Here is a 54,569-nt window from a genome sequence, read left to right as displayed (position 1 = left end):
CGGTCTTCACCGATGCCTGGCAGGTGATCTGCCTGCACCATGCCGGCGTCCCCGATCGCAGGATGGTCCAGGGGCAGGAACATTGGGTGCTTGCGGATGGCACGACCGCGCCCGCCGCGCTGGCCCGGCGCTTGCCGGCTGATAAAGTGCATTGGCTGGCCAATGAAGGCGTCCGGATCTCGAAACTGATCGCCGATCTGGAGCGGCAGTCGAAACTGGACGGCTTTGTTCGCTCGCCGTTGATCGCCGACCTGATCGCCGATGCCACCGGCGTGGCGGCCTTCGCCGGGACCGTGCCGGCGCAGAGCATCATAGGGCCGCCGCTGATCGCTGCGCCGGCCATCGCGACGATCGCCGCGGTCGCCGCCGAAGCCGCGGTGCTCGAGGCGGCGCGTCGGCCGACCCGGCGCAGCCACCCAGCTGCCTTCTTTGACGGGCGGCGTGGCTACGAAGCGGATTTTCTGCCGACGCCAATTCCCTTGCCGATCCTCGGCGCGGCCGCGCTACGCCATGGCGCGCCGGCCAAGGTCACGGGCGCGGCGGACGATGTGCTGCGCTATATGCATTTCTCCGTAGTCCTGAACGGTGCCCAGGACCGCAAGCTCGCGTTCTATACGGCGGTCAACATCGACGGAACGCGCTGGACCAATCTCGATCGTGGCGACGATGCCTGGTTCTATGACGGGCGTATCCCGGAGGAGCTGCAGAACGGCGACGAACTCTATGGCAATGAGCCCGTTCGGCGAAAAAACTATTTCGACCGTGGCCATCTGGTGCGTCGGCTCGATCCGGTCTGGGGCGGCATCCGCGAGGCCAAGCTCGCCAATGACGACACCTTCCACTGGACCAACTGCTCCCCGCAGTACTGGGGCTTCAATCAGGGTGCCGATTTGTGGCAGGGCCTGGAGAACTTCCTGCTCTACAATACCGACGAGGAGGATGTCCGGGCCTCCATCTTCTCCGGTCCGATGTTCCGCTCGGATGACGAGCTCCATCGTGGCATCCGTATTCCGCAGTTCTACTGGAAGGTGATCGCCGTCGCCGACAAGGCCGGCAAGCTTTTTACAAGCGGATACATCGTCAGCCAGCAGGACTATGCGCTCGACATCCCGTTCGAGCAGTTGCCCGTCGGTCCCAACAGCACCAAGCCTGGCCAGAACTTCCAGGTGCCGGTGACCAAGATCGAAGCTGACACCGGCGTCGTCTTCCCTGACGTCGTCCGTCAGGCTGATGTCTATACCGGCCCGACAGTCGGCCGCCGGCTCCGCACTGTCGCCGACGTCCAGCATCCGCGGCGGTAGCATGGACAGGAAACGGCTGAGCGTTCAGGTCTGCACCTTGTCCACCGCCTTCGGCGTCCAGCTCTCGCCGGCGCCCTCTACGATGCGCCGATAGGCCTCTTCCGGGCTGTCGGCATAGCAGAACAGCTTCAGATCCTCCGGCCGGATGAAGCCGGCTTCGCGCATCCGCTCGAGATTGATCAGCCCCTGCCAGTAGACGCTGTCATAGAGTACGATCGGCACCGGCGGCATCTTGCCGGTTTGCACCAGCGTCATGATCTCGAACAATTCGTCGAGCGTGCCGAAGCCGCCGGGGAAGACCACCAGCGCCGCCGCCCGCATCGCAAGGTGCATCTTGCGCATCGCGAAATAGTGGAAGCGGAAGGTCAGGTCGGGCGTCGACCAGGCGTTCGGCTCCTGCTCGTGCGGCAGGGTGATGTTGAAGCCTATGGAGACCGCGCCGGCTTCGGTCGCCCCGCGATTGGCCGCCTCCATGATGCCGGGCCCGCCACCGGTCGCGATGACATGGTGCCGGCCGCTCTGCTTGCCGTCGAGCGCGCCGCCGCGTTCCGAGGCGATCCGGCCGAACGCACGCGCCGCCTCGTACCAGGGATCGCCCTCGCGCACCCGCGCCGAGCCGAAGACGACGATGGTCGAAACGATGCCGCGGGCGCGCAGGGCGTCCTCGGCCTTCTGGTATTCGAGCATGAAGCGCGCCCCGCGCGTCGAATCGCCGAGGATGAAATCCTGGTCGAGCGCGGCGATCCGGTAGGAGGGCGAATTCTTCTGGGCGGTATTGTCGGGCATGGTGGCCTCCCGGCTGGCGCGTCGTCGGCTGGACCGGCTCTGGTCGAACGGATCGGGCTCGCGCCGACTCAATCGGCTCTATCTGGCCCAACTCGGCGCGATCACGACAGATATTTGCGCAGCACGGCCGCCATGCGCTCGGGCGACGTCTTGTGCGGCAGCAGGGTCAGGAAGCGGCCGTCGGGACCCATCAGATAGGTCAGGGAGCCATGGTCGATCGTGTATTCGCCGTGACCGTGATGGGCCTGCGTCAGCTTGCGACGGTGGACCTTGTAAGCTTTTGCCGTGGCTGCGATCTCGGCCTCGCTGCCGGACAGCCCGATCAGGCGCGGATGGACGTTCGCGACATAGGTCGCCATCACGGCCGGCGTGTCGTTCGCCGGGTCGACGCTGATGAACAGCGGCGCGATCCTGTCTGCGGCCGGCCCGAGCGCGTCGAGCGCTTGCGCGATCACCGGCAGATCGACCGGGCAGGTGTCGGCGCAGCGGCTGAACCCGAAATAGACCAGCATGAAGCGGCCGCGGAAATCGACGTCGGTCACGCGCTTGCCGGTGTGGTCGAGCAGCGAGAACGCGCCGCCGAACTGCGTCGCCAGCGGGTCGCGCGCAGGAGGGGCGGCCGGGGCCGCCTTGTGGTCATGGCCGCGAGCCGGCACGGCCAGCGTGATGGCGATGCCGGCGAGCAGGTCTCGGCGGGCGAGCTGGCGGTTCACGGCTTCGGTTTCGGCTGGAGACCCTTGATGCCGAACGGACCGTCCTCGGCGATGATCCTGTTGGCGTCGGGATCGGCCCGCCACCACTCTTCGGCCTTGCCGTTCTTCGCCTCCCACCCGGCCTTGAAGCGTTCGGCCGCGATCCAGTCCTGGCCGCGATTCTCGCGAATGCGCTGCACGAAGAACAGGGTCACTGCCGGATTCTCGATCAGCAGTCCGTCTGCCTCGACCTCGCGACCGCAATAGGGCGAAAGATCCGCGGTCGCCCCGGCAAAATCGATGTTCGATTTCGCCACGAGGCGGAACGTGCCATCGGCGAGCACGAGCCCGAGTTGCCGTCTGCCGCTGCCGCAATCGGGCGCGCAGCGGCCCTTGAGGTGACAGAGCGCATCGACGACGCGGCCCTTCAGCACCGCCTGCTTCTCGTGCGGGATGTTCCAGGGCTCGGCGGAGATGGCAGGTCCCGCCGCCAGGGCGGCCGCGACGATCAGTGCGTTGACGCTGCCTCGCATGGCTTCAGTTCCCAAACGGCTGGATGCCGTGTTCCTCATGCGTCATCGTGATGACGCCCTTGTCGTCGGCGATGCGGTCGACCAGCAGGTACTTCACACCATCGCGTTCCAGCAATTCGCCGTCGACCGTGACCTCGTGCGTCGCCAGTTTCGCCACGCGCGGATTGCCGGCGCTGTCCTCGTCGTCGCCGATCTTCAGGATCAGATAGAGATTGCCGCCGGCGTCGCGAATGGCGACCGGGATACCGCCGAGCGCGCACCAGACCGCGCATTGATGATGGGCCGTGCCCTTGGCGAACATCAGTCCGCTGATCGTGCACCAGCTGTCGCTGATCTCGCCGGTGACGGTGACACGCTGGCCGCTTTGCTGGGCGGATGCCGGTGCTAACGCAGCAAAAAACACCGCGATAGTCGTGGATGCGAGCATCTGGCGCAGAATTTGAGACAAGATTGTCATCTTCGCACGCGATCCCGCAATTCGGGTGGCATTTCCGTGCCGGCGAGATTCTTTGCCAGCACGATTGCCCCTAGCCTCTCCGCCGCCGACACCATAGAAGATGCCTCGCAAACGGACCAGAGCAGGCATGAACGACATCGACACCCTTCGCGATTCACTTGTCGGTGAGATCGAGGCGGCGAGCGACGAGGCGACGCTCGAGCAATTGCGTATTGCGGCGCTCGGCAAGTCCGGCTCGGTCTCGGGCCTGCTGAAGACGCTCGGCACGATGACGCCGGAGGAGCGCAAGGAGCAGGGCCCGCGCATCAACGGCCTGCGCGATGTCGTCCAACAGGCGATCACCGCCCGCAAGGACGCGCTCGGCGAGGCGGCGCTGGAAGCTAGGCTCGCCAGCGAGCGGCTCGACATCTCGCTGCCGGTGCGCGAGGGACCGGAGGCGCGCGGGCGCATCCACCCGATCAGCCAGGTCATCGACGAGATCACCGCCATTTTCGGCGATATGGGCTTTGCCGTCGCCGAAGGCCCGGATGTCGAGACCGACGACCTCAACTTCACCAAGCTCAACTTCCCGGTCGGCCATCCCGCCCGCGAGATGCACGACACCTTCTTCTTCGCGCCCGATGCCAATGGCGAGCGCAAGCTGCTGCGCACGCATACCTCCCCGGTCCAGGTGCGCACGATGATGTCGCAGGAACCGCCGATCCGCGTGATCTGCCCGGGCCGGACCTACCGCATGGATTCCGACCAGACCCACACGCCGATGTTCCATCAGGTCGAGGGCCTCGTCATCGACAAGAAGACCCATTTCGGCCACATGAAATGGGTGCTGGAGGAGTTCTGCAAGGCGTTCTTCGAGGTCGAGGGCGTCAAGATGCGCTTCCGGCCATCCTTCTTCCCGTTCACCGAGCCCTCGGCCGAAGTCGACATCCAGTGCTCGCGCAAGGATGGCGAGATCCGCTTCGGCGAGGGCGAGGATTGGCTCGAGATCCTCGGCTGCGGCATGGTCCATCCGAACGTTCTGAGGAATTGCGGGCTCGACCCGGACGTCTATCAGGGCTTCGCCTGGGGCATGGGCATCGATCGCATCGCCATGCTGAAATACGGCATGCCGGACCTGCGGCCCTTCTTCGAGGCGGATGTCCGCTGGCTGTCGCATTATGGCTTCCGTCCGCTCGACCTGCCGACGCTGACCGGCGGTCTGACCTCTTAACCTGCAAGGCTGTCCGAAAGGGAAGACGCATGAGCGCGGCGCAATGGGCCGGACTGATCGCGGCGCTGATGGTCGCCGTCAATATGGTCTGCCTTGGCATTGCTTTCGTGCGCCTGCGCCGCAGGCAGGTACCCTCTCACCTGCAGAAGCTGGCGCCGCCGGTGACGATCGTGCGCCCGGTGCGCGGCATCGAGACCTTCAGCAGGGAGACGCTGACCTCCGGCCTTGAACTCGACTATCCCCACTACGAGACCATCTTCTGCGTCGCCGACGGCCATGATCCGATCGTGCCGCTGATCGAGGAGCTGATCGGGAGCTATGGGGCCGATCGCGTCCGCCTGATCGTCGGTGACGTCGCGGTCAGCGCCAATCCCAAGCTCAACAACTGCGTCAAGGGCTGGGAGGCGGCGCGTCATGACTGGGTGATCCTCGCCGATTCCAACGTGCTGATGCCGAAGGACTATGTCCAGCGGCTGATGGCCTCCTGGCGCGAGGATACCGGGCTGGTCTGCTCGACGCCGGCCGGCTCGCGGCCGGCCTGCTTCGGCGCCGAAGTCGAGTGCGCCTTCCTCAATACCTTCCAGGCGCGCTGGCAATATGCCGGCGAGGCGCTCGGTTTCGGCTTCGCCCAGGGCAAGTCGATGCTCTGGAACAAGCCCTTTCTCGACGCCAATGGCGGCATCGCCGCGCTCGCCGCAGAGATCGCCGAGGATGCGGCGGCGACCAAGCTGGTGCGCAAGGCCGGCAAGCATGTCCATCTCGTCGGCCAGCCCTTCGAGCAACCGCTCGGACCGCGCAATCTGCGCGATGTCGTCCAGCGCCAGTTCCGCTGGGCGCGCCTGCGCCGCGTCACCTTCCTGCCCTTCTTCGCGCCGGAGATCCTGGTCGGGCCGTTGGTGCCGGCTGTTCTCGCAGCCTTTGGCGCGCCGGGCTTCGGCTTGCCCGCCTGGCTGGGTGTGCTCGCCGTGCTCGTGCTCTGGTATTCTGGCGAGATCGTGCTCGCCAGGAGCGTCGGCTGGTTCCTGAACTGGCGGACGCCGCTCGCCTACCTGGCGCGCGATCTCGCTTTCCCCGGCATCTGGGCCTATGCCTTCGTCGCGCGCGAAGTCAGCTGGCGTGGCAATTCCATGAAGATCAAGGCCGATGGCGAGGACGAGCTGAACGCAGCCGTCCCGGCGCTGTCGACCGCGAACATGCGTAGCGACGGACAATCATGAAGTTCACCCTTTCCTGGCTCAAAGAGCATCTCGACACCACTGATACGCTCGACACCATCACTGAGACGCTGACCCGCATCGGTCTCGAGGTCGAGGGCGTCGAGGACCAGGCGAGGGCGCTCAGTGCCTTCACCATCGCCTATGTCATCGAGGCGAAACAGCACCCGAACGCTGATCGCCTGCGCGTCTGCATGGTCGACACCGGCTCGGGCGAGCCGGTCCAGGTCGTCTGCGGCGCGCCCAATGCCCGCACCGGCATGAAGAGCGTGTTCTCGCCCCCCGGCACTTATATCCCGGGCAAGGACATCACGCTCGGCAAGGGCGTCATCCGCGGCGTCGAGTCGAACGGCATGCTCTGCTCGGCCGCCGAGCTGCAGATCTCCGAGGATCATGACGGCATCATCGACCTGCCGGAGGATGCGCCGGTCGGCCAGCCCTACGCGATCTATGCCGGACTCGACGACGCGGTGATCGAGATCGCGGTGACGCCGAATCGCGCCGATGCGCTCGGCGTTTCCGGCATCGCCCGCGATCTCGCCGCAGCAGGCCTCGGCACGATCAAGACGCAGCCGGTCCCACCGGTGCGCGGCGCCTTTCCATGCCCGGTCGACCTCAAGCTCGAATTCGCCGAGCAAGATCGCAATCTCTGCCAGGCCTTCGCGCTGCGGCTGGTGCGCGGCGTCAAGAACGGTCCGTCGCCGGAATGGCTCCAGGCACGTCTGCGCGCCATCGGCCTCAGGCCCATCAATGCGCTGGTCGACATCACCAATTTCATGACTTTCGATCGCAACCGGCCGCTGCACGTCTTCGACGCCGCCAAGGTCAAGGGTGACCTCGTCGTTCGCCGCGCCCGGGATGGCGAGGAGGTGCTGGCGCTCGACGGCCGGACCTATGGGTTGACCTCCGACATGGTCGTGATCGCCGACGACAACGGCGTCGAATCGATCGCCGGCGTGATGGGCGGCGAGCATTCCGGCTGCGACGAGAGCACCACCGACGTATTGATCGAGAGCGCGGTCTGGAACACGCTCAACATCGCCCGCACCGGCCGTGCGCTGGGCATCAATTCCGATGCGCGCTACCGCAACGAGCGCGGCATCGATCCGGATTTCACTCGGCCCGGCCTCGACATGGCGACGCAGATGGTCATGACGCTCTGCGGCGGCGAGCCCTCGCAGGTCGTCTTCGCCGGCGAGCTGCCCGACAGCCCCGGCGCCATCGACTTCCCCTGGTCCGAGGTCAAGCGCCTGACCGGGCTCGACCTGCCGCAGGTCGAGATGAAGCTGGCGCTGACCTCGCTCGGCTTCGACGTCGCGGGCACCGGTGACCGCGTCGAGGTTGCGCCGCCGTCCTGGCGCGCCGATGTCGAGGGCAAGGCCGATCTGGTCGAGGAGATCCTGCGCATCGCCGGCATTGACCGCGTCGCGCCGGCGCCGTTGCCGCGCATCAAGGGCGAGGTGATCAAGCCGGTGCTGACCGTGCTGCAGAAGCGCACGCGCGCCGCCAAGCGCCTGCTTGCCAGCCGCGGGCTCGTCGAGGCGGTGACCTGGTCGTTCATCTCGCACAGCGCTGCGAAGCTCTTCGGTGGCGGCTCGCACAAGCTCGTCCTCGCCAACCCGATCGCGGCCGATCTCTCCGACATGCGGCCGTCCTTGCTGCCGGGGCTGATCCGTTCCGCGCAGGCCAATGCCGATCGCGGCTTCGGCGATGTCGCTTTGTTCGAGGTCGGCCAGGTCTTCCAGAGCGACGAGCCGGAAGGCCAGCTCATCGCCGCCGCCGGCCTGCGCCGCGGCACGGCCAAGCTGGAAGGCGCCGGCCGTCACTGGGACGGCGCCGCCAAGAGCGTCGACGCCTTCGACGCCAAGGCTGATGTGCTCGGCCTGCTCTCTGGCCTCGGCGTGCCCGTGGGCGGCCTGCAGATCGTTGCCGGCGGCCCGGCCTGGGCCCATCCCGGCCGGTCGGCCACGCTGCAGTTCGGCCCCAAGGGCGTGATCGGCGCCTTCGGCGAAGTGCATCCGCGCGTGCTGAAAGCGCTCGACGTCAAGGGCCCGCTGGTCGCTTTCGAGATCCATCTCGATGCGCTGCCGCTGCCCAAGTACAAGCCGACCAAGGTCAAGCCGAAGCTGGTGCTCTCCGACTTCCAGCCGGTGACGCGCGACTTCGCCTTCATCGTCGACAAGGCGGTGCCGGCCGGCGAGATGGCCAGGAGCGCCCAGAACGCCGACCGGGCGCTGGTCGCCGAGACGAGCGTCTTCGACATCTACGAGGGCACGGGCGTCGAGCCGGGCAAGAAGTCGGTGGCGCTGGCTGTGACCTTGCAGCCGACGCAGAAGACGCTGACCGATGCCGAGATCGAAGCCGTCGCGGCCAAGATCGTCTCCGAGATGAACAAGCGCTACGGCGCAGTGCTGCGGGGGTAAAAATTTGCGTCATGGTCGGCCTTGAGCCGACCATCTCTGCCCGAAAAGGCGCCTTCCAGCGCTCTTCCGCCATGAGATTCTCGGGTCTGCGCTTCGCTTCGCCCGAGAATGACGGTTGAGGGCCATCTGCGGCGCTCCGCGTTATTGACCAGGATTATGAAATAATCGGCGCAAGAAATCGTTTTAAAATCCGGGTATCGGCTCTGATTGTTGCAATCTGAGAGGCCTGATGTCGCTGACCGAGCTCCCTGTCGCGGACGATCTGTTTCCCGGCTTTCGGTTGCTTGACGTTGCGACGACGGGGGCGCGCCTTCGCGTTCGCACGGGCGGGGAGGGGCCGCCGCTCCTCCTGCTCCACGGCTATCCCCAGACCCACATCATGTGGCGGCGCATCGCTCCGCAACTGGCACAGCGTTTCACTCTGATCTGCCCTGACCTGCGCGGCTATGGCGATTCCGAAAAGCCGCCGAGCGCGGCCGATCACGCACCCTATTCGAAGCGCGCCATGGCGCAGGACATGGCCGAGGTCATGAGCGCGCTCGGCCATGAGCGCTTCTTCGTCGGCTCGCATGATCGCGGTGCCCGTGTCGGGCACCGGCTAGCGCTCGACCACGCCGACCGGGTGCTGAAGCTGGCGACCCTCGACATCGCGCCGACGCGCGAGATGTACCGCGACACGACCGACGCTTTCGCCCGCGCCTATTGGCACTGGTTCTTTCTGATCCAGCCGGCGCCGATGCCGGAGCGGATGATCGAGGCCGATCCGGAGTTCTATTGGACCAGCCGGCGCGCCTCCGACATGAAGCTGTTCGAGCCGGCGGCGCTCGCCGAATATCTGCGCTGCTTCCGTGATCCGGCGATGATCCATGCCAGTTGCGAGGATTATCGTGCCGCGGCGACGATCGACATCGCCCATGACGATGCCGATGGCGGCCGGAAGGTCGCGTGTCCGCTGCTGGCGCTGTGGGGCGATCGCGGCGCCGTCGGAAAATGCTTCGATGTGCTGGCCCTCTGGCGCGAGCGCGCGGAAAACGTCCAAGGCCGGGCCCTGCCGGGCGGGCATTATCTGGCGGAGGAGATCCCCGATCTCGTCGTCGCCGAATTCTCGGCCTTCTTCGGAGAGAACACATGAGCCGCACCAATCGCGTCTACCGCATCGCCGCCATCGCCGGTGACGGCATCGGCAAGGAGGTCATGCCCGAGGGGCTGCGCGTGCTCGAGGCGGCCGCGAAGAAGTACGGTTTCGAACTCCAGCTTGACGAGTTCGATTTCTCCTCCTGCGATTACTACGCCAAGCACGGCAAGATGCTGCCGGATGACTGGAAGGAGACAATCGGCGGCCACGACGCGATCTTTTTCGGCGCCGTCGGCATGCCTGCCCAGGTGCCGGATCATATCTCGCTCTGGGGCTCGCTGCTGCTGTTCCGGCGCGAGTTCGACCAGTACGTCAACCTGCGTCCTGTCCGGCTGATGCCGGGCGTGCCCGGTCCGCTCGTCGGCCGCAAGCCTGGCGATATCGACTTCTTCGTCGTGCGCGAGAACACCGAGGGCGAGTACTCCTCGGTTGGCGGACGCATGTACGCCGGCACCGAGCGCGAGATCGTCATTCAGGAGACGGTGATGAGCCGGGTCGGCGTCGACCGCGTGCTCAAATACGCCTTCGAGCTCGCCCAGCGCCGGCCGCGCAAGAAGCTGACCTCGGCGACCAAGTCGAACGGCATCTCGATCACCATGCCGTATTGGGACGAGCGGGTGAAGGAGATGGCGAAGAACTATCCCGATGTCGCGGTCGACCAGTACCATATCGACATCCTGACCGCGCATTTCGTGCTCAATCCCGACCGCTTCGACGTGGTCGTCGCCTCGAACCTGTTCGGCGACATCCTTTCCGATCTCGGCCCGGCCTGCACCGGCACGATCGGCATCGCACCGTCCGGCAACATCAATCCGACCGGCGAGTTCCCGTCATTGTTCGAGCCGGTGCACGGTTCGGCGCCGGATATCTTCGGCCAGGGTATCGCCAATCCGGTCGGCCAGATCTGGTCGGGCGCGATGATGCTCGACCATCTCGGCGAGCATGAAGCGGCCAAGGGCATCGAGGCGGCGATCGAGCGCGCGCTCGGCGATGCCCGCACCCGCACGCGCGATCTCGGTGGCACGCTCGGCACCGAAGCCGCCGGCAAGGCGGTGGAACAGGCGCTGGGTTGAAACTCCGCAGGATTCTTCGTGCGGCCGACGCATTCTCCGTGCCGGCTGCTTGCTTAAACCGCCCGATCGGGCCAAACCGGGCTATCGGCCCGGGCTATTGAGGGGATGACCAAGGTATGGATTTCTCATCGTCCGTCTTCTGGACGTCGCTGCTCCAGATCATCTGGATCGACCTCCTGCTTTCCGGCGACAACGCGGTCGTCATCGCGCTGGCTGTGCGCTCTCTGCCTGAGAAGCAGCGCAAGGTCGGCATCCTGCTCGGCGCCGGCGCTGCCGTCGGCCTGCGCATCCTCTTCGCGGTGGTCGTGACCTATCTGCTCGCCGTGCCCTTCCTGAAGGTCGTCGGCGCGCTGCTGCTGTTCTGGATCGCGATCAAGCTCGCCAAGGGCGAGGAGGAGGCGCATGGCGACATCGAGGCCAGCGACAATCTCTGGAAGGCGGTCCGCACTATCGCCATCGCCGATGCGGTGATGAGCCTCGACAACGTCCTGGCCATCGCAGCCGCGGCCCGTGGCCATTTCGAGCTCTTCATCTTCGGCCTGCTGCTGACCATCCCGCTGATCGTCTACGGCGCCCGTCTGCTCTCCACGGTTCTCGAGCGCTTCCCGATCCTGATCTGGCTCGGCGCTGCGCTGCTCGGCTGGATCGCCGGCGAGATGCTGCTTGGTGACCTGGCGGTGCTGCAGTGGCTGCAGGCGAACATGCCGAACTGGGTCGTCAGCGTGCCGGTATCCGACACCAACCCGATCGGCCTCCTGCCCGCCAAGGTGCCGTTCTACACGGCGGCGACGCTCGGCGCGCTGGTCGTCGTCGTCGCCGGCTATCTCCTGAAGAAGAAGCCGGTCGATCAGCCGGGCTGAACAATCAGGCTCAATCGAGAGTGATGAACGCGGCGGCCATGGTTTCATGGCCGCCGTTTTTCGTGAGCCGGAGGACGCCGCCGGCGTCGCGGCCGTCCTGCTCGTCGCTGACGGTGAAGCGCTCGGCGCCGTCGAGCTGCACCGAAAAGCTCTCCGGCGCGTGGGTGAAACCGGTGCCGAGCGCCTTCACATAGGCTTCCTTGGCGCTCCAGAGCTGGGCGAAGGCCAGCGGTCTGGCGCTGGCCGGCAAGCCTTCCAGCCAGCGCTGCTCGTCCGGATGCAGAACGGCAGGAGGCGGCTCGCTCGCGAGCGCGACCCGCTCAACATCGATGCCGACCGGCCGGTGCGCCAAAGCGATCGCGACGAGGCCGGCCCGGGTCGCCAGCGAAAGGTGCAGCCCGGAGCCACGCGGGCGAAGGATCAGCGGGCGTCCCGCCGGCTCATGCCCGATCTCGACAGCATCCTCCTTTAGCCCGAACTGGCGCGCCAGCACCTTGCGGGCGAGCGAACGCCGCAGCTCCGAGCGCTCCGGCAGGTTCGCCGGCTGCGCCTGCGTTGCGATCAGCCATGCTGCGGGCAAGGCGGGGGCGGTCTCATCGATTGAGGAAAGCCAGAGCATGCCGCGGTTCTAGTGCAGCGCGCGCCGGTGCGGAAGGAGACGACCAGGCCCGCCCTGCGCCACGCTCATGCGGGCCTGGAGCTTGCAAGGCGTTGACGCAACATCGGGAAACCGGTTCGAGGACTTATGGCTCACGAAGCGAAATCCGAACCGCCGGCCGCGGCCCAGCTCACCCTTGCCGGCATGCGGCTCGGCCTGCGCCGCGTCTCCGTGCTGATGCCCGGCGTGGTCGTCTTCGCCGTCGCCTTCGGCGCTGCCGCTTCGGCGAAGGGCCTCAGCCTGTTCGAGGCGGTGCTGATGAGCGCGCTGGTCTATGCCGGCGTCTCCCAACTCGTCGCCATGGAGCTCTGGCGGCCGGAATGGACCTGGGGCGCGATCGTCGCGCTCGCCTTCGTGACGGCGACGGTCAATGCCCGCACCATCCTGCAGGCCGCGTCGCTGCAGCCCTGGTTCAAGCACTATCCCTGGTTCGTGACCGCCTTCCAGCTCTCCTTCTTCACCGACGCCAACTGGCTGGTCGGCACGCGCTATCACGGCGAGGGCGGGCGGGATGTCGGCGTCGTGCTCGGCGCTGGCCTGGCGCTCTGGGTCGTGTGGGTCGTCATGACCATCCCCGGCTTCCTGCTCGGGGCGCTGGTCGCCGACCCGCGCAAATATGGCATCGACCTGGTCATGCCGATCTTCTTCGCGGCGATGATCGTACCGCTCTGGCGCGGCAAGCGGGCGGCGCTGCCCTGGATCGTCGCCGGCATCGTCGCGCTCGTCACTACCCGCCTCGTCGACGGCTATGCCTTCATCATCGTCGGCGCGCTCTCCGGCGCCGTGGCGGGAGCCCTGCTCGATGACCCTGCCTGAACCGGGAAGCTGGGGGCCCTATCTCGCCATCCTGGGCATGGCGCTGGCGACCTATCTCTGCCGCATCTCCGGGGTGGTGCTGATGAGCTTCATCCCGCTGACGCCGCGGGTACGGCGCGGGCTCGCCGCCCTGCCGGGCTCGATCGTGGTCGCGACCGTGCTGCCGCTGATCGAGCGGCTCGGCCTCGCCGCCGGGCTCGCTTTGCTGGCGGCGATCGCCAGCATGGTGATCCGGCGCAGCGAGTTGCTGGCCCTGCTCGTCGGCATGGTGGTGGTCGCTCTGATGCGGGCCGCCGGCTTCTGACGGCGGGGCGCGATCGCGCAGCTCGCGCCGCGCATTTCAGGCATGCCGCCGTGATCCATCACCGCCTACGATCGCACCCATCACAGCAATCGTTCGCCGGCATGCGGCCGGCCTGTTGACGCCGCCTTGCCTGCGGCAGACGGTGCCGGCCAGCAACTCTCACCGATCGGAGCGCATGATGGCCTGGTATTCGCAGACGTGGACGTGGTTCGACGGTGAGTGGCGCGAGGGCAATCCCGGCATCATGGGTCCGCGCACCCATGCCGCCTGGCAGGCCTCCCAGGTCTTCGACGGTGCCCGCCATTTCGACGGCGTCTCGCCCGATCTCGACCGGCATGCCGCGCGCGTGAACCGTTCCGCCCTGGCGCTCGGCCTGAAGCCGACCGTCTCGGCCGAGGAGATCGTCGCCAGGACCGCCGAAGGCGTGAAGAAATTCGCGGGCGGCACTGCTCTCTACATCAAGCCGATGTACTGGGCCGAGGCCGACGGCCCCTCGACCATCATCGGCGACCCCGAGTCGACCCAGTTCGCGCTATGCCTGTTCGAGGCGCCGATGGGCGATCCCGGCAAGGGCTTCTCGGTGACCAAGGGCGCCTATCGCCGTCCGACCCTGGAGAACGCGCCGACCGACGCCAAGGCCGGTTGCCTCTATCCCAACAATGCCCGCGTGCTGCGCGAGGCCAAGGCCCGCGGCTTCGACAATGCGCTGGTGCTCGACATGCTCGGCAATGTCGCCGAGACCGGCACCTCCAACATCTTCCTCTCCAAGGACGGCGTGGTGAAGACGCCGGCTCCGAACGGCACTTTCCTGAACGGCATCACCCGCCAGCGCACGATTGGCTTGCTCCGGCAGGCCGGCGTCACCGTCGAGGAGACGACGCTGCGCTATGAGGATTTCGAGCAGGCCGACGAGATCTTCTCCTCCGGCAACTATTCGAAGGTGATGCCGATCTACAAGATCGACGATCGCGAGCTGCAGCCCGGTCCGATGTTCCGCAAGGCACGGGAACTCTACATGGAGTTCGCCCACAGCAAGGGCGCCTGAGGCCGCTGCCCCAGCGAAGGCAGACGCAGAGTCGGCTGCCTGCCGAACCACGCCGTCTTTCCGGGGCGGGCCGAAGGCCTGAGCCCGGAACCCATGAACACCGCCCTGCCGTCATTGCGAGGAGCGCGAGCGACGAAAGCAATCCAGGGGGGAGTAAAGCGCTGCCGCTTCTGGATTGCTTCGCTACGCTCGTAATGACGGAGAAAGCTTCTGAGGCGCGATCGTCAGGGGTTCCGGGCCTTTCGCTGAGCGAAATCCCGGAATGACGGCGGCTGCTATCGCAGAAGCCGCCAGAGCCCGGCCGACCTCAATCCCGCAAGCGCCACCACGCCATAGATCCCTGCCGCGACGAGGCTGAGGATGGCGAGAGCGATCAAGCGCGGCTCGTAGGGGAAGCTGATCAGCAGCCCGTAGAGCGGCTCGGCCAGCAGGCGGGCGACCAGTGCGGCGAGGCCGGCGGCGACGCCGACGATCACGATCAGCAGCGGCAGGCCGCGATCCGGGTTCGTCCAGCCACGCTTCAGCGCGAGGACATAGAGCGCGCCGAGATTGATCCAGGCGCCGCAGGCGGTGGCGAAGGCGAGGCCAGGCGCGCCATGGCTGCGCCAGAGCAGCAGCTTCAGCCCGACATTGGCGGCGATGGCGGCGAGCGAGATCAGCATCGGCGTCGTCGTGTCGCCGCGTGCCTGGAAGCTCGAGACCTGGGCCCGGATCAACACGATCGCCGGCAGGCCGATCGCATAGGCGAAAAGTACCGCGCCGGCGGCCTGCGTCGCCGCATCGTCGAAGCGGCCGCGCTCGAACAGCGCCGAAACGATCAATTCGGGAATGGCGAGGAAGGCGGCGGCGAAGGGAGCGGTGGCGACCAGCGTCAGCGCGATCGCGCGGTTCTGCGCCGCTTCCGCTTTGGCTTCGTTGCCGGCGGCGATCGACCGGCTCATCGTCGGCAGCAGCACGGTGCCGACACCAATCGCGATCACGCCGAGCGGCAGCTGGTACAGGCGCTCGGCATAATACAGCGCCGAATAGGCGCCGGCCGGCAAAAGCGAAGCGATGATCGTGTCGGCGAAGAGGGCGATCTGTACGCCGGCTGAGCCGATCACCGCCGGGCCGAAGGCCTTGAAGAAGCTCTTGACCTCGCCGTCGAGGCGCGGCCGCGTAATCGCAGCCGAGACGCCGACGCGACGCGCCGAGATCCAGAGGAGCAGCCATTCGAGCACGCCGGCGACGGCGACGCCCCAGGCGGCGGCATGGGCGGCGCTCGGGAACAGGAAGGCGACGAAGAGCGCGCCGATCAGGCAGATGTTCAAAAGGATCGGCGCCGCCGCCGCCGCCGCGAACCGGTCGACCGCGTTGAGATTGGCCGAGAGCAGCGTCACCAGCGTGATGAAGAGGAGGTAGGGGAAGGTGATCCGTGTCAGCGTCACCGCGAGGTCGAAGCGGACGGGATCATTGACGAAGCCGGGTGCCAGCAGCCGTACCAGCTCCGGCATGAAGGGGATGGCGAGCCCAAGCAGCACGAGCTGGACGGCGAGATTGAGCGAGAAGACGCGGTTCGAGAACTGCGCCGCAGCGGCCTCGCCCGACTGCTCGCGAATGCGGCTATAGGCCGGGATATAGGCCTGGTTGAAGGCACCTTCGCCGAAGATGGCGCGGAAATGATTGGGCAGCCGCAGCGCCACCGAGAAGGCGTCCATCAGCCCGCTCACGCCGAGCGTCGCCGCCAGCACGATGTCGCGGAGGAAGCCGGACAATCGCGAGAGCAGCGTGAAACCGCTGACGGAAAGGATCTTTCTCAGCATCGCGCCACTCTGGTCCGCCACGATCGGCAGGCCGCTTGCACTTAGCCGCATAGCCGCGTCGCGGAAGATGGTCCAGCGCGGGGCCCGCGCAGTCCCCGAATTACCCGATCAGTGAGGCAGCACGTCGCTACGTGGCGAGGCGCTGTCCTGCCTGTCGAAGCCGACCCGCTCGCCGACCAGATAGAGCGGGCGGCGCTTCACCTCGGCGAAGATGCGCCCGACATATTCGCCGATCATCCCGAGCGAGATCAGCTGGATGCCGGAGAAGAACATGATCGAGACGATCAGCGAGGGAAAGCCGGGCAGGTCGGTGCCGAACAGCAGCGTCCGGACCATGAAGTACAGGCCGGTCAGGGTTGCGACGATCGCGATCGCGACGCCGAGCCAGGTCGCGATCTTGAGCGGCACGGTCGAGAACGAGGAGATTCCATCGAAGGCGAAGCTGAACAGCTTGCTGAAGCGGAACTTGCTCTCGCCATGGGCGCGGTCGGCGACCGCGAAGGGCACGCCCGTCGCCCTAAAGCCGACCCAGGCATAGAGGCCCTTCGAGAAGCGCGCCCGCTCGGGCAGGGCCCGCAGCGCCTCGACCACCCGCCGGTCGAGCAGGCGGAAATCGCCGGCGCCTTCGGGCAGCTCGGTCTCGCCGAAGCTGGCGAAGAGCTTGTAGAACGCCTTGGCGAAGTTGCGCTTCAGCCGGCTCTCGCCTTCGCGGTCGGTGCGCTGGCCGTAGACATTGAGGAAACCCTCGCGCCATTTCGCCAGGAAGGCGGGGATCACCTCCGGCGGATGCTGCAAGTCGGCATCCATGATCACCACGGCGTCGCCATTGGCATGGTCGAGTCCGGCGGCGATTGCGACCTCCTTGCCGAAATTGCGGCTGAAGGAGATGGCATTGATCCGGCTGTCCTGCGCGTTGAGGGCCCGTAGCGCCGCCAGCGTGCCGTCGCGGCTGCCGTCGTCGACGCAGACGATCTCCCAGGAGGCGGCATTGGCGTCGAGTATCGGCTCGAGCCGGGCGATCAGAGGCGCAAGATTGTCGGCCTCGTTATAGACCGGCACCACGATCGAGAGCTGCGGCCGTGGAGCGGCCGCCGGCGGCATGGCGGGGGCGGAACTGGGCGCGATCGCGGACAAGGCTTTCAGGACCTTCATTGCTCGGTTAGGGCTGAACGCATCGAACAAGCCGCAGGCTGCATACATCAGCGCTGATGAATAGGGGGTAACGGCTGTAATGACCCGCAGTTTCGTGCTTTGCGCCGATGATTTTGCCATGACCGAGGGGGTCAGCCGTTCGATCCTGGAGCTGCTCGCCGCCGGCAGGCTCTCGGCGACAGGGGCTATGACCAATCGGCCGCACTGGCCGCGTCTGGCCGGCGAGCTCGCGGCCTTCTTGGGCCGCGCCGATCTCGGTCTCCATCTCAATCTCACCTGCGGCGCACCGCTGTCGGCCATGCCGACCGTCGCACCGTTCGGCACATTGCCGAAGCTCGGCAAGCTCGCGCTGCTGGCGCTGCGTTCGGGCGCCGCGCGCGCCGAGATCGCTGGCGAGATCAGCCGCCAGCTGGACGCGTTCGAGCAGCATTTCGGCCGGGCGCCCGATTTCGTCGACGGCCACCAGCACGCCCATGTCCTGCCCGGTATCCGCCGGGCGCTGCTCGATGCGCTGACGGTCCGTTACCCGGCTGGCTCGGTCTATCTGCGCGATCCCTCCGATTCCGTCGCGGCGATCCGGGCGCGCGGCATCGCCATCGGCAAGGCGCTGACCGTGGCTGGGCTTGCGACCGGCTTGCACCGCGCCGCCGCCCGGCGCGGCATCCCGACCAATCGCGGCTTCTCCGGTTTCTCGCCTTTCGATCCGCAACGCGATTTCGCCGCTGATCTCGAGGCATTCCTTATCCAGCCGGGCCCCTCGCACCTGGTGATGTGCCATCCCGGCCATGTCGATGACGAACTCGTCGCGCTCGATCCGGTGGTCGCGACGCGTCCGCTCGAGCATGCGGCGTTGATGGCCCTCGCGCCGCCCGGGCTGCGGATCGGCCGGTTTTCCAGCTCCGGCCAGCCCTGACCTGTCGCTTTGCGTGCAGGATCGCGCGGAAGCAATCGAAAATTTACTCCGTCCGTTCACCCTGCGGTGTGGCAGTCCCGACAGCTTGGGATGTCGGTGTCTGGAGTCGGCGGAAGATGAGCGTGATGGCCTGGTTTCAGTCGCGGACGCAGCGAGGGCAGGTGGCTGTGCCGCATACTGGGCCGGTCGAGCAGGTGACGCACTCGCTCAGCAGCCGGATCGCCGGAGCTGCAGTCGCCATCGTCGCCATCGCGATTGCTTTCGTCGTCATTGCCGCCTCCCGCTACAACGAGACCAAGACGCGCGGCGATCTCGAGCAGAAGATGGCGGCGCTGACAGCGATGATCGCCCATGCCGCGCCGCCGATGATCCTGGCGCGCGACACCGTCACCCTGACCTACATCCTGGAATCGCTGAAGCGCGATCCAGATTTCGATGCGGGTTTCGTCGCTGACGATTTGGTCGCGCTCGCTTCGGCCGGCCGCAATGACGAAGCACGGTTGTCGTTCACTCCGAACAAGCTCGCCCGCCTGCTCGGGCGGGAGGCCTGGGACCTGCTCGGCGAGCAGGACACGCTGCGGCTCGAAGACAAGACCTATGTGACGCAGCTGCTCTCGGTGAAGGTTGGCGGTTTCAAGAAGCAGATCGGCTATGTCGCCTTGCGCTTCGACAAGACCCGGCTCGTCGCCCGCGCGGCCTGGGAGCAGTTCCTGACGATCGGGATCGGCATCGCCCTGCTCGTCGTGCTCGGGCCGCTGCTCTGGATCTCGCTGTCGCGGACGATGCGGCCGCTGAAGAGCATGACCCGCGCGATCGTCGGCATCTCCGACGGCAAGCTCGACACGCCGATCGACGCGGTCGGCCGGCAGGACGAGATCGGCGCCATCGCCAGGGCGCTCGGCGTGCTGAAGCTGCGCCTTGCCGAGCGGGCAAGCCTGCAGCAGCAGCAACTGACGACCGAGGCGGACCGTCATCGCCACCAGAAGCATGTCGAGGAGGCCATCGCGCTGTTCCGCGGCGAGGTCGGCGTCGCGCTCGAGGCCTTCAAGAGCAATGCCGATCGCATGGGCGAGGCCTCCGACGGTCTGGCGCGTGTCGCGGCCGAATCGTCGGAACGGGCCGCCCGCGCTGCCGAGAATTCACAAGGCGCCTCGGTGAATGTCGAGAACGCCGCCCAGGCGGCGGAGGAGATGGGGGCGGCGATCCGCGAGGTCGAGTTCCAGGTGCGCCGCGTCCGCACCGAGATCGTCGAAGCCGCCTCCGCCTCGCGCCATACTGCTGGATCGGTCCAGGCGCTGGACGAGACCGCCCGCGCGATCGGCGAGGTGGTGAATCTCATTCGTGACATCGCGGCGCAGACCAATCTGCTCGCGCTAAACGCCACAATCGAGGCGGCGCGCGCCGGCGAGGCAGGGCGAGGCTTTGCCGTCGTTGCGGCCGAGGTGAAGAGCCTGGCTTCGCAGACTGCCGACGCCACCGATCGGATCGTCAGCCAGGTCGGCGCCATCCAGGGCGCGACGAGCGAGGTCGTCGGCGCCATCCAGAACATCGCCACGCGCATGGGGGCGATCGAGAGCTTCGCCAATTCGGTCGCGACCTCGATCGAGCAGCAGGCGATCGCCACCGGCGAGATCGCCAGCGGCGTCGCCATGGCGAGCACCTCGGCGCTCTCGGTTTCCAGCGATCTCAGCGTGCTCGCCGACAGCGTCGAGGAGACCGGCCGTTCGGCCGAGCAGGTCCGCCATGCCGCCGGCGAGGTTTCGGCCCAGGCGATGCGGCTCGACTCGACGGTGGATCAGTTCCTCAAGCGCGTCGCGGCTTGAGCCCTGATCAAACAATGAAACGGGGCCCCGCAGGGCCCCGTTCGTATTTATCGATCGAAGGCGGGATCAGGCCTTGGCGCCGTCATAGAGCTCGGCGACGTACTCCCAGTTGACCATGCTCTCCAGGAAGGCCTTGAGATAGTCCGGGCGGCGATTGCGGTAGTCGATGTAGTAGGAGTGCTCCCAGACATCGACGCCGAGGATCGGCGTGCCGCCATGGACGAGCGGGCTCTCGCCGTTCGGGGTCTTGCTGACGGCGAGCTTGCCGCCCTTGACCTCGAGCCAGGCCCAGCCCGAGCCAAACTGGCCGACGCCGGCGGCGACGAAGTCTTCCTTGAACTTGTCGACCGAGCCGAAGGATTCGGTGATCGCCTTCTCCAGCGCGCCCGGCAGCTTGCCGCCGCCATTCGGCTTCATCCACTTCCAGAAATGGAGGTGGTTGTAGTGCTGGCCGGCATTGTTGAACACGGCGGGGTTCTTGCCGTAGGAGCCCTTGACGATCTCCTCGAGCGACTTGCCCTCGAATTCCGTGCCCTTGATCGCGTTGTTGCCGTTGTTGACGTAGGCGAGATGGTGCTTGTCGTGGTGGTACTCCAGCGTCTCCTTCGACATGTAGGGCTGGAGGGCGTCATGCGCATAGGGAAGATCGGGCAGGGTAAAGGACATGGGGCCTCTCCTTGGGCTGTCGAAATCGCGACGTGAGAATGGCTGCAACGACGCAACGCTTGGGCAATGATTGCCCGGCGGAACACCCCGCCATTCGCCTGTTAGTTAAGCCCCCCGGCCGGCAGCGGCAACCGCCGAAGCCCGAGAAATCCGGCACGCTCGCTCCATGTTTCCAGCGGGAGAGGGTTGGCGGGCCGTTTGGTTGGCAATACCGGACGGTATCGATAGGTTAACCGCCGAGGCGGCAAGCTGTCGCAGCTCGTCCCGCCCCAAAGGAGCAAGCGTTGGTCAGGCTTTTCGTGGTTCTCGGGTTCGCCCTGCTGGCGGGCGGCGCCTATGCCATCGTCGATGGCTGGCCATATCGTGTCCTAGAAAGTGGCTTCACTGAAGTCATCCTGGGAGGACTGTCGCTCGCCGCCGGCTTGATCCTGCTCGCGCTCGCGGCGGTGCTTGCCGAACTCCGCCGGCTCAAGGGGCTCGTCAGCGGCGCCATGGCGGCGGTCGCCTTGTCCGAACCGCGCTCCGGCGAGCGCCAAATGCCGAGCGAGGCGCCGGCGCGCCCTGAGCCCGCGTTCGACAAGGCGCCGGAGCCTACGGCAGGGCATGTCGGCATGGCGACCACGCTGGCCGCCGGTGCAGGCGCTGCCGTGGTGGCCGGGGCACTCGCTGGCCTGGCGAAGAGCGAGGACGCTCCGGACGCAAAGGCGACCGACAGGGCGAACGAAACTGGTAAGGCGGAGGAGGGCGACGATACTCGCTCCGACCGTGTCGAGACCGTCGCCGCAGAGCCGTCACAGGCACCGCCGGCTGCGACAGGCGACATCGATGACTGGCTGCTGCCTCCGGTTTCGCCCGTGCTCGACGTCGCCCCCGCGGATGTGCGCTCGGATGAGCCGGACGGTGAGGGCGAGGTTGCCATGGAGTCCGAGGACACCCGGGAAATACCCGAAGGCCCGGCGTCGGTGGACGCCGACGAGCCTGCAGATCCTGAAATCCCGGAAATCGCCAAGCCCGCTGCCATCGTTGCGGATGAGCCCGAGGCGAAACAGGCGCAGGAGGAGCGCGACGAGGCCGTAAAGCCGCACGTTGCGCCGGCGACGAGCGCCGAGGATCGGCTATGGTGGCCGCGCATCGAGCGCCCGACCCGGGAGGAGCCAGCCTCCATCGACGATGAGTTCAACGCGCTGCGCGACCAGCTCAGCGGTGTCGTCAACGCGCCGGAAGTCGAGCCGCCGCGGCGCGATCACGATGTCCTCGGTTCAGCGGAGAGCTGGATCGCGGCTCGGCCCTGGCCGCCGGTGACGCAGCCGCGCGATCCCGGCGCTCTGAGTGAGGTCGAGGCCGACGCCGCCGATAAGGCGCGGCCGGAGGAGGCTAAGGCCGAGCCCGCTCCTCTGGCGGACGAGCCTTCGCCGTCTGAGCCGGCCGCCGAGCCTGCTCTCGCAGCGGAAGACGCGTGGCCTGCCGAGAAGGCCGAGCCGTCAGCGGCCGAGGCCAAGTCGAACGAGGCGAAGTCGAACGAAGCCAAGTCGAACGACGCTGAGCCGGCCGAGGCCAAGCCGGACGACGAGCCCGCAGCCTCCGAAGAAGGCGTGATCGGCGCCTATCAGGTCGGCGAGACCCAGTTCACCATGTTCGCCGACGGCTCGATCCATGCCCGCACGCCGGACGGCGATTATGTCTTCGCCTCGATGGACGAGCTGAAGGCCTATCTCGCCAGTGAGAAGGACAAGCTCGAGACTAGCTCGAGCTGACCGGCTCACCCTCCGTATTCCAGCCTCCGCCTGCCGCCGTGATGGCGAAGGCGTAGGCGAGGGCGGTTTCCTTCAGTGAATCGAAACGCCCAGCGGCGCCGGCATGGCCGGCGTCCATATTGGTGTGCAGCATGATCGGGCCGCCGCCGGTCATGGTCGCGCGCAGGCGCGCCACCCATTTCGCCGGCTCCCAATAAGTCACGCGCGGATCGGCCAAGCCGCCCGTCGCCAGGATCGGCGGATAGGCCTGCGCCTTGACGTTGTCATAGGGCGAATAGCTCAGGATCGTCCGGAAAGCCGCCTCATCGCGGATCGGGTCGCCCCATTCCGGCCATTCCATCGGCGTCAGCGGCAGGCTTTCGTCGAGGATGGTGTTGAGCACGTCGACAAACGGCACCTCGGCGATGATCCCGGCGAACAGCTCCGGCGCCAGGTTGGCGACCGCGCCCATCAGCATGCCGCCGGCGCTGCCGCCCTCCGCGACGATGCGGCCGCGGCTGGTGAAGCCCTCGGCTGCGAGCATCTCGCCGGCGGCGATGAAGTCGGTGAAGCTGTTGGGCTTGTTCTGTCGCTTGCCGTCGAGATACCAGCCCCAGCCCTTGTCGGTGCCGCCGCGGATATGGGCGATGGCGTAGACGAAACCGCGGTCGACCAGGCTGAGGGGCCGCGTCCGGAACGAGGCCGACATCGCCGCGCCATAGGAGCCGTAGCCGTAGAGCAGGCAGGGCGCCGAACCGTCGAGCTTGAGATCGCGCCGGTGCAGCAGCGAGACCGGTATTCTGGCGCCATCCTTGGCCGTTGCGAAGATGCGGCGCACGACATAGGCCTCCGGGTCATGGCCGGAGGGCACCTCCTGACGCTTCACCAAGGTGCGTTTGCCGCTGGCGAGGTCGTAATCATAGGTTTCGGCCGGCCGGGCCATCGAGGCGTAGATGAAGCGCAAGGTGTCGGTGTCGAATTCGTAGCCGGCATCGACGCCGAGCCCATAGGCCTCCTCGTCGAAGGCAATGTTGCTCTCCGTTCCGCTCTCGATATCGCGGACGACGATACGCGGCAGACCCTCCTCGCGCTCCAGGCGGATCAGCCGGCCGGCGAGGCAGATATGGCTGAGGATCAGCCGGCCGCGCTTGTGCGGCACGAGATCGATCCAATTCGAGGGCGAAGGATCGCTGAGCGGGGCGCGCACGACCTTGAAGTCTTCGGCTCCGTCAGCATTGGTCAGGATCAACAATTCGTCGCCGTGATGCTCGACGCTATACTGGCGCCCGGCGAGCCGGGGCGCGATCAGCTTGGGCTTGCCGGCCTGGTCGGAAAGGTCGACCAGGCTCACCTCCGAGGTCTCGTGATCGCTGCTCGAGATCAGCAGGAAGCGGCGCGACTGGGTCTGGTCGATATCGGCGAACAGCCCGGGATCGGTCTCTTCATAGAGCAGTTCGTCCTCGCTCTGTGGCGTGCCGAGGCGGTGGCGCAGCACGCGCGTCGGGCGATGGTCGTCGTCGAGCGCGACATAGACGAAGGCGCTGGAATCGGCGGCCCAGATCATCTCGCCGGAGGTGTCGGCGATCGCGTCCGGCAGGTCCTTGCCGGTGGCGAGGTCGCGGATTCGGATCAGGAACAGCTCCGAGCCGGCCTCGTCGGCACTCCAGGCGAGCAGGCGATGGTCGGGGCTGTGCTCGGCATCGCCGAGATCGAAAAACTCCTTGCCCTCGGCGAGTGCGTCGCAGTCGAGCATGACCTGCTCGCGGCCGGCCTTGTCGCCTCGATCCGGCCGCGGCTTGCGGCAGATCAGCGGGTGCTCGCCGCCGCGCCGATAACGGCTGTAATAGAGGAACGGCCCGTCCGGCTGCGGCGGCTCGCTGTCATCCTCCTTGATCCGCCCGCGCATCTCCTCGATCAGGTCGCGCTGCAGCGCCTTCGTCGGCGCCATCAGCGTGTCGCACCAGGCATTTTCGGCTTCGATATGCGCTTTGATCTCGGTCGGCAGGAGATCCGGATCGCGCAGGACTTCGCGCCAGTTCTCGGCGCGAAGCCAAGCGTAATCATCGGTCAACTCGACGCCGTGGACAATACGGCTTTGCCGGCGGACAGCCGGAACCGGCGGCGAGGCGGCGCTGCGCGGGTTAGTCATGCTTGCTCTCCAGGCTGGGTTTGACCGCTTTCAACCATGCGATCGATATTAGGAGCGTTTCATCTTTGCCGATGAGACAGGTAGAGCCCGTCGTTGACACTGACAAGGACAACCTGTTGGCGCAAATGCTGCAGCGCAAAGCGCTCAGGTTACGATCTGCGCCCATAAAACCAGCAATAATATGTCTCGATGAATGTATTCGAATCCTTGCCAAGCCACTTGCGATATTGAAGCGCATGGCTTAGACGAGTGCCGACTGGTCCGTTTTGCATGATTCTATTCCGGTGGAAATTCGACCGTCCGCCGGCTGAGGTCTGGGAGGGCGCTCGCGCCTGGAAACAGAGCTGGGCGCAGTCAATGCTACGACCGGTCAAGATAACAATGGAGCAACGCCATCATGGCTGACCAAGACGGTTCCGATTTCATCGAGCTCACGGCAGATATCGTTTCCGCCTACGTGTCGAACAATTCTGTTCCGGCTTCCGACCTGCCCGCGCTGATCAGCGATGTTCACGCCGCTCTCAATCGCGTCGTCGGTGGTGTTGCGCCGGTTGTTCCGGTCGAAGCGCCCAAGCCTGCCGTCGCGGTGAAGAAGTCGATTACGGCCGATTATCTGATCTGCCTGGAGGACGGAAAGAAGTTCAAGTCGCTGAAGCGTCATCTGCGCACGCAGTACAACATGTCGCCTGAGCAGTACCGCGAGAAGTGGGGCCTGCCGCCCGACTATCCGATGGTCGCGCCGAACTATGCCGAGGCGCGCTCCCAGCTCGCCAAGAAGATGGGTCTCGGCCAGCAGCGCCGCAAGCGGCGTTGATCCGATCCTCGGCCCGACTGGATCATTGCTCATGAAGTAAAGCCGCCGGTTCGTCCGGCGGCTTTTTCTTTGAGCTTCTCATGCTCGTGAGGGCTGTCGAATGAGGAAGGTCGACGAGAGTCCGGAGGACGGCTCCGCCTGGAGCGTCTTCGCACGAATTGAATGCCGGTTTGCGTGAAGAAGGCTTGCTAAGGCAGAGGCTTAGAGCGCCTCCGCGACGGAGAGGCGCAAAGAGTGCTCCAGGATCGCCAATCCGGACCTTGATGGCCCTCTAGCCCAAAACTGTCAGGAGCCTGTCGGGATGGCCATCCGCGTGCTTGCCGTCGGATGATATAGGAATATATACCTTTATCTCGTTGCGATTGAAGTCGGGGAGGCGGTGCCCGTAATGGAACATATCAAGAACAAATTGATTGCCAAGCGGCTGGAAACCGTTCGCTGGGCAGCTCCGGCACGGCTGGTCGAGGTCGCCGTCTGCGGCGCGATGCGCCTGCCGGCGGGGGCGCTGCGCGCCGGGCGCGGGCCGCGCAGGGTCGCCTTCGCGCGGCAGCTTGCGATGTATCTGACCCATGTCGTTTTCGGGTTGACGCTGACCGAGGTCGGCGCCTGCTTCGAGCGCGACCGGACGACCGTGCGGCACGCCTGCGCCCTGGTCGAGGACCGGCGTGATCAACAGGCGTTCGATCTGTCCATCTCGGCGCTGGAGGCCGGCCTCGCGCATCTCGCTCTCGGTTTGCAACTCGGCTCCTATGCGGAGGTCGTACGATGAGCGCCCGCGACGATCTCTCCCTTTCGCCGTCTCGCCTGCTGCGACACCTGAGCGAGGCCGGTGCCTATGCCGTCGACTCGCCGCTGGGTTGCGGGCGGATCGCGCTCTATCGCCGCGGCGCCGGCGGAGCCACGCTTGGAGCCGGCTATGTCGCGGCCGCCGAGGCCGAAGCGCTCGTCGCGGCCGGTTTTGCCGCCTGGTCCGCGCATGGCGGGAAGAAGCGCCGCCTGCGTCTCGTCGATGCGCAGGCGGAAAGGTCGCGCGCGACGACGACGGTCATGGTCGCTGGCGAGGCGCAGCAGGTCGTGCTGGACGAGCGCGAGAGCCCGTTGCTCTGGCTTCATCGCCGCCCCGGCAAGGACGGGCAGCCGCAGATTTCTGCTGTCGAGTTCGCGGCCGGCGAGCGCTTCCGCGCTGATCTGACACTGGCGCAGATGTTGCCGCGCACGACGGTCAACTGGGATGCGGGCCTGGCTGCCGGCACCCATGCGCCGGCACACGGGCCGGCCGAAGCCTCCGATTCCAGCCTGGCGGCACGCCAGCGGATACGCCTTGCCTGCAAGCGCCTCGGCCCCGAATTATCAGGCTTGGCGATCGACGTCTGCGGCTTTCTCAAGGGCCTCGACCAGGTCGAACGCGAGCGCAAATGGCCGGCGCGTTCGGCCAAAGTCGTGCTCCGGCTGGCGTTGTCGGCGCTGGTCGAGCATTACGGCCTGAGTGGCAAGCCGGGGCGTTCGGGCAACCATGCCTGGCGTGCGCCCGATGCGCGCCCGTCGATGCCGGTTCCGCCGATCGGCAGGACCTAGAGCATTTTCGAACGAAGTGAACACCGGTTCGCGTGAAGAAAATGCGATAAAACAAGGAACTAGACCTTTTCCGCGATCCGAAGATTGCGGAATTGCTCTAGACCAGCGCTGCCCGGGCGTCGTTTTTGATCCGCTCCATCATCGCGCGCACGCCATTCGAGCGCTGCGGCGTCAGATGGGCGGCCAGACCGAGGCGCTCATAGATCGCAAAGGCGTCGGTCGCCAGGATCTCCTGTGCCGTGCGGCCGGAATGGATGGCGATGGCGAGCGCGACCAGCCCGCGCACGATGTGCGCGTCGCTGTCGCCGCGGAACGTAAGGCGCGTGGTTTCGCCGGGCCCGCCCTCGCTTTGGGTCTCGAGCCAGACCTGGCTGGCGCAGCCGCGCACCTTGTTGGCGTCGCTATGGGCCTCCTCGGGCAGGGGCGCGAGCGTGCGCCCGAGCTCGATCAGGTAGCGATAGCGATCGTCCCACTCGTCGAGCAGCTCGAAATTGGCGACGATCTCGTCGAGGCTCTCGCTCATGGACTCCGCAACCGGCCTCCGGCTCATTCGCCGTCAACGGAAGGCGGCGATGGCCAGCGTCTTCGGCCTCTCCTGCCGAGACGTCAAGCCTCAGCGCTGTCGCGGCTGTGCCTCGCTGCCGCGGGTCGCGGCGCTCGCCGCCAAGGCGAGGACCCGGGCGCGGGTCTCGGGCTCCAGCCCGGCCAGGACCTCCGCCGCCTCGCGCACGCTCGCCGCGCCCTGCAACGCTGCCTTCGGATCGATCTTGGCGAGGATCGCGATCGCCGCCTTGGCATCGACCAGTAGCGTATCGGGTTCGCTCTTCGTGCCGTGCACGGGCGAGTTCAGCGCGATCACGCCGACGATCGCCAGGCTGCGCAGAAGATAGGCCATCTGTCGTCCCCGTCCGGTTTCAGGCTCCCCAGCCCGCGGATGGGTGAACCTTAGCAAGCGGGTCGAAAGATCAGGTGTCGCCGACAGCATCGATTTGAATCAAAGACAGCACGTCGTCTTCAGCTTCCGTTCACCTTGCCGCCAACAACCGCTTGGTCTGGCGCAGCCTGCGGCGACATGCGCAATTTGTTGAAAAACAAGAGCTATTTCGACCGGTATGGAATTGCGTCCTGGTTTTGGCCACGGCCGCTTTAAGCCCCGCTTAAACGGCGGCCGCGAGGATCGCAGCAACAAGGCGAGGCGAAAGCGCCGAGGCCGGCAGAGGTGCGCGTTTGCGGTTTTCCAGTTTGATGACGGCGGTGAGGGCGCAGGTCGCGGCGATGGTCCATCCATCGGCGCTGGCCGATTCGCTCGAGCGCATGCGTCATGAGCGCTTCATGCTGAGCAGGCTCGTCGCGTCGATCGCGGCGCTCAGCCTGATGCCAGCCTACATCGCCTGGCGCGGCCGTATCGGCGCCCTTGAAATGGTCGTGCTGGTCGCGCTGGCGCTGCCGCTCGTGGCGGTTTTCCTGCTCTCGCGGACGGGGCGGCTCGACCTGGCGCATTTCTTGTCCGGCGCAGCTCTGACCTTGTTGATCACCACGCTCGCCTGCCTGACCGGTGGGGCGGCTTCGCCGCTGCTGCTCTGGCTCGCCGCGGTTCCGGCCGAAGCGATGTTCTTCGGCTCCCGACCCTATGTGGCACGCGCCAGTGCGCTTGCCGTGATTGGTCTCGGAACCGTCGTCGCTTTGCAGGGCGCGGGTGCGATCGCGGAGCCGGCGTCCTGGACTTGGCAGGCAATGCCCGTCTTCGCCGCCGTCGCGATCCTGCACGCAGCGCTGATCACGATCGGCTTCCTCTATCGTCGCGACGACGAGCTGCGCGAGCATCGCGCCTCCGATGCGCGGGCACAGCTGATGCTCGAACATGTCGGCGATCTCGTCACCTGGCACGACGCGGCCGGCTCCGTCGTCTTCGCCAACGAGGCTGCACGTGGACTGACCGGGGCGGAGCCGGCGCAGCTTTTCGGGCGTGGCCTCTTCGAGCGCGTTCACATCGCCGACAGGCCGCTCTTCCTCAAGGCTTTGAGCGATGCCGCGCATGGCAGTGGCCGGGCCGGCGCCTGTTTTCGTGTTCTCTTCGTCCCTGCCTGCGCCGATGGACAGGCCGCGGCGAGCCCGGTCGTGCGCTGGCTTGATCTCAGCGCCCGGCGCATCGAGCAATCCGGCGCGCCTGGTGGCGCGGCCGTGGTCTGCGTCAGCCGCGACGTTACCGACCGGCACGCCATCGACGAGAAGCGCGAGCGTGATCGCGCCGAGGCGCTCAAGGCCAGCGATGTCAAGGACCGGTTCCTGGCGACGGTCAGCCATGAGCTGCGCACGCCGCTCAACGCGATCATCGGCTTCTCGGAGATGCTGAGCGGCGAGCTCGGCGCCTCCTTCAGCGCGGCGCAGCGCGAGGAATATGCTCGGATCATCCACGATTCCGGACAGCATCTGCTCGACGTAGTCAACACGCTGCTCAACGTTTCCAAGATCGAGAGCGGCGCGATGACGATCGAGCAGGACGCGCTCGACATCGCGGAGGTCGCCGAGGACTGCTGCAACGTCGTCGCGCTCAAGGCCGGCAGCGGCAGCGTCGCGCTCGAACGCGTCGTCGGCCCGGACCTGCCGCAACTGCTCGGCGACCGGCGCGCCCTGAAGCAGGTCATGCTCAACCTGCTCTCGAATGCGATCAAGTTCACGCCGCCGGGCGGCCGCGTCACGCTGGCTCTGGTGCGCGATGGCGGCATGATCGACCTCTCGGTCTCCGATACCGGCATCGGCATTGCCGCCGCCGACCTGCCGCGGCTGGGCGACCCGTTCTTCCAGGCCAAGTCCTCATATGAGCGCGCCCATGACGGGACCGGGCTCGGCCTCTCGGTGGTGCGCGGCCTGGTCGGCCTGCATGGCGGCACGCTCACCATCGAGAGCGCGCCGGGCGTCGGCACCCGCGTCGGCGTCCGTTTGCCGATCGGCGGCGTCGTCGCAGCGAGCGAGCCGGCCCGTATCGCGACCTTTGCCCGCGCACCCCGCCGCGGCCTCGAAACCAAGCAACCCGTCCGCCTGACCGCCTGACCCCGAGAGTTCGAGACCCATGTCAGCCACGCTCGCCGCCCGTGCCCGTTCCGATGCGACGCTGTCGATGCCCGTCCGCCGCCCAGCCGGCCGACGCGCGGCGCCGTCCATGTCGGGGCGGCTGCTACGCTGGTTCGGCCGCCGGCCGGGCCGTGGCCTTCTCGTGCTCCTCTTCGCGGCGGTGTCGGTGTTGATCGTCCTGAACGCGGTGCTGTTCCAGAAAGGGCGCCACCCCGCCCCGATGCTGTCGCCACCGCAATCGGCGGCCCGGCCGGCCGAGCAGCGCCGGGTCGAAGCTCCGGCCGTTGCCGAGCCGGCCAGCCCGGCAGCGGCCCCGCAGGCGGTAATGCCGCCGGCACGCCCGGGCACCCTGGCGCCGGCCGCTCGTGACGCTGCGCCGCGCCCGCCGGCCCCCGTCGCGCCCGCGCCGCAGCGGCAGGCTCAGGCGGCGCCAGCCCCCGTGCGGCCCGCTCCGGCCGCCCCGCCGGCGGCGCGTGATCCGATCGCGGATCTGATCAACGGCGCCGACATCCGCCCGCCGGCGGATATCCGGGGACAACGGCGCTGACGGCCGTGTCGCGCAGGCCGCAGGAGCGCTGGCCTTGCCGCGCCTGACCAGCGATCTCTGGGTTTCGGCCTATTTGCGCCAGGCAGCCCATGATGGGCTCGTCGCGGTGCTGCGTCGGCGCGGCGCGCGCGAAGCCGGCGCGATCTTCGTCAAGCTCGACCGGCTCGACGGCACGGCCGCGCTCTATGGGCCGGCGCCGCAGACTCTCGCGGACGAGGCCGGCGAACGGCACTTTCAGCTGCTGCTCGACGCCGATCCGCTTGGCGTCGAGGACAGGGTCGAACGCGAACTCCGCTTCGATAGTGATCTCTGGCTGGTCGAGATCGAGAACCGCGCCGGCGATGCGCGCCTCGACATCGTCGAGAGCTAAATCTTACTCGCCACCGCCGAGTCGGCGCCGGACCTCCTGAACGATGCTGCGAGACGGCGTCCGCTCGGCGCCGGCGCGCGCAGGTGTTCCGCTCGGATCCATCGCCGGCTGCAGCGCTCCGGGCCTCGTGCTGCGTGGGGCGATCCCGCCGATCTGCTGAGCCAGCCGCCGCGCCACCGCCGGCTGCAGCGACCGCATCAGCTCGACCAGCGCGAAGATGCGCTCGACCGAGCGAGCCGCGTCGTCGCCGAGCCCGATCAGGAAGCGCGTGGCATCCTCCGGGCTCGCTCCGCAGCCGATCAGCGCCAACGCTGCGAGCTGGCGCGATGGATCGTTGGCCAGCATCGTCACGAAGCGCGCATCGCCACCAAAGGCCTCCGCGAGCACCGTGAAGGCGCGGCGCCTGTCAGAGAGCGCCGTCGCGATCAGGCCGGAGATCTGCTCGGCGGTGAGCGTCGCCATACGTGGCGAAGGCGCCAGCGCTTCACGCGCCGTCGCGGCATCGATCATGGCGAGGCGTTTTTCCAGGCTCGCCTGCAGGAAGAGCGGCGTCAGGTCGGATATCGGCAGATCGCCCCGTGCCAGCAGGCTCGCACCGAGAGCTGGCGTCGCGACCGCGCGCGGGAGCAGCAGATCGAGGGCCGCATGCGGCAGGTTCGCTGCGCCGTTCGCCACCAGCGCCGCATCGATCTCGGCGCTGTTCCAGCCGGCGAGCGCGATGCTGGCGTTGCCGGTGAGGTCGGGCCGGGCCGCCAGAGCGAGCCGTGCCTCGCCGTCTCCATCAGCCGCGATCTCCTCGATCTCGCTCGTGGTCAGTGGCATGCCGTGGCTGATCAATGCGGCCAGAACCTCGCCGCCGCGAGCGCGAAGGCTGGCGAGCACCTCGCGCGGCGCATACGGCCAGCTCGCGATCTTGCGGGCGATGATCGTTGCCGTCGGCTCGTCGATGACCGGGACCAAAGCCTCGGCCATGGCCCGGAAAGCCTCCATCTCCTCGGCCGACGGGCTGGGGGTCGCCAGCATGAGGTCGGTCTTCACCCGCAGGGCGACCTGGCGCAGGTCGAGCCCGCCATCGCTGGCCAGCCTGGCGAGCTCGGCGAGGTCTGTAGCGGTGCGGGACGGCATGGGCGATTCTCGTCGGGCGAATTTCACTTTCGCGAAACTTATCCGCGATGCGTTAGCACGGCGTTAACCATGATGGGCCTTGATGATCTTGAGGATGGCTGGCGCGACCTGAGCAAGCTGCCGTCCGGGCTTCCGTGTTGTTGCGAATTGGGCGCAGGCGCCAGCAAGGGAGGCGCATCATGGCAGACGTCATTCCTTTCGCGCCGCGCAGGCGCTTCGCCAGCCAGGCTCCTCTGGGCGAGGGGCCGTTCGGCCAAATCCTGTTCTTCACCGGCGTGCGCTACGAGCGCCAGCACGAGCCGGCCGCGAGCAAGCCACCGCGCCGGCCGCGCCCCGCTGGTCGCGGCGAGCGCGAGACACGGCGCAGGCGTCCAGGGTGAGAGCTGCCAGATCGCGATGATCCGGACCCGTCCAGAAACATCACGATCCGTTCTTTCAGAGTTCGAGTGGGATTCATGCGAAAAACCGGTTCCCACTGTTTCGCATCCCACTCGGTCGCGATCGCGGCGCTGTCCTGCCTTCTCCTCGCCGGCTGCTCGACCACCGGCGATCTCGGCCGGCCCCGTCCCAACATCTTCGCCGACCAGATCGCACCGATGATCGGCGAGTGGAGCGCCCGCTTTCGCGGCGAGGCCTCGTCCTGGTTCCATCTGACCGACGACGAGGAACGCCTGCGCGACCGCGCCTGGCGGCTCGTCCTGCCCGCGCATGAGCGCAGCGATTTCGACCGCGAGGTCTCCAAGCTCGCCCATGCCCGCATCCTGCCGGTCGAAGCCCAGTCGAACGATGTCTCCGCCTATCACCGCGCCCTGACCTCGGGGGCCTTTGCCTCTCAGGCCTCGCGCTACAACCGGCTGAGCGAGGACGCCAATGGCGACCGGCTGCTGCTCGGCCAGTTCCGCGCCAATGCCTTGCGGGTCATCAACGCCGACCGGGCGCGCCTGCGCACCCTCGACGCCTCGCAAGAGGTGCCGCCGGAGCAGCGCGATCCGGCCTGGCAGCGCGTCGTTGAGAATGAGGGGCTGATGCTCTGGGTCTGCGAGAGGGCCCGTTTCCGGCTGAAGAGCTATCGCTTTTCGCTCGACAATCTGATGGTCGAGATGCCCTCGCGCGAGGCGGTGCGGGCCGAGCGCGCGATCATGGCGCTGGAGAGCGAGCTCGGCCCCGCCTGCAATCTGCCGCTGATCGGCGTCTTCGGCGGCAAGGGCGAAGGCGCGCCGGCAGGGCGCGGCCCAGTGGTCTACAAGGGGTAGCCGGTCTCCTTCAAGCGCCTGCGCTTACTGCGGAAAAGGGTTCCATCGCCCAGCTGTAAGGTCTAGCCTGCCGATGATGAGCTGACGAACGGTGGAGTGACCCATGTCAGTCGCGCACGTCAGGTTCGCTGCCTCTGCGGCGACGGAGGCGCCCTCCGACCTTAACGTCGATCAGGGGCACCGTCATGAGGCCGGCATCGTCGCCTCGAGCGTCTATGCCCACGGCGTGCGCATTGCCGACATCCCGATCGAGGAAGCAGGCGAGTGGTCCCGCAAGGACGGCCATGTCGTCTGGATCGGGCTGCTCGAGCCCGAGCCGGCCTTGCTGAAATGCGTGCAGGAGCAGTTCAACCTGCATCCCCTGGCGGTCGAGGACGCGACCAACGCCCACCAGCGGCCCAAGCTCGAACAATATGGCGACGCTCTCTTCGTCGTTGCCCGCACCGCGCAGATGATCGACAAGCGCATCGCCTTCGGTGAGACCCACATCTTCGTCGGGCACGGCTACATCGTCAGCGTCCGTCATGGCGCTTCGACCTCGTATACCTCGGTCCGGCAGCATTGGGAGACCTGCCCGACCTCGCTGGCCAAGGGCGAGGACTTCATCCTCTATGCGATCCTCGATTTCATCGTCGACAACTACATGCCGGTGCTCGAGGCGATCCATGACGAGGTCGAGGAGATCGAGGACAAGGTTCTGGCCAAGCCGATGGCGCGCTCCGACATTGAGCGGCTCTACATGCTCAGGCGCGACCTCTTGCGCCTGCGCAATGCAGTCGGACCGCTGGTCGAGGTCTGCCAGCGCCTGACCAATGGCAGCGTGCCTCAGGTCCGCCCGACGCTGGCTGCGATGTTCCGCGACGTGACCGACCATATCCGCACCGTGCAGGAGAAGATCGACAGCTTGCGCGAGGTGCTCGCCTTCGCCTTCGAGGCGAGCCTGCTCGTCGGCCAGAGCCAGGAGAATGCCATCACCAAGCGGCTCGCCTCCTGGGCGGCCATCCTCGCCGTGCCGACCGCGGTCGCCGGCATCTACGGCATGAATTTCGAGAACATGCCGGAGCTCAAGACGTATTATGGCTACTACGTCGTCCTGGCCTTCATCATCAGCGCCTGCCTGACGCTGTTCTGGCGCTTCAAGCGCAATGGCTGGCTCTAGAGCATGATCGAGCGACAGTGGACATCGGTTCGCACGAAGGAATGCGATAAAACAAAGATCTGGTTCAGTCCGCCAGTCCGCAGGCGACGCCGGTCGCCATCGCCTCCGCCTCGCTGCGGTCGAAGGCGCGGCGGACAACAACCCTGGCGACGACCAGCCCCTGCAGCGACGGCGAGACCACGCGCAACTCCCGCGACGTCTCGCCCTCTTCGTCGTTCGCCAGCCGCTCGTCGAGCTGTTCCTGCGTCATCACCACGAATTCGAGCACGCCGCGGATCGCCGCGCGGTCGGTGATCGCATAGGCGACGCCGCCGCCGCGCCGGTGGACGGTGAGGCCGAGCGGCAAGGAGCCGGTGCGGGCCACCACGCGCAGCGGCCCGGCCGCAAGGTCGTAGCTGCAGACCGCCGCGACGCTGTTGGGGGCGCCATCGAGGATGGCGGGCAGGCCCGCCGGCGGCGGCGTCACCAGTTCGGCATGGCCGCTCGCCCCCAGCGCGGCGTAGACGGTGGCGGCGTCTTGCGTGGCCAGCATTGGGATGCGCAGCACAGTGACGATGTGGACGATGCCTGCGAGCAGCAATCCTGCCAGGGTCAGCAAGGCGAGCCGCAGCAGGCCGTTCCCCAATCGCGACAGAAAGCGGCGCAGGAAGCCTCGCGCATCCGAGGCGCGTTGTCCCATGGCCACCATCGGCCGGGTGTCTTCGGTCGCGCTCACCGGCAGTCGATCCTGGCGATACGGGGCAGCGCATCCGGCCTGAGCTCGCCGGCATGGCTCGATATCGGCGTGTCGTAGAGGCGCAGGCGCAACTGGAAGCGCCCCCCGGCGGGCAGAGGCAGCCAGTTGCCGGATTCGGGCGTCGCCGCCAGGACGATGCGCATGCCGCCGCGCTCGCCGCGGACGATCTCGGTATCGGTGAAGCTCTCGCGCGCGATCGGCAACTGCAGGGAACGCCCTCGGGGATCGGAGACGCCTAGTGACCAGCCGCGCGCCTGCGGCGTCACGCCGGTGACGAGATAGCGGCAGCGCGCATCGAGCGCCTGTCCGGCGTCGTCCTCTTTGGCGATCAGCTCCAGCCCTTCGCCGGCGCCGAGCGGCAGGTGCACGCCGCGCGCCAGATAGGCCCGCATATAGGGGTCGATGTCGCGCGCGCCGCTGTTCGGCCAGCTCGTCCAGGCGCCGACTTGGACACGGCCGAACCAGGGCCGCTCCGCCACCGCGTAGCGGGCGGAGGCCAGGCCTAGGCCGGCGCCGAGCGCTATCACATAAGCCAGCGGGAGGACGCGCATGGGGGGATCTCGGTTCGCATCGGCCGGGGGCTCAGCGAATGACGCCGCGGCCGGCGGGAACATCCCGGATGCCGGCCTGTACGGAAGCCCGGGCTGTCCGCGGCACCTCGACCGCCTTGAACATCGCGCCGACCGCGGAGAGCACCTCGAAGGATTTGCGCGGCATATGCCCGGCATTGGCGCCGGCCGCGCCCGAGGGCTCCGCCGCCTTCGCCACTACCGCCTTGGCGTCTCCCGGCTGCGGTGCCACGCCCGGGATCGGTTTGATCTCGATGCCCTGATGGGCGAAGGCCATGATCTCCTTCCAGGTCATCGCCGGCAGCGAGCCGCCGGTCATGTTGTTGGTCTCGGAGGAATCGTCGTTGCCGAACCAGACGGCGCCGACGAGGTTGCCGGTATAGCCGACATACCAGGCGTCCTTGTAGCCATTGGTCGTGCCTGTCTTGCCGGCGCTGACGACGCCGTCGAGCGCAGCGCGCCGGCCGGTGCCGGCGGTCGGCACGGTCGAGAGCATCTGGTTCATCTCGAAGGCGACCTGCGTGCTCAGCACCTGGCTCGGCGCAGGCTCGTCGCGGTCGTGGCGATAGATCTCCTCGCCGAGCGAATTGCGGATGTCGAAGGCGGCATAGGGCTTGGCCCGCTTGCCGCCGTTGGCGAACACGGCATAGCCGGCGGCCTGCTCGATGACTGTGACCTCGGCTGCGCCGATCGGCAGCGAGACGGTGTCGGTCAGTGGCGTGGTCATGCCCATCGCCCGGCAGGTCTCGACGATCTTCATCCGGCCGATACGGGCGGCGCGGGCCTCGTGCGTCTCACCGGTCGCCCTGCCGATCGCGATCGACATCTGCACCGGGATCGTGTTGATCGACTTCGCCAGCGCCACCGTCAGCGGCATAGAGCCGGCATAGGAGCGTCCGTAATTGTTCGGGCACCAGTTGCCGATGCAGACCGGTCGGTCGGTGACGATCGTTGTGGGCTTGTAGAGCCCGGCGCTCATCGCCGCCGCGTAGACGTAAGGCTTGAAGGACGAGCCGGGCTGGCGCAGGCTCGCCGTGGCGCGGTTGAACTGGCTCGCGCCGTAGTCGCGCCCGCCGACGATGGCGCGCACCGCCCCGTCCGGGTCCATGATCACCGCCGCCGCCTGCCGGGCGCGATAGGCCGGGCCGTGCTGGCGCAGGATCGACTCGACCGCCTCGTCGGCGCGCTTCTGGATCGCCGGATCGTGCGGAGTCTTGACCGTCAGCACCCGTTCGGGCCCGAGCTTGCCGTCCTCGGCGAGCTTGCGGACCTCGTCGAAGGCCCAGTCGAGATAGTAGTCCGGGCTGGAATCGCGCCGGCGGTCGATCGGTGTTGCCGGATTGCGCCGGGCGGAATCGACCTGGCCGGCGGTCATGAAGCCGGCATCGACCATGGCGCCGAGTACGTCGTTGGCGCGCGCTCGCGCCGCCGGCAGGTTGACATGCGGGGCGAACTTGGTCGGCGCCTTGAACAGGCCGGCGAGCATCGCCGCCTCCGCCAGCGTCACGTTCTTCACCGACTTGCCGAAATAGTATTCGGCCGCCGCCGCGACGCCGAAGGTGCCGCCGCCCATATAGGCGCGGTCGAGATAGAGCTTGAGGATCTCGTTCTTGGTCAGCCGGTATTCCAGCCAGAGCGAGAGGAAGGCTTCCTTGATCTTACGGTCGAGCGAGCGCTCATTGCTGAGGAAGAGGTTCTTCGCCAATTGCTGGGTGATCGAGGAGCCGCCCTGAACCACGCCCGAGGCGCGGGCGTTGACGGTGAGCGCCCGGAAGGTACCGATCACGTCGATGCCGAAATGGTCGTAGAAGCGCCGGTCCTCGGTCGCCAGAACGGCCTTGAGCAGGTGGTCGGGGAATTCCTCGAGCTTCAGCGAATCGTCATGGCGGGCGCCGCGATGGCCGATCTCGGAGCCGTAGCGGTCGAGGAAGGTGACGGCGAAGACCTGGTTCTTCAGCGCCTCTTCGCGTCCTTCATGGAAGGCGGGGATCGCAAGCATCAGCATCACGATCGCGCCGGCGATGCCGACATTGAGACCCTCGCTGGCGAACTCGGCAGCGAGGCGCTTCGGGCCGCTGACGGTCAGACGGTCGGTGATGCTGCGGATGCGTTCATAGATCTCGCCGGCGCGGTGGCCGGCAGCATAGAGCGAGGCGTCGATCCACGAGTCGGCGCTCAGCGCGAGGCGCTTGAGACGGGTCGTCCAGCTCGCTTTCCGGAACTCGATCACGGTCGTGCGGCATCCTGAGCCTGCCGCGGGGGCGCGTCCGCGGTGTCTTGGACCGGCCGACGAAGGCCAAGCCCGATCTCAGAAGGTAAGGGCTCCAGGCTTGTAACGGAAGTATGCGAAGGCGGGGTTGCCCGACAAAAAAGGCGGTGTTGCCGACGGGTCAGCTTTTGGTCGCCAGCACCGCGAAACGGGTCGAGGAGGCCAGCCGGAGTGCGTCGTGTAGCGCCGCGCTGCGCTGCTGCGCCCTGACCACCTGTGCATAGTCGGCCGCCTCGACGCGCGCGAAGCCGGCCTGGCGCAGCATCGTGCCCAGCCGCTCGAAGCTCAGCCCGTCGCGAAAGAAGAAGCGCTTGGTGATCGAATCGAAGGCGGCGCGATCGGCTGCGTGCGGAGCAGCGCCGGCGCGCTCGCGCAGGAAGGTCGCGGCGCGGTTGATGAGGCCCTGCAGCCATGAGCGGTTGATCCAGTCGCCGTCGATGACGAGCAGTCTGCCGCCGGGCTTCAGCACCCGGAACCATTCGGCGAAGGCCGCTTCCGGATCGGTCAATGTCCAGACCAGATGGCGCGTCACCAGCGCATCATAGGTCCCGTCGTCGTCGAGCAGCCGCTCGGCGTCGCCGGCCAGGATGCGGGCCTGGTCGCCATGCTTGGCGCGGGCGCGGGCCAGCATCTCCTCGGAGAAGTCGATCGCCGTGACCTTGTGGCCGAGTGAGAGCAGCGCGCGGGTGATCTCGCCGGTGCCGCAGGCGAGGTCGAGCACCTCGCATGGCTCGGCGCCGAAGGACTGCCGAAACAGCGACTGGAAGGCCGCGAGCTCGGCAGCCGACTTGATGGCGTGGCCGACTTGGCTGTCGAAGCTGGCGGCCCGAGCGGACCAATAGGTCCGGATCTCCTCCTTGAGGGAGTAGTTGGCGCCAGGTTCCGAAAGACCGTTGGAGATGCTGCTGTCTGACATCGGCGTTCGCCCAGCTCGACTTGCGAGGGTATTATTCCGCTGCACGGGCAGGCGCAAACTGCACCTCGCCTTGGCCGCGCCGCCGGGCGGAGCCATGCACGACGACGAAGGGCGTCTCGCCCTCTGCCGCTTCGACCCTGGCGACCACGCCGTAGACCTCTTCCAGCAGCGCCGGCGTGATGATCTCGCGCGGATCGCCGAAGGCGGCGAGCCGCCCTTGCGACAGCACCATCACCTTGTCGGCGATGCGCAGCGCCTGGTTGAGGTCGTGGATCGCGATCAGCACGCAGATCTGCCGCTCGCGCGCCAGCCGGCCGACGAGGCTCAGCACCTCGAACTGGCGATGCAGGTCGAGCGCGCTGGTCGGCTCGTCGAGCAGCATGATCTCTGGCCGGCGCACCAGCGTCTGCGCGATCGAGACGAGCTGGCGCTGGCCGCCCGAGAGCTCGCCGAGGCCGCGGAAGGCGAGATCGGCGATATCGAGGGCGTGCAGGGCTTCGTCGATCGCGGCGAGCTCGTCGTCGCCGACGCCCCAGGAGCCGCCCTGCTTGCGCGCGAGCAGGATCGATTCGTAGACGGTCAGCACCGCGTTCACCGCCGTGTCCTGCGGCAGATAGCAGGGCGACCTGCCGGCCGAGCTCTCGACCTGAACCGTGCCGGAGCCCCCCAGCAGCCCGGCGATGCGGCGGAACAGGGTCGACTTGCCGGCGGCGTTGGGGCCGATCACGGCGACGACCTCGCCACCGGCCATGGTCGGCGTGGTGATCCCGTCGAGGATCCGGCGCTTGCCGTAGGCGACGCCGACATCGGTCAGTGTCAGGCGCTTCACCATGAGCGCCTCCGGCTGGTCAGGATCAGGCTGAAGAAGAAGGGTCCGCCGACCAGCGCCGTGACGATGCTGATCGGGAAGATCAGGCCGGGTATCAGCGATTTGCTGACCACCGACGAGGCCGACAGGATCGCAGCCCCCGCCAGCGCCGAGGCCGGCAGGAAGAAGCGCTGGTCCTCGCCGATCACCATGCGGGCGATATGCGGGCCGACCAGGCCGATGAAGCCGATCGTGCCGACGAAGGAGACCGGCACAGCCGCGAGGAGCGCGACGAGCAGCATGGTCTCGAGTCGCAGTCGCTTGACGTCGATGCCGAAGCTCGCCGCCTTCTCGTCGCCGAGCCGCAAGGTCGTCAGCGCCCAGGCCCGGCGCGCGAACAGCGGCAGGCAGAGCAGCAGGATGGTCGTGGTGATCGCGAGCTTGTGCCAGTTCGCCTTTGTCAGCGAACCCATCATCCAGAAGACGACGGCCCCGAGCGCCTGCTCGGAGGCGAAGAACTGCAGCAGGGAGAGCAGGGCGTTGAAGGTGAAGACCAGCGCGATGCCGAGCAGCACCACCGTCTCGGTGGTGACGCCGCGGCGCTGGCTCAGCAGATGGATCAGCAGGGAGGCGCCCATCGCCATGACGAAGGCGTTGAGCGGCACAACATAGTCGATGGCGAGCGGCACGATGGCGACGCCGAAGACCAGCGCCAGCGCCGCGCCGAAGCTGGCCGCCGCCGAGATGCCGAGCGTGAACGGGCTGGCGAGCGGGTTGTTCAGCACCGTCTGCATCTGCGCGCCGGCGATGGCGAGCGAGGCGCCGGTGACGACCGCCATCAGCGCGACCGGCAGGCGGATGTCCCAGATCACGACCCGGACGGCAGCCGGTGCCGTCGAGGGCGAGATCAGCGCGTTGACCACTTCTGTCACGCCGTAGCGGGCCGGGCCGAGCATCAGGTCGACGATCAGGCAGGCCAGCAGCACCGCGGCGAAGCCGACCAGGATCAGCTTGCGGCGCAACGACAGGGCCCGATAGGCGTCTCGCCCTTGGGCCGTGCTCCGCGACGCCTCCGCCGGCGTCGTCACAACATCGTCCGCGCTGGCGGGGGCAAGGCTCATTTGCCCGCCTCGAGCGAGACCCACAGGCCGGGTTCATAGGGCAGCGGCAGGAAGCGCTCGTGCAGCAGCTTTATGGTCGCGCCGGGATCGACGTCCTTGAACAGCTCCGGATGCAGCCATTTGGCGATCTCCTGGATCGCCACGAACTGATAGGGGCTGTTGTAGAACTGGTGCCAGATGCCATGGACGCGGCCGTTCTTGACGGCGGCGGTCTGGGTGAAGGCCGGGCGCTTCATCAGATTGGTCAGCTTGCGGCGTGCCTCGGTCATGTCGGCGCCGTAGCCGAGCCCGACCCAGTTGCCGCCTGGCACATAGCCGTCCCAGTTGCTGCCGGTGACGATCACGACATCGGGATTGGAAGCGACGATCTGCTCGGCGTTGACCGTGCCGAAGGTGCCGGGGATCAGCGGCGCTGCCAGATTCCGGCCGCCGGCGAACTCGACCATCTTGCCGAAGTTCTCGTTGCCGAAGGACATGCAGCAATCGTCGGAATAGCCGCCGGCGCGCTCGATCATGACCAGCGGGCGCTTGAGATCGGGCGCCTTCGCCAGCCGGTCGGTCACGACCTTGATCTGCTCGGCGCGGAACGTGATGAAGTCCTCGGCGACCTGCTCCTTGCCGAAGAGCTTGCCGATCAGGCGCATCGACGGCTCGGTGTGCTCGAAAGGCTTCTCGCGGAAGTCGACATAGACGGCGGGGATGCCGGCCGAGGCGAGCTTCTCGACCAGCCTGGCCTCGTCGCTGGCGATCTTGGCCTCGATGTTGAGGAAGAGCACGTCGGGCTTCAGCGAGATCGCCTGCTCGACGTCGAAGGCGCCTTCCTTCATCCCGCCGAAGGTCGGCAGCTTGGCGATCTCGGGATAGCGCTTCGCATAAGCGCGGAAGGTTTCGGGATCGGCCTTGCCTAGGTCGTCGCGCCAGCCGACGACGCGCTTGAACGGCTCGTCCCTGTCGAGCGCGCCGACGAAATACATCTGCCGGCCTTCGCCGAGGATGATCCGCTTGACCGGCGCATCGACCTCGACCTTGCGCCCGACGATGTCGGTCACCGTGACCTTGTCGGCCAGCGCGGGCAGGGCGGTGGTGGCGAGGCCTGCGGTGACCGCAAGGGCGCTCAGCAAGTGTCGACGGGTCAGCATCGGGAAAGCTCGGGAACGAGGGAATTCTTCCTCCCGTTAGGCCGATCCGAGTATTCGGTCAATTTTCATAGATTATAGTCTCTCTAAACAAAGATTAGAATCGATGTAAAGAATGACGCCGCGCTTCCTGCCACCGTGTGGGATACAAGCCGTGCTCGGGCTGCCGGGACCCAGTGATTGCCGACTGGCATCCCTGGGTGCATAAGCGGCCATGGCCGACGCGACGACCGACAGCACGCCTTTCTGGCGCAGTAAGACGCTCGAGGAGATGACCGAGGCGGAGTGGGAATCGCTCTGCGACGGCTGCGGCCGCTGCTGCCTGGTCAAGCTCGAAGACGAGGATAACGGTCGCATCCACGCGACAGATATCGGCTGCCGGCTGTTCGATGCCGGCACCTGCCGCTGCCATGACTACGCCAACCGTTCGAAGACGGTGCCCGATTGCGTCACGCTGACGCCGGATGCGGTGCGCACCTTGCCGTGGCTGCCGCCGACTTGCGCCTACCGTTTGCTCAGCGAGGGCAAGGACCTGCCCTGGTGGCACCCGCTCGTCTCCGGCGACCCTGAGACCGTGATCGCGGCAGGCGTGTCTGTCCGGGGCAAGGTCTACGCCAATGAGGACGAGGTCGCCGAGGAGGAGATCGTCGAGCGCATCGTCGCCTGGCCGCTGCGCTGGCCGAAGGCGGCGCGGGGCAAGCGGGCTGGCTGAGCGCAAATCACTCGTTGCGTCGCTTGATTACCGAAACCGCAAATTCTCGCGCGAGAGCTGGTCGAGCGTGGTCACGCCCATCAACTTCATGCCGCGCTCGACTTCTGTCTTCAGTTGGCCGAGCGCCCGCTCCACGCCCGGCTGCCCGGCCGCCGCAAGCGGGTACAGATAGTAGCGTCCGACGCCGACGGCCTTGGCGCCGAGCGACAGGGCTTTCAGCACATGTGTGCCGCGCTGGATGCCGCCATCCATGATCACGTCGATCTTGTCGCCGACCGCGTCGACGATCTCGGCGAGCTGGTCGAAGGCGGCGCGCGAACCGTCGAGCTGCCGCCCGCCATGGTTGGAGAGGATGATGCCGGTGCAACCGATCTCGACCGCGCGCCGGGCGTCGGCGACCGACATGATGCCCTTGAGGCAGAACTGCCCGGACCACAGCCTGACCATCTCGGCGACATCGTCCCAGGTCATGGATGGGTCGAGCATCTCGGTGAAATAACGGCTGATCGACATCACGCCGCCGCCCATGTCGACATGGCTATCGAGCTGCGGCAGGCTGAACTTCTCATGGGTGAGGTAGTTCAGCGCCCATTGCGGCTTGATCGCGAACTGGGTGATGCCGGCGAGGTTGAGCCGGAACGGGATCGAGAAGCCTGTGCGCAGGTCGCGCTCGCGATTGCCGCCGGTGATGCTGTCGACGGTCAGCATCATAACGTTCACTCCGGCCTCCTTGGCGCGCGCCATCATCGCCCGGTTCAGGCCGCGATCCTTGTGGAAGTAGAACTGGTAGACCTGCGGGCCGCTATGCGCCTTGCGCAGTTCCTCGAGGCTGACCGTGCCGAGCGAGGAGACGCCGAACATCGTACCATAGCGGGCCGCCGCGGCAGCAACCGCACGCTCGCCCTGATGATGGAACAGCCGCTGCAGCGCCGTCGGCGAGCAATAGAACGGCACCGCGAGCGTCTGGCCCATCACCGTGACGGAGGTGTCGACGCTGCTCACGCCACGCAGGACGCTCGGAACGAGATCGCAGCGCTCGAAGCTCTCGGAATTGCGCCTGAGGGTGACCTCGTCGTCAGCGCCGCCATCGATATAGTTGAAGATCGGGCCCGGCAGCCGCTTCCTCGCGAGGGTGCGGAAGTCGTGGAAGTTGTGGCAGTCGTTCAGGCGCATCGGTCGCTTCGACGTGGTTCGGGAAGGGGGCTGCGCCGGCCGCCGTTTGATCGGCAGTGGTCGCAATTCAAGGCGGGGCTGAACCCTATCGCGCAGCGCCGGCCTTGGCCATATTGCGCCGCCGGTCGCCAGGCGTCCGAGATCGGTGGATGACGCAGCGGCGCTGTGCATGATCATTGATTGTTCATCCGGTTTTCGGCATGACCACGCCGCACCCGGTGCGCTGCAGCAGCGGGCACCGCAAATGCGAACCATGTGGGCGCGCCGGCGTTGATGATGCCGGCGACAACATTGGGAAAGGCAGGCTATGGCAGGGCAGAAGTGGGTCTACACCTTCGGCGACGGCAAGGCCGAAGGCGAGGCAGGCATGAAGAACCTGCTCGGCGGCAAGGGCGCGAACCTGGCCGAGATGAGCAATCTGGGACTTCCGGTGCCTCCGGGCTTCACCATCACCACCGAGGTCTGCACCTGGTATTACGACAACGGAAAGAATTTCCCGGCCGAGCTCGACGCTGAGGTCAAGGATGCGCTGGCCGGCATGGCCAAATTGACCGGCAAGACCTTCGGCGATCCGGCCAATCCGCTGCTGGTCTCGGTCCGCTCCGGCGCGCGTGCCTCGATGCCGGGCATGATGGACACCGTCCTCAATCTCGGCCTCAACGACGTCACCGTCGAGGCGGTGGCCAAGGCCTCGGGCGATGCCCGCTTCGCCTATGACAGCTATCGCCGCTTCATCACCATGTATTCGAACGTCGTGCTCGACATCGACCACGGCCATTTCGAGGAGGCGCTCGAGGACTATAAGGAGCGCAAGGGCCTCAACCTCGACACCGACCTCTCGGCCGACGACTGGAAGGTGCTGGTCGGCAAGTACAAGGATATCGTGAAGAAGGAGCTCGGCTCCGATTTCCCGCAGGACCCGCAGCAGCAGCTCTGGGGCGCAGTGGGCGCCGTCTTCTCGTCCTGGATGAACGCCCGCGCCATCAAGTATCGCGAGCTCAACGGCATCCCGGCCTCCTGGGGCACTGCGGTCAACGTCCAGTCGATGGTCTTCGGCAATATGGGCGAGACCTCGGCGACCGGCGTCGCCTTCACCCGCAATCCCTCGACCGGGGAGAACGCGCTCTATGGCGAGTTCCTGATCAATGCCCAGGGCGAGGACGTCGTCGCCGGTATCCGTACCCCGCAGGACATCACCGAGGCGGCCAAGCTCGCCGCCAAATCCGACAAGCCTTCGATGGAGAAGACGATGCCGGAGGCCTATGCCGAGCTCTGCCGCATCTACGGCATCCTCGAGAAGCACTATCGCGACATGCAGGACATGGAGTTCACCATCCAGGAAGGCAAGCTCTGGATGCTGCAGACCCGCTCCGGCAAGCGCACCGCCAAGGCGGCGCTCAAAATCGCAGTCGATCTCGCCCGCGAGGGCCTGATCACCGAGCAGGAGGCGGTCGGCCGCGTCGAGCCCGGCGCGCTCGACCAGCTCCTGCATCCGACGATCGACACCAAGGCCGAGCGGCGCGTGCTGACGGCCGGCCTGCCGGCCTCGCCCGGCGCCGCCGCCGGCGAGATCGTTTTCACCTCCGAGGCGGCCGAGGCCGGCAAGAAGGCCGGCAAGAAGGTCATTCTCGTCCGCGTCGAGACCTCGCCGGAGGACATTCACGGCATGCACGCCGCCGAGGGCATCCTGACCACGCGCGGCGGCATGACCTCGCATGCGGCGGTGGTGGCGCGCGGCATGGGCAAGCCCTGCGTTTCGGGCGCCGGCCAGATCCGCGTCGACTACGCCAAGGGCACGATGACCGTCGGGCCGACCACGCTGAAGGCCGGCGACTTCGTCACCATCGACGGCAGCAACGGCCAGGTGCTGCTCGGCGAGGTCAAGATGCAGCAGCCGGAGCTCTCCGGCGATTTCCGGACGCTGATGGGCTGGGCCGACAAGGTGCGGCGCCTCAAGATCCGCGCCAATGCCGAGACCCCGCGCGACGCCAAGACGGCGCGCGAGTTCGGCGCCGAAGGCATCGGCCTTTGCCGCACCGAGCACATGTTCTTCGATGCCGGCCGCATCCTCTCCGTGCGCGAGATGATCCTGGCGGAGGACGAGAAGGGCCGGCGCGCCGCGCTCGCCAAGCTCCTGCCGATGCAGCGCCAGGACTTCGTCGAGCTCTTCACCATCATGCAGGGCCTGCCGGTGACGATCCGCCTGCTCGATCCGCCGCTGCACGAGTTCCTGCCGCAGACCGACGACGAGATCGCCGAGGTCGCCGCGGCCATGGGCACGACCTCCGACAAGCTGAAGCGCCGCGCCGCCGAGCTGCATGAGGTCAACCCGATGCTCGGTTTCCGCGGCGTGCGTCTCGCCGTCGCCTATCCCGAGATCGCCGAGATGCAGGCCAGGGCCATCTTCGAGGCGGCGGTGATCGCCGCCAAGGAGACCGGCCACCCGGTCATCCCGGAGGTGATGGTGCCGCTCGTCATGGGCGCGCCCGAGCTCGACCTGGTCAAGGGCCGGATCGACGCGATGGCGCAGGCGGTGAAGAAGGAGAGCGGGACCGAGTTTACCTATCAGGTCGGCACCATGATCGAACTGCCGCGTGCCGCGCTGCGGGCGGAGGAGATCGCGCAGAGCGCCGAATTCTTCTCCTTCGGCACCAACGACCTGACCCAGACCGCGCTCGGTATCAGCCGCGACGACGCTGGCTCCTTCCTCGGCTCCTACACGGCCCGGGGCCTGCTCGAATCCGATCCGTTCGTGACGATCGACCAGGACGGCGTCGGCGAGCTGGTCAGGATCGCCGTCGAGCGCGGGCGCAAGGCGCGGCCGAACCTCAAGCTCGGCATCTGCGGCGAGCATGGCGGCGACCCCGCCTCGATCGGCTTCTGCGAGAGCGTCGGGCTGGATTACGTCTCCTGCTCGCCCTTCCGCGTGCCGATCGCGCGCCTCGCTGCCGCTCAGGCGGCCTTGGGTGCTATCAAGGCCAAGGACGCGTGACACGCTCCTCGTCATTGCGAGGAGCAGAGCGACGAAGCAATCCAGGAGTGGCAGAGTTCTACGTCCTCCTGGATTGCTTCGCTCCGCTCGCAATGACGGGAAGCAGTCGTGAAGACACTCACCACCATCGGCTTCGATGCCGACGACACGCTCTGGCAGAACGAGCAGTTTTTTCGGCTGACGGAGGAGCGCTTCGTCGCGCTGCTCGGCGAGCATGGCGAGGCGGCCGAGATCTCCGGCAAGCTGCTCGAGTCCGAGAAGCGCAACCTTACCTTCTACGGCTTCGGCATCAAGGGCTTCACCCTCTCGATGATCGAGACCGCGCTCGAGGTCACGCGCGGCCAGGTCCCGCCGGCGGTGATCGGCGAGATCCTGGCGGCCGGCCGCGAGATGCTGACTCATCCAGTCGAGACCCTGCCGCATGCGCAGGACACGCTCGGCGCGCTCGCTGGCCGCTACCGGCTGATATTGATCACCAAGGGCGACCTCTTCGATCAGGAACGCAAGCTGGCCCAGTCCGGCCTCGGCGACTTCTTCGACGCGGTCGAGATCGTCAGCGACAAGAGCGCTGCGACCTATGAGAAGCTGTTCACCCGCCATGGCGACGGGCCGGGGCGGGCGCTGATGGTCGGCAACTCGCTGAAGTCCGACATCGTCCCGGCGCTCGCCGCCGGGTCCTGGGCCGCGCATGTGCCGCATGAGCTGACCTGGGCGCTGGAGCACGCCGAGGAGCCGATCGCAGAGGCGCGTTTCCGAAAGCTGCCAGATCTCGGTGGGCTGGTCGATCTGGTGCGCGAGATCGGCTGAAGGCAGGCGCTTCGGCCGGCAAACTGGACCCGCCTTGCAATTTATGCTAGGTCCCCCGATGTAAGACGAGATGCGGCCGGTTCTGGCCAATCCTCCGCGCGGGTATTCCGACCGGCGGGCCACTTCAGATCCACCACACGTCGATACAAGACCATGGCGAGGCGTCCGCGCGTCCGGTCATGGGTTCCACGAATACGCGGATCTGAAGTGCAAGGATTAGTCCCGCTATGAACAAGGGCACCGTCAAGTGGTTCAACGCCACCAAGGGCTACGGCTTCATCACCCCTGAGGCCGGCGGCCCCGACGTTTTCGTCCACATCAGCGCCGTCGAGCGCGCCGGCCTGCGCGAGCTGCGCGAAGGCCAGGTCGTCTCCTACGAGCTGATCGCCGATCGCAAGACCGGCAAGTCCTCGGCTGGCAATCTCGTCGCCAACTGAAGACATCTTTCGGGCGGGCCATCAGCGTCCGCCCGTTTCCAGACGCAGGCCACAGCCTGCGATACACGACATCCCCCGGCGCAGTGGCTAGCGGTTCGCCGGGCGGAAAGAGACCATGCGTAGACCGAGACTGCATGCCGAGGCGCTTCCGTTCACCACGTGCGCCCCATGCCGTTCGGCTCAGAAAGACCTGATTTGACCAAATTTACCGACCTCGGCCTGGCCGAGCCGCTTCTCAAAGCGCTCGCCGCCGAAGGTTATGAGACGCCGACGCCGATCCAGGCGCAGGCGATCCCTTCGATTCGCGATGGCCGTGACCTGCTCGGAGCCGCCCAGACCGGCACCGGCAAGACGGCTGCGTTCTCGCTGCCCATGCTGCACCGGCTGCTCAACCAGCCGCGGCGCATGCAGCCGCGCTCGGTGCGCGCTTTGATCCTGTCGCCGACGCGTGAGCTCTCGGCCCAGATCGAGACGAGCATCCGCACTTATGCCCAGTTCACCTCGCTGAAGTCGACGGTGATCTTCGGTGGCGTGCCGGTCGGCAAGCAGATCCGCGCTCTCGGCCAGCATGTCGACATCCTCGTCGCCACGCCCGGCCGCCTGCTCGACCTCGTCGATCAGCGCGCCGTCTCGCTGCGCGAGATCGAGTTCCTGGTGCTGGACGAAGCCGACCAGATGCTCGACCTCGGCTTCATCCATGCGTTGCGCAAGATCGCGACGCTGATCCCGAAGCAGCGCCAGACCCTGCTGTTCTCGGCGACCATGCCGAAGGCGATCCGCGAGATCGCCTCCGCCTACCTGACCGATCCGGTCGAGGTCGCGGTCGCGCCCGTCGCGACCACGGCCGAGAAGATCGACCAGCGCGTCATCTTTACGGAAGCCGGCCAGAAGCCGGCCTTGCTGGCAAGGACCTTGAGCGTTCCGGAGATGGAACGCGCCATCGTCTTCACCCGCACCAAGCACGGTGCCGACAAGGTCGTGCGCCAGCTCGAGCAGGCCGGCATCAAGTCGGCCGCGATCCATGGCAACAAGAGCCAGGGCCAGCGCGAGCGGGCGCTGGGCGCCTTCCGCGACGGCGAGCTGCGCATTCTGGTCGCGACCGACATCGCCGCGCGCGGCATCGATGTCGACGGCATCAGCCATGTCGTCAATTTCGACCTGCCGAACGTGCCCGAGACCTATGTCCACCGCATCGGCCGCACTGCACGCGCCGGCGCGTCGGGCCTCGCCATCGCCTTCTGCACGCCGGAAGAGCGCGGCGATCTCGCCGCGATCGAGAAACTGACCAAGGTCGCGCTCACCCCGGTCGGCGACGTGCCGCATTGGGATGGCCGCACCCCCAAGAAGCCGCCGCAGAACCGTGGCGGCCGCGGTCAGGGTCGCCCGCAGAACGGGCAGCCGCAAGGGCAGGGCCAGCGCCGCGACGGTCGCGGCGCTCCGTCCCATGGCCGTGGTGGCCAGCGTCAGGAGCAGGGCGAACGCCAGGGCCAGCCGCATCGCGAGCAGTCGCGCCCGAACCAGCCGCGCCAGCAGCAGGCCCGTCCGGAGCAGCCGCGTCACGAGCGCCCGGCCCAGCGCCATGAGGCGGCTGGTGCACGAAAAGACGTAAGTTCCGGCAAGGAAGGGCTTGGCGGCGTCGCGTTCTTGCAGCAAAGAACGGGACAACGACGCACCGGCGGCGGCGGGCGGCGCCCGAACTGACAGGCGCCGTAACTGCTGGGGCCGAGCCGGAAAGGCTTGGCCCCGCGCCGAGGACAAGACGAAGGATCAGCGAATGGCGAAAGAAGAACTGCTCGAATTCGACGGCACCGTGGTCGAGGTGCTCCCGGATGGCAATTACCGGGTGAAGCTCGACAATGACCACGTCATCCTGGCCTATGCGGCCGGCAAGATGAAGAAGAACCGCATTCGCACCATCGCCGGCGACCGCGTGGTCGTGGAGATGTCGCCTTACGATCTCGATCGCGGCCGCATCAATTTCCGCCAGAAGACCGCCAGCCCCGGCCCGATGCCGCCGCGGCCGCAGAATTTCCGTCGGCGCTGAGCCCAGCGATGCGCTTCAGCCGGCCCGAGCAATTCTTCATCGCGGCTGGCGCCGGGCTCGGCGCGCTCGCCTCGCTCGCGGTCAACACCGGCTGGATTGCCAGAGGCGGGACCTTCCCGCCCTTCGTCTACGTGCTGCTGGCGCTCGCTGTGGTCGAGGTCGTCGCCGGCTTCGCGACGAAGCAGCCGCCCGGCACCCTGTTCTCGATGCCGGCCCGCATCCTCGCTTTCGCGCTCGGCGTCGGCGTGCTTCTGTTGTTGACCGGTAGTTTGGCTTGAGCCACCGCCGTCATTCTCGGCCGCAGTGAAGCGGAGAGCCGAGAATCTCTTGACCAGAACGCGCCGAACCAGGGCGCTCTCCGGCCCGAGATGCTCGGGGGAGGCCTGAGCATGACGCACAACCTCCCGCAGGCAAGAAAAAAGCCCCGGCCGAAGCCGGGGCGAGAGGTACGTGTTACGTGGTGACAGGTACTACGAAGAGAACTTGGAAAACTCAGTAGCCGCTCTTGGCCCAGTATTGCGAGCCGGCGCTGACCATGACCTGGCGCTGGCGCGTCGCATACTCGGCTGGAATGGTCTGGTGCTCGACCCGCGAGGCGCTGACCATGACGCGGCGGCTGCGCTCGCCATAGACGGCCGGGACGACATCATACTCGACCGAGGCCGGCGAGACCTCGACGGTGCGCTGCTGATAGCCGTACTGCGCCGGAACATGAACCCAGCAGCCGGTTGTCTGGCCGTAGGCGTCGCGGCTGACCTCCCAGCGCTTGGTCGCCGGCGAGATCAGGACCTTCTCGGAGACGGTCTTGTACTGGGCCGGGATCTGACGGGCGATGCGGCGCTCCGGCTGGATCACCACCTTCTCGATGACGGTATCGTACTGAGCCGGGATGACCTTGGAGAAGGTGCGCTCGGGGCGCACGATATAGCTCTCGTTGACGGTGTCGTAGACCGGCGGTGCCGTGACCAGCTTGTAGCAGGAGCCGCCGCCGCACGAGCTGACCGGAGCCCGGTAGCAGGAGGAGGTGGTGCAGCCGCCGGCGACTGCCGGAGCGGCAAGGCCCATCAAGGCCGTTGTGGCGAGTGCCGAAAGCGAAAGAAGCCTGAACGTCATAGCTGACCCCAACCCTGCGTTGCGCAACGCTGCCGCTGCGTCGTTGGGGTCAGGAAGCCCGAACTGATCTATGAAGACAAGGTTAACTGCAAAACAAGGTAAAATTAACCAGTTCGGCTCTGCCGGATGCTGTCCTTCCGCGACTGACACGTCGTGCGGATCGTCAGGTGTTCAGCGTCGTTTCCGGTTGGCCGGGATCGCGGCCAAAGGGGATAGCCGGCCCTGGCTCGGTGCAGGGCGCGGCCATCCGGCCTGCCTCACTGGGTCACGCCCCGCTTCATGCCGAAGCCTTCGATATAGCAGCGGCAGGCTGAGATCGGCGGCGCCGGCGGGGCGGCACACGAGCCGCGCGAGGTCACGCAGATGTTGCTGTAGCGCTGGCGATAGGGCCGGTCATTACCATAGCGCTGGCCGCCGTCGCGATAGCGCGGTCGGTCGTAATCGTAGCGCGGCGGCGGCCGATCGTCATCATAGTCGTAGCGCGGCGCTTGCCGATAATAGGGATCGTAATACTGGGCGCTCGCGCCGGTCGCGGACGAGATGGCCACGCCGACGAGAGCGGCAAGGGCGAGCGTCCTGATCATATCTGTCCTCCTGATCTCCCAGCCGCAGCCGGGTGCGAATCCATTGGAGGCCAGAATAAGGGCCGGTCTATGAACGGTACCTGAGCGGCATCCGGACTAGCTGCGAAGCGAGGGAGTCGCGTCACAGCGCCAAGAGAATGAGCGGGTCGGCGCTATGCTTGCGACAAGCTCAGCTGCCGGCCTTCATGCTGACGGCCCAGTAGTCCTTCACCTGCTTCACCAGAGTCTCCGGCAGCGGGACATAGCCGAGCGTCGTCGCGTCGGCGGCGCCGGCCTCGAAGGACAGCCGGAAGAAGTCGAGGACCTCCTGGGTGCGGCGCGTGCGCGGCTTCGGCACCAGAGCGAAGGTGGTGGCGACGATCGGATAGGCCTCGGCGCCGGGCGCATCGGTCAGCATCAGCGAGAAATCCTTGGCCTTGGCCCATTCGGCGCTGGCAGCCGCGGCGCTGAAGCTCGCCGGATCCGGCTTGACGAAGTTACCGGCCTTGTTCTGCACTTGGGCGTAGGCGAGACCGGCGCGCACGACCTGGCCGAACTCGACATAGCCGATCGCGTTCTTGGTCCGCTTCACCGTCTCGGCGACGCCCTGCGTGCGCTCGGCGCCGGCGCCGACCGGCCAGGGAACCTGCGTGTTGACGCCAACCTTGTCGCGCCATTCCGGGCTCGCCTTGGCGAGGTAGTCGGTCCAGTTGAAGGTTGTGCCCGAGCCGTCGGAGCGGTAGATCACGCTGATCGGGGCGTCCGGCAGCTTCAGCTCGGGATTGGCCGCCTTGATCACCGGATCGGACCAAAGCTTGACCTTGCCGAGATAGATGTCGGCAAGGAGGGGGCCGGTCAAGCGGATCTGGCCGGGCCCGACGCCGTCGATGTTCACCACCGGGACGATGCCGCCCATCACGATCGGGAACTGAATCAGCGCCGAGCGCTGTAACTCTTCGGAGGAGAGCGGCCGGTCGGAGGCGCCGAACTCGGTGGCGCGCTGGGTGACCCGGACCTCGCCGCCGAGCGAACCGATCGGCTCGTAGTCGACGCCGATGTCGAGCGGGGTCATCTCGGCGCCGTCCGACTTGGCGACGCGGTAGTTCTGCGCCCATTTGCCGATGATCGGGAAGGCGAAGCTCGATCCAGCGCCGGTGATCGGCTCGGCATGGGCAGGTGCTGCGAACGAGGCAAGAAGAGCGCCGGCCACAGCCAGCTTGACCAGGAGCTTCATGCGTCCACCCACCCTGTAGCGCCCGCAAGGGGCCAAGATCAACGAGTTGACGCTAGGGCGGCGCAGTGACGTTGCGATGACGCTGGTTCGGCAAACGAAAGGCCCCGCCGGGGTGAGCCGACGGGGCCTTCTTTCAATGGCCATGCCTGCTTTGCAGCGTGCGATGACCGTGAATGGTCACTGCCAGGTCTGACGGCCGTACCAGGCGTCGACATCGGTCCGGACCTTGTCCTTCTCGATCCCGTAGCGTTCCTGGATCTTGCCTTCGAGCTGGTCGCGCTTGCCGGCGATGACGTCGAGATCGTCATCGGTCAGCTTGCCCCACTGCTCCTTGACCTTGCCCTTGAGCTGCTTCCAGTTCCCTTCGACACGATTCCAGTCCATCGGACACTCCTCCTGTTCGTGAATGGTGTGCTGAGACAACGCACCGGCGGCGGAATTGTTCGCGAAAAACCGGTTTCGGCTCGGAAATGGGTGTTCCGTACTGAAAATCGCACCGATTGCTAAAATGCGAGCCAAATCCGTATCGGTCGGCAAACGGGCCGCGGTCTAAGGGAGTGTGATCAACGCCCAGAACAGGCCATGACATATTCAGCGCATGACATCACGAATGCCCTCCTTCGCATCAAGGAGGACGGGTTCGTCCTCGACAATGACGCTTTCGGCTATGCCGCGATCAGATGGGATGCCCGCCGGCTCAGGCGCGACCTGCGCGAGGCCGGCTATGCCGGCCCCGAGCTCGTCCAGGGCCGGATGCTGAACGGGGGCGAGGAGATCTGCTGGCTCTACGATCCCGCGAAGGTCGGCAAGGGCGAGGTCGACGGCCTCGCCGCGGCGCGGCACTCGGCGCTCTACGGCGAATAGGCTGGGGCCGCGAGGCGTTTGGAAGCCTGCGCCTATCGTCCCGGCTGTACGCGGCCGAGCGCGGCTACATCCCGTTCCAGGGCGTCCGCCTGCCCGTCGTAATCGCTCGCCATCGCTGCCAGGCGGGCGGCGCTCTCGCTGTCGCAGGCGATGTCGGCCCAGCGGCGACACTTCAACGCCTTCACGCGCAGGACCTGAGCCTGCAGAATTCTGTCGTGCTCCATGACGGTGCTCCAGCACAGTAGATCGCCTGGCTGTTTGCGGGAGTTAGGAGCGGAAACGCTCGGACTTAGAGCAATCAGCTGGTTCGGTTCGTGTAGCGCGAACTTTCAAATGGCAATGAACGAACAATCAAATGGCAACAGATTGAATCTCTGCCAAAGGCGTCTGGTCGGGTCGGTCGGCTGAGTTCGCG

55 protein-coding genes (1 of these 55 running past the window's edge) are annotated in these 54,569 nt (G+C 66.8%); 30 read left to right on the top strand and 25 right to left on the bottom strand.

Going from position 1 to position 54,569, the window contains the following annotated elements:
• On the top strand, window positions 1-1,301 hold the 3' portion of the coding sequence (locus ACFPOB_RS05530; RefSeq protein WP_377796549.1) for a DNA/RNA non-specific endonuclease. Its footprint begins 727 nt before the window's first position; 1,301 of the gene's 2,028 nt are visible here — the last part of the coding sequence; its start codon lies beyond the left edge, outside the window; the stop codon is at window positions 1,299-1,301.
• 24 nt (window positions 1,302-1,325) lie between these two features.
• On the opposite strand, the gene ACFPOB_RS05525 is transcribed toward ACFPOB_RS05530, so the two are convergent.
• The 4 genes from ACFPOB_RS05525 to ACFPOB_RS05510 form a co-directional block, all read right to left on the bottom strand.
• Complete coding sequence (locus ACFPOB_RS05525; protein ID WP_377796548.1) at window positions 1,326-2,087, bottom strand: LOG family protein; 762 nt, start codon at window positions 2,085-2,087, stop codon at window positions 1,326-1,328.
• 101 nt (window positions 2,088-2,188) lie between these two features.
• The gene (locus tag ACFPOB_RS05520) at window positions 2,189-2,800 is read right to left on the bottom strand and encodes an SCO family protein (RefSeq protein WP_377796547.1); all 612 of its coding nucleotides are present in this window, start codon (window positions 2,798-2,800) and stop codon (window positions 2,189-2,191) included.
• Window positions 2,797-3,312, bottom strand: coding sequence for a hypothetical protein (locus ACFPOB_RS05515; protein WP_377796545.1), 516 nt, complete (start codon window positions 3,310-3,312; stop codon window positions 2,797-2,799). The genes ACFPOB_RS05520 and ACFPOB_RS05515 overlap by 4 nt, the downstream gene beginning before the upstream one ends.
• A gap of 4 nt (window positions 3,313-3,316) precedes the next feature.
• Window positions 3,317-3,898: a hypothetical protein gene (locus tag ACFPOB_RS05510; protein WP_377796544.1), complete on the bottom strand. Its 582-nt coding sequence runs from the start codon at window positions 3,896-3,898 to the stop codon at window positions 3,317-3,319.
• On the opposite strand from ACFPOB_RS05510, the gene pheS reads away from it, so the two are divergent.
• From pheS to ACFPOB_RS05480, 6 genes are all read left to right on the top strand, one after another.
• Window positions 3,897-4,979, top strand: a complete 1,083-nt coding sequence (pheS, locus tag ACFPOB_RS05505) for a phenylalanine--tRNA ligase subunit alpha (protein WP_377796543.1) — start codon at window positions 3,897-3,899, stop codon at window positions 4,977-4,979. The two genes, ACFPOB_RS05510 and pheS, sit on opposite strands and share 2 nt — an antisense overlap.
• A gap of 29 nt (window positions 4,980-5,008) precedes the next feature.
• Window positions 5,009-6,196: a glycosyltransferase gene (locus tag ACFPOB_RS05500; protein ID WP_377796541.1), complete on the top strand. Its 1,188-nt coding sequence runs from the start codon at window positions 5,009-5,011 to the stop codon at window positions 6,194-6,196.
• Complete coding sequence (gene pheT, locus ACFPOB_RS05495; protein WP_377796539.1) at window positions 6,193-8,616, top strand: phenylalanine--tRNA ligase subunit beta; 2,424 nt, start codon at window positions 6,193-6,195, stop codon at window positions 8,614-8,616. Before ACFPOB_RS05500 ends, pheT begins: the two co-directional genes overlap by 4 nt.
• 229 nt (window positions 8,617-8,845) lie before the next feature.
• Window positions 8,846-9,748, top strand: a complete 903-nt coding sequence (locus ACFPOB_RS05490; protein ID WP_377796537.1) for an alpha/beta fold hydrolase — start codon at window positions 8,846-8,848, stop codon at window positions 9,746-9,748.
• On the top strand, window positions 9,745-10,824 hold the full coding sequence (locus ACFPOB_RS05485) for a tartrate dehydrogenase (protein WP_377796535.1): 1,080 nt from the start codon (window positions 9,745-9,747) through the stop codon (window positions 10,822-10,824). The genes ACFPOB_RS05490 and ACFPOB_RS05485 overlap by 4 nt, the downstream gene beginning before the upstream one ends.
• A gap of 116 nt (window positions 10,825-10,940) precedes the next feature.
• Complete coding sequence (locus ACFPOB_RS05480; protein ID WP_377796534.1) at window positions 10,941-11,684, top strand: TerC family protein; 744 nt, start codon at window positions 10,941-10,943, stop codon at window positions 11,682-11,684.
• 10 nt (window positions 11,685-11,694) lie between these two features.
• Here ACFPOB_RS05480 and ACFPOB_RS05475 read toward each other — a convergent pair whose 3' ends face one another.
• Window positions 11,695-12,303 (bottom strand): 4'-phosphopantetheinyl transferase family protein, encoded by a 609-nt coding sequence (locus ACFPOB_RS05475; protein ID WP_377796533.1) that lies wholly within the window; start codon window positions 12,301-12,303, stop codon window positions 11,695-11,697.
• A 126-nt stretch (window positions 12,304-12,429) separates the two neighbouring features.
• Between ACFPOB_RS05475 and ACFPOB_RS05470 the strand changes: the two genes are divergently transcribed.
• The 3 genes from ACFPOB_RS05470 to ACFPOB_RS05460 all read left to right on the top strand — a co-directional run bounded on the left by ACFPOB_RS05470 (window position 12,430) and on the right by ACFPOB_RS05460 (window position 14,507).
• A complete protein-coding gene (locus tag ACFPOB_RS05470; protein WP_377796531.1) occupies window positions 12,430-13,158 on the top strand; it encodes an AzlC family ABC transporter permease in 729 nt (242 codons plus the stop codon).
• Entirely contained in the window at window positions 13,145-13,462 is a 318-nt protein-coding gene (locus tag ACFPOB_RS05465; protein WP_377796529.1) for an AzlD family protein, read from the top strand. The genes ACFPOB_RS05470 and ACFPOB_RS05465 overlap by 14 nt, the downstream gene beginning before the upstream one ends.
• Window positions 13,463-13,640: 178 nt before the next feature.
• The gene (locus tag ACFPOB_RS05460) at window positions 13,641-14,507 is read left to right on the top strand and encodes a branched-chain amino acid aminotransferase (RefSeq protein ID WP_377796528.1); all 867 of its coding nucleotides are present in this window, start codon (window positions 13,641-13,643) and stop codon (window positions 14,505-14,507) included.
• 275 nt (window positions 14,508-14,782) lie between these two features.
• Here ACFPOB_RS05460 and murJ read toward each other — a convergent pair whose 3' ends face one another.
• Together murJ and ACFPOB_RS05450 are read right to left on the bottom strand one after the other, a co-directional pair.
• Window positions 14,783-16,309 (bottom strand): murein biosynthesis integral membrane protein MurJ, encoded by a 1,527-nt coding sequence (gene murJ / locus ACFPOB_RS05455; protein WP_377796526.1) that lies wholly within the window; start codon window positions 16,307-16,309, stop codon window positions 14,783-14,785.
• Window positions 16,310-16,417: 108 nt separating this feature from the next.
• Window positions 16,418-17,410: a glycosyltransferase family 2 protein gene (locus ACFPOB_RS05450; RefSeq protein ID WP_377796802.1), complete on the bottom strand. Its 993-nt coding sequence runs from the start codon at window positions 17,408-17,410 to the stop codon at window positions 16,418-16,420.
• Window positions 17,411-17,579: 169 nt separating this feature from the next.
• Between ACFPOB_RS05450 and ACFPOB_RS05445 the strand changes: the two genes are divergently transcribed.
• On the top strand, window positions 17,580-18,374 hold the full coding sequence (locus ACFPOB_RS05445) for a ChbG/HpnK family deacetylase (protein ID WP_377796525.1): 795 nt from the start codon (window positions 17,580-17,582) through the stop codon (window positions 18,372-18,374).
• A gap of 125 nt (window positions 18,375-18,499) precedes the next feature.
• On the top strand, window positions 18,500-20,197 hold the full coding sequence (locus ACFPOB_RS05440) for a methyl-accepting chemotaxis protein (protein ID WP_377796523.1): 1,698 nt from the start codon (window positions 18,500-18,502) through the stop codon (window positions 20,195-20,197).
• Between the two features lie 66 nt (window positions 20,198-20,263).
• Here ACFPOB_RS05440 and ACFPOB_RS05435 read toward each other — a convergent pair whose 3' ends face one another.
• Window positions 20,264-20,863, bottom strand: a complete 600-nt coding sequence (locus ACFPOB_RS05435) for a superoxide dismutase (RefSeq protein WP_092155524.1) — start codon at window positions 20,861-20,863, stop codon at window positions 20,264-20,266.
• A gap of 284 nt (window positions 20,864-21,147) precedes the next feature.
• On the opposite strand from ACFPOB_RS05435, the gene ACFPOB_RS05430 reads away from it, so the two are divergent.
• Window positions 21,148-22,617 (top strand): hypothetical protein, encoded by a 1,470-nt coding sequence (locus tag ACFPOB_RS05430; RefSeq protein WP_377796521.1) that lies wholly within the window; start codon window positions 21,148-21,150, stop codon window positions 22,615-22,617.
• Here the strand turns inward: ACFPOB_RS05430 and ACFPOB_RS05425 are convergent.
• Complete coding sequence (locus ACFPOB_RS05425; RefSeq protein ID WP_377796519.1) at window positions 22,604-24,745, bottom strand: S9 family peptidase; 2,142 nt, start codon at window positions 24,743-24,745, stop codon at window positions 22,604-22,606. The genes ACFPOB_RS05430 and ACFPOB_RS05425 overlap by 14 nt on opposite strands.
• 397 nt (window positions 24,746-25,142) lie before the next feature.
• Here ACFPOB_RS05425 and ACFPOB_RS05420 point away from each other — a divergent pair, with 397 nt between their 5' ends.
• From ACFPOB_RS05420 to ACFPOB_RS05410, 3 genes are all read left to right on the top strand, one after another.
• A complete protein-coding gene (locus tag ACFPOB_RS05420) occupies window positions 25,143-25,559 on the top strand; it encodes a Ros/MucR family transcriptional regulator (protein ID WP_092155521.1) in 417 nt (138 codons plus the stop codon).
• A gap of 388 nt (window positions 25,560-25,947) precedes the next feature.
• Window positions 25,948-26,328: a helix-turn-helix domain-containing protein gene (locus ACFPOB_RS05415; RefSeq protein ID WP_377796517.1), complete on the top strand. Its 381-nt coding sequence runs from the start codon at window positions 25,948-25,950 to the stop codon at window positions 26,326-26,328.
• Window positions 26,325-27,134: a DUF6456 domain-containing protein gene (locus ACFPOB_RS05410; RefSeq protein ID WP_377796515.1), complete on the top strand. Its 810-nt coding sequence runs from the start codon at window positions 26,325-26,327 to the stop codon at window positions 27,132-27,134. Before ACFPOB_RS05415 ends, ACFPOB_RS05410 begins: the two co-directional genes overlap by 4 nt.
• 97 nt (window positions 27,135-27,231) lie before the next feature.
• On the opposite strand, the gene ACFPOB_RS05405 is transcribed toward ACFPOB_RS05410, so the two are convergent.
• Together ACFPOB_RS05405 and ACFPOB_RS05400 are read right to left on the bottom strand one after the other, a co-directional pair.
• A complete protein-coding gene (locus ACFPOB_RS05405) occupies window positions 27,232-27,657 on the bottom strand; it encodes a SufE family protein (protein ID WP_377796514.1) in 426 nt (141 codons plus the stop codon).
• Between the two features lie 90 nt (window positions 27,658-27,747).
• Window positions 27,748-28,029: a hypothetical protein gene (locus tag ACFPOB_RS05400; RefSeq protein WP_377796513.1), complete on the bottom strand. Its 282-nt coding sequence runs from the start codon at window positions 28,027-28,029 to the stop codon at window positions 27,748-27,750.
• A 350-nt stretch (window positions 28,030-28,379) separates the two neighbouring features.
• On the opposite strand from ACFPOB_RS05400, the gene ACFPOB_RS05395 reads away from it, so the two are divergent.
• The 3 genes from ACFPOB_RS05395 to ACFPOB_RS05385 are packed head-to-tail and all read left to right on the top strand — an operon-like array spanning window position 28,380 to window position 31,123.
• On the top strand, window positions 28,380-30,185 hold the full coding sequence (locus tag ACFPOB_RS05395) for a sensor histidine kinase (protein ID WP_377796512.1): 1,806 nt from the start codon (window positions 28,380-28,382) through the stop codon (window positions 30,183-30,185).
• Between the two features lie 19 nt (window positions 30,186-30,204).
• Window positions 30,205-30,753, top strand: coding sequence for a hypothetical protein (locus tag ACFPOB_RS05390; protein WP_377796510.1), 549 nt, complete (start codon window positions 30,205-30,207; stop codon window positions 30,751-30,753).
• A gap of 34 nt (window positions 30,754-30,787) precedes the next feature.
• Window positions 30,788-31,123 carry a DUF1491 family protein gene (locus ACFPOB_RS05385; protein WP_377796508.1) on the top strand — a complete coding sequence of 112 codons (336 nt, stop codon included), beginning with the start codon at window positions 30,788-30,790 and terminating at the stop codon, window positions 31,121-31,123.
• Between the two features lie 3 nt (window positions 31,124-31,126).
• Here the strand turns inward: ACFPOB_RS05385 and ACFPOB_RS05380 are convergent, their stop codons facing one another.
• Window positions 31,127-32,248, bottom strand: coding sequence for a DUF2336 domain-containing protein (locus ACFPOB_RS05380; protein WP_377796506.1), 1,122 nt, complete (start codon window positions 32,246-32,248; stop codon window positions 31,127-31,129).
• 179 nt (window positions 32,249-32,427) lie between these two features.
• Between ACFPOB_RS05380 and ACFPOB_RS05375 the strand changes: the two genes are divergently transcribed.
• The 3 genes from ACFPOB_RS05375 to corA all read left to right on the top strand — a co-directional run bounded on the left by ACFPOB_RS05375 (window position 32,428) and on the right by corA (window position 34,660).
• Window positions 32,428-32,628, top strand: a complete 201-nt coding sequence (locus ACFPOB_RS05375; protein ID WP_377796504.1) for a hypothetical protein — start codon at window positions 32,428-32,430, stop codon at window positions 32,626-32,628.
• Between the two features lie 75 nt (window positions 32,629-32,703).
• Entirely contained in the window at window positions 32,704-33,501 is a 798-nt protein-coding gene (locus ACFPOB_RS05370; RefSeq protein ID WP_377796502.1) for a hypothetical protein, read from the top strand.
• 103 nt (window positions 33,502-33,604) lie between these two features.
• Window positions 33,605-34,660, top strand: a complete 1,056-nt coding sequence (corA, locus tag ACFPOB_RS05365; RefSeq protein WP_377796501.1) for a magnesium/cobalt transporter CorA — start codon at window positions 33,605-33,607, stop codon at window positions 34,658-34,660.
• Between the two features lie 64 nt (window positions 34,661-34,724).
• Here corA and ACFPOB_RS05360 read toward each other — a convergent pair whose 3' ends face one another.
• The 7 genes from ACFPOB_RS05360 to ACFPOB_RS05330 form a co-directional block, all read right to left on the bottom strand.
• A complete protein-coding gene (locus ACFPOB_RS05360) occupies window positions 34,725-35,375 on the bottom strand; it encodes a hypothetical protein (RefSeq protein ID WP_377796500.1) in 651 nt (216 codons plus the stop codon).
• A complete protein-coding gene (locus ACFPOB_RS05355) occupies window positions 35,372-35,947 on the bottom strand; it encodes a DUF1214 domain-containing protein (protein WP_377796499.1) in 576 nt (191 codons plus the stop codon). The genes ACFPOB_RS05360 and ACFPOB_RS05355 overlap by 4 nt, the downstream gene beginning before the upstream one ends.
• Before the next feature lie 31 nt (window positions 35,948-35,978).
• Window positions 35,979-38,195, bottom strand: a complete 2,217-nt coding sequence (locus tag ACFPOB_RS05350) for a transglycosylase domain-containing protein (RefSeq protein WP_377796497.1) — start codon at window positions 38,193-38,195, stop codon at window positions 35,979-35,981.
• Between the two features lie 160 nt (window positions 38,196-38,355).
• Window positions 38,356-39,150, bottom strand: coding sequence for a class I SAM-dependent methyltransferase (locus tag ACFPOB_RS05345; protein ID WP_377796495.1), 795 nt, complete (start codon window positions 39,148-39,150; stop codon window positions 38,356-38,358).
• A gap of 31 nt (window positions 39,151-39,181) precedes the next feature.
• On the bottom strand, window positions 39,182-39,979 hold the full coding sequence (locus tag ACFPOB_RS05340) for an ABC transporter ATP-binding protein (protein WP_377796800.1): 798 nt from the start codon (window positions 39,977-39,979) through the stop codon (window positions 39,182-39,184).
• Window positions 39,976-41,079, bottom strand: a complete 1,104-nt coding sequence (locus tag ACFPOB_RS05335) for a FecCD family ABC transporter permease (RefSeq protein ID WP_377796493.1) — start codon at window positions 41,077-41,079, stop codon at window positions 39,976-39,978. Before ACFPOB_RS05335 ends, ACFPOB_RS05340 begins: the two co-directional genes overlap by 4 nt.
• Window positions 41,076-42,218 carry an ABC transporter substrate-binding protein gene (locus ACFPOB_RS05330; RefSeq protein ID WP_377796491.1) on the bottom strand — a complete coding sequence of 381 codons (1,143 nt, stop codon included), beginning with the start codon at window positions 42,216-42,218 and terminating at the stop codon, window positions 41,076-41,078. The genes ACFPOB_RS05335 and ACFPOB_RS05330 overlap by 4 nt, the downstream gene beginning before the upstream one ends.
• Window positions 42,219-42,429: 211 nt before the next feature.
• Between ACFPOB_RS05330 and ACFPOB_RS05325 the strand changes: the two genes are divergently transcribed.
• Window positions 42,430-42,927: a YcgN family cysteine cluster protein gene (locus ACFPOB_RS05325; protein ID WP_377796489.1), complete on the top strand. Its 498-nt coding sequence runs from the start codon at window positions 42,430-42,432 to the stop codon at window positions 42,925-42,927.
• 27 nt (window positions 42,928-42,954) lie between these two features.
• Here ACFPOB_RS05325 and ACFPOB_RS05320 read toward each other — a convergent pair whose 3' ends face one another.
• The gene (locus ACFPOB_RS05320) at window positions 42,955-44,100 is read right to left on the bottom strand and encodes an alpha-hydroxy acid oxidase (protein WP_377796487.1); all 1,146 of its coding nucleotides are present in this window, start codon (window positions 44,098-44,100) and stop codon (window positions 42,955-42,957) included.
• 307 nt (window positions 44,101-44,407) lie between these two features.
• Between ACFPOB_RS05320 and ppdK the strand changes: the two genes are divergently transcribed.
• The 6 genes from ppdK to ACFPOB_RS05290 all read left to right on the top strand — a co-directional run bounded on the left by ppdK (window position 44,408) and on the right by ACFPOB_RS05290 (window position 50,658).
• Window positions 44,408-47,092: a pyruvate, phosphate dikinase gene (gene ppdK / locus ACFPOB_RS05315; RefSeq protein ID WP_377796486.1), complete on the top strand. Its 2,685-nt coding sequence runs from the start codon at window positions 44,408-44,410 to the stop codon at window positions 47,090-47,092.
• A 108-nt stretch (window positions 47,093-47,200) separates the two neighbouring features.
• Window positions 47,201-47,899, top strand: coding sequence for an HAD family hydrolase (locus ACFPOB_RS05310; RefSeq protein ID WP_377796485.1), 699 nt, complete (start codon window positions 47,201-47,203; stop codon window positions 47,897-47,899).
• Window positions 47,900-48,126: 227 nt separating this feature from the next.
• Complete coding sequence (locus ACFPOB_RS05305) at window positions 48,127-48,336, top strand: cold-shock protein (protein WP_291675242.1); 210 nt, start codon at window positions 48,127-48,129, stop codon at window positions 48,334-48,336.
• Window positions 48,337-48,531: 195 nt separating this feature from the next.
• Entirely contained in the window at window positions 48,532-50,037 is a 1,506-nt protein-coding gene (locus tag ACFPOB_RS05300; RefSeq protein WP_377796484.1) for a DEAD/DEAH box helicase, read from the top strand.
• A 73-nt stretch (window positions 50,038-50,110) separates the two neighbouring features.
• On the top strand, window positions 50,111-50,380 hold the full coding sequence (infA, locus tag ACFPOB_RS05295) for a translation initiation factor IF-1 (RefSeq protein WP_057187732.1): 270 nt from the start codon (window positions 50,111-50,113) through the stop codon (window positions 50,378-50,380).
• Between the two features lie 8 nt (window positions 50,381-50,388).
• Window positions 50,389-50,658, top strand: coding sequence for a hypothetical protein (locus tag ACFPOB_RS05290; protein WP_377796482.1), 270 nt, complete (start codon window positions 50,389-50,391; stop codon window positions 50,656-50,658).
• Between the two features lie 214 nt (window positions 50,659-50,872).
• On the opposite strand, the gene ACFPOB_RS05285 is transcribed toward ACFPOB_RS05290, so the two are convergent.
• The 4 genes from ACFPOB_RS05285 to ACFPOB_RS05270 all read right to left on the bottom strand — a co-directional run bounded on the left by ACFPOB_RS05285 (window position 50,873) and on the right by ACFPOB_RS05270 (window position 53,674).
• A complete protein-coding gene (locus ACFPOB_RS05285) occupies window positions 50,873-51,493 on the bottom strand; it encodes a hypothetical protein (RefSeq protein ID WP_377796480.1) in 621 nt (206 codons plus the stop codon).
• A gap of 257 nt (window positions 51,494-51,750) precedes the next feature.
• Window positions 51,751-52,077: a hypothetical protein gene (locus tag ACFPOB_RS05280; protein WP_377796478.1), complete on the bottom strand. Its 327-nt coding sequence runs from the start codon at window positions 52,075-52,077 to the stop codon at window positions 51,751-51,753.
• Between the two features lie 169 nt (window positions 52,078-52,246).
• Window positions 52,247-53,290 carry a phosphate ABC transporter substrate-binding protein PstS gene (gene pstS, locus ACFPOB_RS05275; protein ID WP_377796476.1) on the bottom strand — a complete coding sequence of 348 codons (1,044 nt, stop codon included), beginning with the start codon at window positions 53,288-53,290 and terminating at the stop codon, window positions 52,247-52,249.
• A 177-nt stretch (window positions 53,291-53,467) separates the two neighbouring features.
• Complete coding sequence (locus ACFPOB_RS05270; RefSeq protein ID WP_377796475.1) at window positions 53,468-53,674, bottom strand: CsbD family protein; 207 nt, start codon at window positions 53,672-53,674, stop codon at window positions 53,468-53,470.
• A gap of 198 nt (window positions 53,675-53,872) precedes the next feature.
• On the opposite strand from ACFPOB_RS05270, the gene ACFPOB_RS05265 reads away from it, so the two are divergent.
• Entirely contained in the window at window positions 53,873-54,154 is a 282-nt protein-coding gene (locus ACFPOB_RS05265) for a hypothetical protein (protein ID WP_377796474.1), read from the top strand.
• 32 nt (window positions 54,155-54,186) lie between these two features.
• Here ACFPOB_RS05265 and ACFPOB_RS05260 read toward each other — a convergent pair whose 3' ends face one another.
• Window positions 54,187-54,378: a hypothetical protein gene (locus tag ACFPOB_RS05260; protein WP_377796472.1), complete on the bottom strand. Its 192-nt coding sequence runs from the start codon at window positions 54,376-54,378 to the stop codon at window positions 54,187-54,189.
• Between the last annotated feature and the right edge of the window lie 191 nt (window positions 54,379-54,569).

Source organism: Allobosea eneae (assembly GCF_042657265.1).
Lineage (GTDB): Bacteria > Pseudomonadota > Alphaproteobacteria > Rhizobiales > Beijerinckiaceae > Allobosea > Allobosea eneae.
Note: the sequence above shows the minus strand (reverse complement) of the source record. Positions and strands in the feature narration are given on the sequence as shown.

What these genes read in the sequence shown, in the direction of transcription:
- ACFPOB_RS05525 (WP_377796548.1), bottom strand. Translation starts at nt 2,087, where the DNA reads ATGCCCGACAATACCGCCCAGAAGAATTCGCCCTCCTACCGGATCGCC.
- ACFPOB_RS05515 (WP_377796545.1), bottom strand. Translation starts at nt 3,312, where the DNA reads ATGCGAGGCAGCGTCAACGCACTGATCGTCGCGGCCGCCCTGGCGGCG.
- pheS (WP_377796543.1), top strand. Translation starts at nt 3,897, where the DNA reads ATGAACGACATCGACACCCTTCGCGATTCACTTGTCGGTGAGATCGAG.
- ACFPOB_RS05510 (WP_377796544.1), bottom strand. Translation starts at nt 3,898, where the DNA reads ATGCCTGCTCTGGTCCGTTTGCGAGGCATCTTCTATGGTGTCGGCGGC.
- ACFPOB_RS05500 (WP_377796541.1), top strand. Translation starts at nt 5,009, where the DNA reads ATGAGCGCGGCGCAATGGGCCGGACTGATCGCGGCGCTGATGGTCGCC.
- pheT (WP_377796539.1), top strand. Translation starts at nt 6,193, where the DNA reads ATGAAGTTCACCCTTTCCTGGCTCAAAGAGCATCTCGACACCACTGAT.
- ACFPOB_RS05490 (WP_377796537.1), top strand. Translation starts at nt 8,846, where the DNA reads ATGTCGCTGACCGAGCTCCCTGTCGCGGACGATCTGTTTCCCGGCTTT.
- ACFPOB_RS05485 (WP_377796535.1), top strand. Translation starts at nt 9,745, where the DNA reads ATGAGCCGCACCAATCGCGTCTACCGCATCGCCGCCATCGCCGGTGAC.
- ACFPOB_RS05480 (WP_377796534.1), top strand. Translation starts at nt 10,941, where the DNA reads ATGGATTTCTCATCGTCCGTCTTCTGGACGTCGCTGCTCCAGATCATC.
- ACFPOB_RS05475 (WP_377796533.1), bottom strand. Translation starts at nt 12,303, where the DNA reads ATGCTCTGGCTTTCCTCAATCGATGAGACCGCCCCCGCCTTGCCCGCA.
- ACFPOB_RS05470 (WP_377796531.1), top strand. Translation starts at nt 12,430, where the DNA reads ATGGCTCACGAAGCGAAATCCGAACCGCCGGCCGCGGCCCAGCTCACC.
- ACFPOB_RS05465 (WP_377796529.1), top strand. Translation starts at nt 13,145, where the DNA reads ATGACCCTGCCTGAACCGGGAAGCTGGGGGCCCTATCTCGCCATCCTG.
- ACFPOB_RS05460 (WP_377796528.1), top strand. Translation starts at nt 13,641, where the DNA reads ATGGCCTGGTATTCGCAGACGTGGACGTGGTTCGACGGTGAGTGGCGC.
- murJ (WP_377796526.1), bottom strand. Translation starts at nt 16,309, where the DNA reads ATGCTGAGAAAGATCCTTTCCGTCAGCGGTTTCACGCTGCTCTCGCGA.
- ACFPOB_RS05450 (WP_377796802.1), bottom strand. Translation starts at nt 17,410, where the DNA reads ATGCCGCCGGCGGCCGCTCCACGGCCGCAGCTCTCGATCGTGGTGCCG.
- ACFPOB_RS05445 (WP_377796525.1), top strand. Translation starts at nt 17,580, where the DNA reads ATGACCGAGGGGGTCAGCCGTTCGATCCTGGAGCTGCTCGCCGCCGGC.
- ACFPOB_RS05440 (WP_377796523.1), top strand. Translation starts at nt 18,500, where the DNA reads ATGGCCTGGTTTCAGTCGCGGACGCAGCGAGGGCAGGTGGCTGTGCCG.
- ACFPOB_RS05435 (WP_092155524.1), bottom strand. Translation starts at nt 20,863, where the DNA reads ATGTCCTTTACCCTGCCCGATCTTCCCTATGCGCATGACGCCCTCCAG.
- ACFPOB_RS05425 (WP_377796519.1), bottom strand. Translation starts at nt 24,745, where the DNA reads ATGACTAACCCGCGCAGCGCCGCCTCGCCGCCGGTTCCGGCTGTCCGC.
- ACFPOB_RS05420 (WP_092155521.1), top strand. Translation starts at nt 25,143, where the DNA reads ATGGCTGACCAAGACGGTTCCGATTTCATCGAGCTCACGGCAGATATC.
- ACFPOB_RS05415 (WP_377796517.1), top strand. Translation starts at nt 25,948, where the DNA reads ATGGAACATATCAAGAACAAATTGATTGCCAAGCGGCTGGAAACCGTT.
- ACFPOB_RS05410 (WP_377796515.1), top strand. Translation starts at nt 26,325, where the DNA reads ATGAGCGCCCGCGACGATCTCTCCCTTTCGCCGTCTCGCCTGCTGCGA.
- ACFPOB_RS05405 (WP_377796514.1), bottom strand. Translation starts at nt 27,657, where the DNA reads ATGAGCGAGAGCCTCGACGAGATCGTCGCCAATTTCGAGCTGCTCGAC.
- ACFPOB_RS05400 (WP_377796513.1), bottom strand. Translation starts at nt 28,029, where the DNA reads ATGGCCTATCTTCTGCGCAGCCTGGCGATCGTCGGCGTGATCGCGCTG.
- ACFPOB_RS05395 (WP_377796512.1), top strand. Translation starts at nt 28,380, where the DNA reads ATGACGGCGGTGAGGGCGCAGGTCGCGGCGATGGTCCATCCATCGGCG.
- ACFPOB_RS05390 (WP_377796510.1), top strand. Translation starts at nt 30,205, where the DNA reads ATGTCAGCCACGCTCGCCGCCCGTGCCCGTTCCGATGCGACGCTGTCG.
- ACFPOB_RS05380 (WP_377796506.1), bottom strand. Translation starts at nt 32,248, where the DNA reads ATGCCGTCCCGCACCGCTACAGACCTCGCCGAGCTCGCCAGGCTGGCC.
- ACFPOB_RS05375 (WP_377796504.1), top strand. Translation starts at nt 32,428, where the DNA reads ATGGCAGACGTCATTCCTTTCGCGCCGCGCAGGCGCTTCGCCAGCCAG.
- ACFPOB_RS05370 (WP_377796502.1), top strand. Translation starts at nt 32,704, where the DNA reads ATGCGAAAAACCGGTTCCCACTGTTTCGCATCCCACTCGGTCGCGATC.
- corA (WP_377796501.1), top strand. Translation starts at nt 33,605, where the DNA reads ATGTCAGTCGCGCACGTCAGGTTCGCTGCCTCTGCGGCGACGGAGGCG.
- ACFPOB_RS05355 (WP_377796499.1), bottom strand. Translation starts at nt 35,947, where the DNA reads ATGCGCGTCCTCCCGCTGGCTTATGTGATAGCGCTCGGCGCCGGCCTA.
- ACFPOB_RS05345 (WP_377796495.1), bottom strand. Translation starts at nt 39,150, where the DNA reads ATGTCAGACAGCAGCATCTCCAACGGTCTTTCGGAACCTGGCGCCAAC.
- ACFPOB_RS05335 (WP_377796493.1), bottom strand. Translation starts at nt 41,079, where the DNA reads ATGAGCCTTGCCCCCGCCAGCGCGGACGATGTTGTGACGACGCCGGCG.
- ACFPOB_RS05330 (WP_377796491.1), bottom strand. Translation starts at nt 42,218, where the DNA reads ATGCTGACCCGTCGACACTTGCTGAGCGCCCTTGCGGTCACCGCAGGC.
- ACFPOB_RS05325 (WP_377796489.1), top strand. Translation starts at nt 42,430, where the DNA reads ATGGCCGACGCGACGACCGACAGCACGCCTTTCTGGCGCAGTAAGACG.
- ACFPOB_RS05320 (WP_377796487.1), bottom strand. Translation starts at nt 44,100, where the DNA reads ATGCGCCTGAACGACTGCCACAACTTCCACGACTTCCGCACCCTCGCG.
- ppdK (WP_377796486.1), top strand. Translation starts at nt 44,408, where the DNA reads ATGGCAGGGCAGAAGTGGGTCTACACCTTCGGCGACGGCAAGGCCGAA.
- ACFPOB_RS05305 (WP_291675242.1), top strand. Translation starts at nt 48,127, where the DNA reads ATGAACAAGGGCACCGTCAAGTGGTTCAACGCCACCAAGGGCTACGGC.
- infA (WP_057187732.1), top strand. Translation starts at nt 50,111, where the DNA reads ATGGCGAAAGAAGAACTGCTCGAATTCGACGGCACCGTGGTCGAGGTG.
- ACFPOB_RS05290 (WP_377796482.1), top strand. Translation starts at nt 50,389, where the DNA reads ATGCGCTTCAGCCGGCCCGAGCAATTCTTCATCGCGGCTGGCGCCGGG.
- ACFPOB_RS05285 (WP_377796480.1), bottom strand. Translation starts at nt 51,493, where the DNA reads ATGACGTTCAGGCTTCTTTCGCTTTCGGCACTCGCCACAACGGCCTTG.
- ACFPOB_RS05280 (WP_377796478.1), bottom strand. Translation starts at nt 52,077, where the DNA reads ATGATCAGGACGCTCGCCCTTGCCGCTCTCGTCGGCGTGGCCATCTCG.
- pstS (WP_377796476.1), bottom strand. Translation starts at nt 53,290, where the DNA reads ATGAAGCTCCTGGTCAAGCTGGCTGTGGCCGGCGCTCTTCTTGCCTCG.
- ACFPOB_RS05270 (WP_377796475.1), bottom strand. Translation starts at nt 53,674, where the DNA reads ATGGACTGGAATCGTGTCGAAGGGAACTGGAAGCAGCTCAAGGGCAAG.
- ACFPOB_RS05265 (WP_377796474.1), top strand. Translation starts at nt 53,873, where the DNA reads ATGACATATTCAGCGCATGACATCACGAATGCCCTCCTTCGCATCAAG.
- ACFPOB_RS05260 (WP_377796472.1), bottom strand. Translation starts at nt 54,378, where the DNA reads ATGGAGCACGACAGAATTCTGCAGGCTCAGGTCCTGCGCGTGAAGGCG.